Raw genomic sequence first — 56647 nt, forward strand, 5'->3', positions numbered from 1 at the left:
GAAGCCGGCGCAGAACAGGCCGAACTGCGTCGCGCCCTGGCCCCAGGTGTGCATCGAATAGATGATGGGGCCGATGAAGGCGAAGGAGGAGCCGAGGAAGATCGGCACCTGGCGCCCGGTGAAGAGCTGGAACAGCAGGGTGCCGATGCCGGCTCCCAGCAGCGCCATCGCCGGATTAAGGCCGGTCAGCAGCGGCACCAGCACCAGCGCGCCGAAGGCGACGAACAGGATCTGGGCGCCGGACACGGCCAGCTTGAGTTGTTGAAACATGGTTTTAACCTTTGTGCTCGTCTTGGTCTGAATGGGGGGCGGGGGCCAGGTCCAGCCGCTTGCCCAGAATGCGCGACTGCGGCTCCAGGCCGCGACGCAGGTAGAAATTCAGCGCGGCCTGATTGAAGTCCTTCACCTCTAGCCGTATCTCGTCGGCCGAATGTCTCCGCGCCCAGTCTTCGGCCGCGTTCAGCAAGGCCGAGCCGTGGCCTTGCCCACGCCACTCCGCCGTGACCACGAGTGTGGCGACACGGCAAATGCGTCGAGGCAGCAGGAAGGGGAGGGTGAGGTCCAGCAGGGTCAAGGCGACGAAGGCGGTGACCTCGCCATCGGTCTCCGCTAGTAGCAGCGCGGCGTTGGGTGTGTTCAGCTGACCGGCCCAGAACGCGCTGTCCCGGTCTGCGGCGCCGTTGTCGGCGAAAGTGTGCGGCAACGCCAGATGGTGCTGCAGATTGATTTCGTCGGCAAGGCGGCAGATGGCGGGCAAGTCGCTGGCGGCCGCGGGGCGTATTGTCATGGCTGAGACCGGATGAGGCGCGCAAAAAAACGCCGCGTCCGGAACGGGGCAGCGGCGCTGGAATGGCTCATGATCAGGCTTGCTTGGTGCCGAAGATCTTGTCGCCGGCGTCGCCCAGGCCGGGAATGATGTAGCCGTGCTCGTTCAGGTGGCTGTCGAGGGAAGCGGCGTAGATCTGCACGTCCGGATGGGCGTCGTTGACGATCTTCACGCCTTCGGGCGCGGCCACCATCACCACGGCCTTGATCTGTTTGCAGCCGTTGCGCTTGAGCAGGTCTATGGTGGCGACCAGCGAGCCGCCGGTGGCCAGCATCGGATCGATGATGATGGCGATGCGTTCGTCCAGATTGCCGACGAACTTCTCGAAATAAGACACCGGCTCCAGTGTTTCCTCGTTGCGGGCCAGTCCAACCACGCTGATCTTGGCGGAAGGCACCAGGTCGAGCACGCCGTCCAGCATGCCGATGCCGGCGCGCAGGATGGGCACCACGGTAACTTTCTTGCCTTTGATTTGCTGGACGTCGATCTTGCCGCACCAGCCGTCTATGGTGACGCTTTCCAGTTCGAAGTCGCGGGTGGCTTCATAGGCGAGCAGGCGCGCCAGCTCTTGGGTCAACTGGCGGAATTTCATGGTGCTGGTGTCGGCTTCGCGCAGCAGGCCGAGTTTGTGTTGCACCAGCGGATGCTGGACGACGGTGATGTTCATGAGACGTTCCCATACCTTGGCAAAAAGCTGCTTTCGGCGCGGGCGCGCCAAAAGCAGCTCTTGGTATTAATTATATGAAGCCGACAGCCTTGGAAGGTCTTGGGCTGCCGGTGCGGGGTATTTGGTATGGGGCCGTATTTTACCCCTTTTCCCATTCCGAAATCCACTGCAAGAATTCGGCGGCGGCCCGCGGCGGGCTGCAGATATAGCCCTGTACCGCGTCGCAGCCTAGTTCGGCCAGCGTGGCCAGGTCGGCGGTGTCCTCCACGCCGATGGCCACCGTGGTGAGCCCGGACGCTTTGGCCAGGCTTATGTCTTCGCGCAGGATGGCTTGCAGATGCTGGTTGGAGCTGACGCCTTGGACGAAGGCGCGATCCACTTTCAACAGACTGAAATGGCTGATCAGCAGTTTATCGGTCAGGGTGACGCCGATGCCGAATTCGTCGATGCCGATGCCGAAGCCGGCGGTGCGCAACTGGGACAGCTGCGCGTCTGCTTTCTGCCAGTGCTGTCGCAACGTGGATTCGGAGAACTCCAAGGTCAGCTTGGCTGGCTCCAGGCCCAGAATGCGCACTTTCTGCAGCAGTTGCTCGCACAGGTTGTCGTCGTCCAGCGACATCGAGGTCAGGTTGATGGTGACCGGAATGTCATGGCCGCGTTCCTGCCAATCGCTGCAGGCGTACAGCGATTTTTCCAGGATCAGCTCGGTCAGTTCGCGGATCATGCCGCGCTCTTCCATCGCCGGCACGAAGCTGACCGGCGACAACACGCCAAGCGCCGGATGCTGCCAGCGCGCCAGCGCCTCGGCGGCGATCACCTTCCGGCTGGAGATTTCGACTATCGGTTGGAACCAGGGGATGAGCTGATCGTTGACCAGCGCGCGCCAGATCTCTTCGATGGGCATGGCGCTGGCGGGGCTGAGGACGGCTTTGGTTTCCTGATGTGTCGGCATGGGGCGGTTTGGATTGGGCAAGCGGATGTCACCCTGATTGTATGACATGGCGGGTGTTTTCGAAACGGTAAATTCCGCTGCAAAAACAAAGGTCCCGGCCATGGCCGGGACCTGGGAGAGGTGCTTACAGGTCTTTCAGCAGCTCTTGCAATTCACCGTTCTGGAACATTTCATACATGATGTCGGAGCCGCCGATGAATTCGCCTTTGACATACAGTTGCGGAATGGTGGGCCAGTTGGAGAAATCCTTGATGCCCTGGCGGATGTCGGCGTCCTGAAGCACGTCTACGGTCGCGAACTGTTCTAGGCCACAGGCTTTGAGAATTTGCACCGCGCGGGAGGAAAAGCCGCATTGCGGGAATTGGGCCGAGCCCTTCATGAACAGCACCACCGGGTTGTCGGTCACGGTTTGCTGGATGGTTTGTTGCGCGCTCATTCAGTGGTCCTTGCTTGGATCGTCAATGTGGCTGCGGGCGCCGCTTGCGCGGAGAAATACCCGAGCGTTTCAATAGGTTATTTTACTTTTCGGCCGCCCGCGGGTCAATTTGCTTCGCAGCGGACGCGGCCTGGCCCGCGTGCCATTGCCGCAGGAAGATGTGCACCTGTCCGTCGTACAGCGCGCGGCGGGTGATCAGCCGCGATACATTGGACGCCAGCAGGGCGGTGGCCATCAACGGGATGATCATGGCGGAGGAGTCCGTCATTTCCATCACGATGATGAAGCCGGTCATCGGCGCGCGGGTCATGCCGGCGAAGAAGCCCACCATGCCCAAGAGCACGATCAAGGTTTGCGGCAGGAAGGGCAGCAGATTGGCCATGTTCAAGCCAAAGCCGGCGCCTACCGCCAGCGATGGGGCGAACATGCCGCCGGGCACCGCGCTGATAAAGCTGATGAACATGCTGAGCAGCTTGAGCAGGCCGTAGCCCTGCATGCCGGCGCCGCTGCCCTCGATGATTTCGCGGGCGCGAAAATACCCGGTGCCGAAGGTGATGCCGTCGCTGGCGATGCCGATCACCGCCAAGGCCAGGCCGCAGCCGGCGGCGAACAGCACCGGTTTTTTCAGGCGCCAGTCGTGCAGCGGGCCGGGCAAGCGCAAGGTCAGCGCCAGCATGATGCGGCAGCAGACGCCGCCGAGCAGGCCGCCGATGATGCCGCAGACCGGGATGGCGAGCCAGGACTGCTCCAGCTCCATATTCACCGACACCATGCCGAAATAGCTGTAATTGCCGAGGATGGCGGTGGCGGTGAGACCGGACACGATCACCGAGAGCAAAATGGTGGAACTGGCGCGCAAGTCGAAGGTGCGGCCCATTTCCTCTATGGCGAACACGATGCCGGCCAGCGGCGCGTTGAAGGCGGCGGCCACGCCGGCGGCGCCGCCGGCCAGAATGAAGCTGCGCGCCGCGCCTTCATGACGCAGCGCCGCGTGGCGGTTCAACGAATATTTGATGGCCGCGCCCACCTGCACGATGGGGCCTTCGTAGCCGAAAGTGGCGCCGGAGCTGATACCGATCAGGGTCAGCAGCATTTTGCCGATCGCGGCGCGTATGGTCAGAATGCGTTCGCGCAGCGCCTGCATGCCGCCTTCCAGCGCGGCGATGGATTGCGGGATGCCGCCGCCGGCGGAGCCGGGAAAGTAATGTCGCATCAGCCAGATGGCCAGCGCCAGGCCGGCCGGAGTGATCAGCAGGCTCCAGTAAGGCGAATTGTCGTAGATGCGGGTGAAGATGGCGTGCGACAGATGGCTGCCGTTGGCGAAAACGCTGGCCATCAGGCCAATCAGAATGGCGGCGGTCCAGATCGGGATGTGGCGGCGCCACAGGACTGCGGACAAGTAGAGGTAGCGCAGGCGGCGCTGGACGCGGCTGCGGACTTGTCTGGCAGTGGGGGAGTCTGGCATGGAGCCGGCCTTTGCGGATGAATATGTGAGTTTTTTCTAATATTCAATGGTAAGGCGTATTGAGTTGAAAGACAAACCCCGGGCGCATCAGCGGCCGGGGTTGAGGCATGCTCAGGCGTTTTTTTCCAGTACGGCGGCGAAGAAACCGTCGGTATTGTGCAACTGCGGTTTCAGTTCCAGGTAGTCGCCCATTTGTAGCGGGATCTTCTGTTCCGCCAACACCTCGTCCATTTTCACCAGTTTGAAATCGGGGTGGTCCGCCAGGAAGGCGGCGACGATGTCTTGGTTTTCTTGCGGCAGCAAGCTGCAGGTGGCGTAGACCAAGCGGCCGCCGGCGCGGACCAGGCGGGAGGCGGAAGCCAGGATGGAGGCCTGCTTGGCGTTCAGTTCGGCCACGCTGTCCGGGCTTTGGCGGAATTTCAGGTCCGGATTGCGGCGCAGGGTGCCCAGGCCGGAGCAAGGCGCGTCCACCAGCACGCGGTCGGCCTTGCCCGCCAGGCGTTTGACCTTGGTGTCGTTTTCCGAGGCCAGCAATTGCGGGTGGACATTGGACAGGCCGGAACGCGCTTGGCGCGGTTTGAGCTTGGCCAGCCGTTTTTCCGAAACGTCGAAGGCGTACAAGCGGCCGCTGGAGGCCATCTGCGCGCCCAGCAGCAGGGTCTTGCCGCCGGCGCCGGCGCAGAAGTCGACGACCATTTCCCCGCGACGCGCGCCGGTGATCAGGCCCAGCAGCTGGCTGCCTTCATCCTGCACCTCGAACACGCCGGTTTTGAACAGCTCGTGTTTGGCCAGCGAAGGCTTGGTTTTCAGACGAATGCCCAAGGGCGAGTAGGGCGTGGCCTCGCATTCGAGGCCGTCGGCCTGCAAACGGCCCAGCAATTCGTCGCGCTTCATCTTCATGGTGTTGACGCGCAGGTCCAGCGGCGCGCTTTCCGCCAGGCCCTTGCCCAGCGCGATCACTTGTTCCGGCGTTTGCTCGCCCAGGCGCTCAATCACCCATTGCGGCAGCTCGGCGTCCGTTTCCAGGCTGGCCGGCAGGACTTTGCCCTTGATCTGGCCCAGCCATTCCTTTTCGCCGGCGCTGGCGGCCTCGCCCAGCTCCTTGACGTTGAGCTTGTGGATTTTCAGCAGGGCCACCAGGGCTAGCCGGCGAGGGGTGGCCTTGTCCGGCGAGATCAGCGCGCGCAATTGCAGCAGGCGGCGCAGCGCGCCGAAAGCGGTTTCCGCGATGATGTGGCGGTCATTGGCGCCCAGCTTGCTGTGCTCGCGGAAATAAGCCGACAGCACCGCGTCGGCCGGACGGTCGAAGCGGATCATCTGGCCGATGACGGTTTCGATATGTTTCAGTTGATGGTGATTAATAGTCATTCTTGTGTTTTCTCGTGGGTTGCGGCGGCAGCTTCCATTGCGGCGCGCCGTTCACGTCGATGCGGACGGCCCTGAGGTCGATCCGTTTATCCTTGTCGATGCGCTGGATGCGCACCGGCAGATTGGAGAATTCCGGCGCCAGCCAGAATTCATTAATGTCGCCGTCGCCCTGGGCGCGGAACACGATAACCCGGATCTTGCCGGCGCCGGTGTCGTAATCGGCCTCGCCGCTGGGGCGCATCGGGTATTCGTACACTTTCTTGCCGGTGGTGATCTGGATGGCCTCGGGTCCCAGTTCGCCGCCTTTCAGCCCCAGCTGGAAAGCCAGGCTGAACACATCCTGAGCGCCGGGTTTCAGATCCAGCAGTTTGTCGCCTTGATCGCCGTAGCGCAGCTGACCCGCATTGTAGTCGAAATGCGCGGACTCTTTGGCTTGACCGCCGCGCCAGGCTTGCAAGCTGTCCGGCAGCAAGCCGGTCTTGCTCTTGAAACGGCCTTCGGAAAGGTAGCGCAGCTTGGGTCCGATAAAGGGGCTGGCGTTGATGTCCAGCCGGTAGCCGCCGTCCCCGCGGCTCCAGTCCAGCGTGCCGGTGCCCAGCATCGCCGAGCCGTAGAACACCTGGTAGCCCAGCGTGGCTTGACGGGGGAAGCCGCGCAGCTTGCTCTTGGGGTGGAGGTAGCCATCGTCGGCGGCGGCTTCGGCCGTTGGCGCGCTGGCCTCGTCCTTGTCGATATTATCGGTGAGCGGCGCCGATGAGGCGATTTTGCTTTCCGCGCTGGGCATGGAGGCGTCGGGTTTGGCCTCCGCCGCCGGCGCGCTGCCGGCGTTCTTGCTTGGCTGCGCCTGAGCGACGACCGGTTCCGACGCCGCCTGCGGCGCCGAGGCTTCCGCCTTCTTGGCGGCGGGCTTGGGCTTGGCCGACGCCGGTTTGGGCGCTGCCGGCCGCAATTGGGCCACGGCGCCTTGCTGCGCCGTTTTGGCCGCCGGTTCGTCGGCGTCCAGCGCCTGCATCCTGACGCTGATGTCGCGCAAATCCTGGTCCGGCGGCAGTTCCAAAGCCGCTTCCGGCAGCAGGCCGGAGCCCAGCACGCCAAGATGAATGGCGAGCGACAGGGCCAGGGCCAGCAGGATCAGGCGACGGCTTTTCATGGACTCAGGGCGCGGGCGCCATCAGGCTGCCGGCAACGGAGGCGCGGCTGGCGATCTTGCCGGAGACGATGTTCAGTTCGCCGGCGACAAAGCGGCGCACGGCGGCCGGGTAGAGCCGGTGTTCCAGTTGCAGCACGCGTTCGGCCAGCGTGTCGGCGTCGTCGCCGTCCAGCACTTCCACCACGCCCTGGGCGACGATGGGGCCGTGGTCCAGTTCGGCGGTGACGAAGTGCACGGTGCAGCCGGCTACCTTGCATCCCATTTCCAGCGCGCGCTGATGGGTGTTTAGGCCGGTGAAGGCCGGCAGCAAGGACGGGTGCACGTTCAGCATGCGGCCTTCGTAGCGGCGGGTGAAGCCGGCGCTGAGAATGCGCATGAAGCCGGCCAGCACCACGAGGTCCGGCTGGTGGCTGTCTATCAGCTGCGCCAGCGCGGCGTCGAAGTCTTCGCGGCTGGCGAAGGTTTTGTGGTCCAGCGCGGCGGTGGCGATGCCGCGCTCGGCCGCCCAGGCGAGGCCGGCGGCGTCCGGGCGATTGGAAATCACCGCGGCGATGCGCGCGCCGGCGATATTGGCGTCGACGATGGCCTGCATATTGGAGCCGCGGCCGGAAATCAGGATGACGATGTTCTTCATGTTGGAATCGACGGAGACGTCGCCAGATAGTGTTCCCAGTCGGCGGCATCGGTGATGCAGCGCAACTGCTGTTCGTGCCAGCTGCCGCCCTGGTCCAGGCAGCGGTCGAGATCGGCCAGGATGACGGCCTCGCGGTAAATGACAAACGCCGCCAGCAGGGCCAGCGGCGCCAGTTGCATCCAACGCAGCGCTTTAGGCGATCTGGGTTTGATGCTCGTCACCATCGCGGGCGCGCACCGCGCCGATTCGGTACACGGTCTCGCCTTCGCCCTGCAGCAGCGCGGCGGCCTGGTCGGCGTGCTCCGCCGCCACAATCACCACCATGCCGATGCCGCAGTTGAAAGTGCGGTACATTTCCTGGCTATCGACCTTGCCTTCCTGCTGCAGCCACTGGAACAACTTGGGCTGCGGCCAGGCGGCGGCGTCGATCTGAGCGACGACATGCTCCGGCAGCACGCGAGGGGTGTTCTCCGTAATGCCGCCGCCGGTGATGTGGGCCATGCCTTTGACCGGCAGCGCCTGCATCAGCTTGAGCAGAGGCTTCACATAGATGCGGGTGGGGGCGATGATGGCGTCGCGCAGGCTGCGTCCGTCCTCGAACGGCGCGTCCAGGTCCGGCTGGGCGCGGTCGATGATCTTGCGCACCAGCGAGTAGCCGTTGGAGTGCACGCCGTTGGATTTCAGGCCCAGCACCACGTCGCTCGGGGCGATGTCGCGGCCGCTGATCACGGCGCTCTTCTCCACCACGCCGACGGCGAAGCCCGCCAGATCGTATTCGCCGGTCGGGTACATGCCGGGCATTTCGGCGGTCTCGCCGCCGATCAGCGCGCAGCCGGCCTGTTCGCAGCCGGCGGCGATGCCTTTGATCACGTCGGTGGCTTGGGGCACATCCAATTTGCCGCAGGCGAAGTAGTCGAGGAAGAACAGCGGTTCCGCCCCTTGCACCAGGATATCGTTGACGCTCATTGCCACGAGGTCGATGCCCACGGTATCGTGACGATTCCAGTCAAAGGCCAGTTTCAGCTTGGTGCCGACGCCGTCGGTGCCGGAAACCAGCACCGGCTCCTTGTATTTCTTGGAAATCTCCACCAGTGCGCCGAAACCGCCGATGCCGCCGATGACCTCCGGGCGCATGGTGCGCTTGGCATATGGCTTAATGTTCTCGACCAGCGCGTCGCCGGCATCAATGTCGACGCCGGCATCACGGTAACTGAGGGAAGTGGTGTTCAAGGTAAACTCGCTTTCTGCAAACTTGAAGTATTTTTACATCAAGCTTTCGCCGACGCGAAAGCAGCACATTTTAACTGAAGTCGAGATGAAACGCTCCCAAAACCGTCTGATTCCCTGGGTCATCGGCGCAACAGCCTTGCTGTTCGCCGGCTGGCTGTTGCAGCAGTTGGCCGCCGCGTTGACGCCGTTCGCGGTGGCCGCGGTGCTGGCTTATGTGCTCAACCCGGCGATGCGCCGCCTGGCCGGAAAAGGCTTGCCGCGGCCATTGGCCGCCGGCCTGTTGACGCTGGCCGGCATGGCCGCCACCATTGCCCTGTTGCTGGTGGTGGCGCCCATGCTGTTCAAGCAGACTCAGGGCCTGATAGACCGCTTGCCTGTCTTGGCGGATTTCGCCCAGGGCCGGGTGCTGCCCTGGCTGCGCGCCGAGTTCGCCATCCATCTGGAGCTGGACGCCGCCGGCTGGAAGCGAGTGCTGGCCGCCAACGCCGGCGCCTTGAAGGGCGCGCTGTCGGCGGTGGCGCTGCGGGCGACCCAGAGCGGCTTCATGCTGGCGGGCCTGCTGTTCAATCTGTTGTTGTTGCCGGTGCTGCTGTTTTATTTCCTGCAGGATGGGCCGCGGATGGCCGCGACGCTGGCCACGCTGGTGCCGCGGCGCTGGGCGGGCGAGGTGGAGTCCCTGGCGGGGGAGCTGGACCGGGTGTTGGGCGAATTCCTGCGCGGCCAACTGTCGGTGATGCTGATCATGGCTTTGATCTTCGCGTCCAGCCTGGCCTTGCTGGGGCTGGAGTCCGGCATCGCCATCGGCGTGGTGGCCGGCTTGTTGGTGTTCATCCCCTACCTGGGCACTTTTCTCGGCTTCGCTCTGGCTGGACTGGCCGCCGCACTGCAGTTTGATTCCGCTGGCGAAGTGCTGCTGGTGCTGGGCGTGTTCGGCGCGGGCCAGTTGCTGGAAAGCTTTTTGATCACCCCTTGGCTGGTGGGCGAGCGCATCGGTCTGTCGCCGGTGGCGGTGATCTTTTCCTTGCTCGCTTTCGGCCAGTTGTTGGGCTTCGCCGGGCTGTTGCTGGCCTTGCCGATGGCGGCCGCCACCTTGGTGATATGCCGCTTTCTGGCGCGCGCGTATTTCAACACACGCTTTTATCAGCGTAAAATCAGAAATAGACATCAAAACCCAGTTTGATCGCCTTCACTTGGACCAGTTAATACTTGATTTGACGCCCACCCCCTTGCCGGCCTTCGATAATTTCCTGGCCGAACGCAACCGCGAGGTGATAACCGCGCTGACGGCCGAAGCCGGCGAGCGCTTTATCTATCTGTGGGGCGAGCCCGGCTGCGGCAAGACGCATTTGCTGCAGGCCTGGATCGCCCACGCCGAGCGGCTGGGGCGCGCCTCCATCTATCTGGACGGCAAGACCGAGCATCTGCCGGACTTTGCGCGCGAGGCCAGCTTCATTGCCGTCGATCACGTCGACGACCTGGCGCCGGACGACCAGATTACCCTGTTTTCCTTCTACAACTCCTTGAAAGAAAGCGGCGAGTCGCGGCTGTTGATGGCGGGCCGCCAGCCGCCGATGGCCCTGGCGGTGCGCGACGATCTGCGCACCAGGCTGGGCTGGGGCCTGGTGTTCGAGGTCAAGGCGCTGTCGGACGAAGACAAGCTGGCCGCGCTGCGCAGCCACGCCGCCAGCCGCCAGCTGTCGATCCCGGACGATGTCTACCGCTACCTGCTGACGCATTGGCGGCGCGACCTGTCCAGCCTGATCGGCATGATTGACATATTGGACCGCTATTCTTTGGCCATGAGGCGGCCGATCACCGTGCCGCTGGTGAAAAACGTTTTGCAAACCGCAAGCCCGGAACCATGACCGACACCACCGCATTGCGCAATCTGGCGCTGTTCGACCTCGACCACACCCTGATCGCAGGCGACTCCGACTTCGAATGGCCGCGCTTCCTGATTCAGCGCGGCATTCTGGAGCAAGCGCATTACGACGAGCGCAACAATTATTTCTACCGGCAGTATCAGCAGGGCACGCTGGACATCCACGAGTATCTGGCGTTCGCGCTGGAGCCCTTGAAGCGTTTCAGCCGCGCTGAGCTGGACGCCTTGCACGCCGACTATCTGGAGCGGCACATCAAGCCCATCATCACCCGCAAGGCGCGTGATTTGCTGGCCGCGCACGCGGCTCAGGGCGACGAGATCATCATCATTACCGCCACCAACCGCTTCATTACCGGGCCGATCGCCCGCGAGCTGGGCGTAGAGCATCTGATCGCCATCGAGCTGGAAGAGGAGGAGGATGGACGCTTTACCGGCCGCGTTAGCGGCGTGCCCAGTTTTCAGGAGGGCAAGATCACCCGTTTGCAGCAGTGGCTGGACGAGCGCGGCTTGAGCATGGACAGCTACGGCCAGAGCTTTTTCTATAGCGATTCGCACAACGATCTGCCCCTGCTGAAGCTGGTCGACCACCCGGTGGCGGTGGATCCAGACGATACCTTGCGTGCCCATGCGGAGCAGCAGGGCTGGCGTGTGATTTCGCTGCGCGATTGAGGCGCGGCAATTATCCACAGTGGTGGCTGAATAACCTTGTGGATAACAGTGTGGATTGCTTGCCGGGGCTTGGCTTTTGCTGGCGAAGGTTAAAAAAGCGGCAGTGCCCAATCACGGTCGCGAAATTGATAGATTTGCTTGAAAGCCTTGCCTGGCGGGGCTTTCGTCAAGTTGAGTTTCGAGCGTCGCCGACGAAATAAGGCGAGTATTCGAAAGCCTTTATAAAAGATGGGTTTAGGCGGCTTTGTTGACAACTCTGTGCAGTTTTCGTCGCTAAGAACGTGTTTACGATCTCGCGAGCTAAGGCGAGACAAGGCGAAAATGGCTGAGAAAGCGGAATGTATGCGTGGTACATGAGCATTTCGAAGCGGGTTTCAACGCTGTATCGCCGACGCGCAGCAGATCGTAAACAGGTTCTAAGCGTCTGTTTGCGGTTGCGGCGACGGCCGCATGCGGCGGCGCCGGTTGCTGAATCTGCATGGATGCCGCTAAAGTTCAAGGTCTCTCGCGCCGGGTTTCGCTAGAACCGAACCGGCGCGGCGGACCCTAGTGTTTGCAATCGTTTTTCGGAGAACCCCCTCGTGTGGTCAATCATTGAAGCGGCCGGCTGGCCGATCTGGACCATCATCGCCGCCTCGGTCGTGTCGCTGGCGATTATCTTTGAACGGCTGTTCAGCTTGAGAAAGGGCAGCGTGGCGCCGGAGGGTCTGCTGGGGCAGGCCTTGCAGGAATACCGCCGCGCCGGCGCCAGCGAGGAGCTGCTGCGCAAGCTGCAGACGCATTCGCCGCTGGGTCGGCTGTTTTGCGCCGGTTTGCGCAACGTCGGCGGCAATCGCGAAGTGATGAAGGAAGCGATCGAGGACGAGGGCCGCGTGGTGGCGCATCAGTTGGAGCGCTTGCTGACCACCTTGGGCACCATCGCCGCGATGGCGCCCCTGTTGGGCCTGTTGGGCACGGTGATAGGCATGATTGAGATCTTCGGTTCGCAGTCGCCGGCCGGCAACAACCCGCAGGCGCTGGCGCATGGCATTTCCATCGCGCTGTACAACACCGCCTTCGGCCTGATCGTGGCCATTCCCAGCATGATGTTCTATCGTCATTTCCGTTCCAAAGTGGACGGCTTGTTGGTAGAGATGGAGTCGCAGGCGATCAAGCTGGTGGAAGTGTTGCACGGCGAGCGTAAAAACGGGGGTTGAGCATGAATTTCCGCCGAGGCCGCAGCCGCGAAGAGCCGGAGATCAACTTTATTCCGCTGATCGACGTGCTGCTGGTGATCCTGATCTTTCTGATGGTCACCACCACTTATTCCAAGTTCGCCGAACTCAAGATCAATCTGCCGGCCGCTCAGGGCGAGCAGGCCAAGACCAAGTCGTCGGAAATCACCGTGGCGGTAGCGGCCAACGGAGAGATGGCGGTGGGCGAAGCTAAACTCGCAGCCGGCGACAAGGCGGCTTTGTTGAACAAATTGAAGGACGACGCGGCGGGCAAGAGCGACGTCATCGTCATCGTCAACGCCGACGCCAAGGCCACGCACCAATCCGTGGTGACGGTGATGGAGGCGGCGCGCGAGGCCGGGCTCAATCAGTTGACCTTCGCCACCCGTTCGCAATAGCCGCATGCATTGGATAGAACGGCAATGGTATCGGCCGCGTTGGTGGCTGACAGCCCTTCTGGCTCCGCTGGAAGGGCTGTTTGCCCTGTTGGCGGCGGCCAGGCGGCTCGCTTACCGTCGCGGCTGGCTGCGCGCGGAGCGCTTGGACGCGCCGGTGGTGGTGGTGGGCAATATCAATGTCGGCGGCGTCGGCAAAACGCCGCTGACCCTGGCCTTGTTGCGCGATTTGCAACAAGGCGGCGTCAAGGCGGGGGTAATCAGCCGCGGCTACGGCGGCAGCCATCGCCAGCCCACGCTGGTGCTGCCGGACAGTTCGCCGGAGGAGGTGGGCGACGAGCCACTCCTGCTGGCCGCCGCCGGCGCGCCGGTGGTGGTGGGCCGCGACCGCGTCGCCGCCGGCCGCCACCTGCTGGCGCTGAATCCTGATGTGCAACTGATATTGACCGACGACGGCTTGCAGCATTATCGGCTAAGCCGCGATCTGGAGATCGTGGTGCTGGACGGCGCGCGCGGAGGCGGCAACGGGCGCTTGTTGCCGGCCGGGCCCTTGCGCGAACCGTGGTCGCGGCTGGGTTCGGTGGGCGCGGTGGTGGTCAATGGCGGCGATGCCGCCGGCCTGGTTTTGCCGGCCGGGCCGCGGCGTTTTGCCATGCGTCTGCGCCCGGCTCCCCTGCAGCGCTTGGACGCGCCCGAGGAGACGCGGGCGGCGGCGGATTTCGCCGGCTTGCGCTTGGCGGCGATGGCCGGCATCGGTCACCCGCAGCGCTTTTTCGACACGCTGGCCGGCTTGGGGCTGCGGCCGGAGCTCTGCTTGGCCTGGCCCGATCATCATCAATTCGATGCCGCGGACCTGCCGGTCGGCATGGACGCGGTGATCGTCACCAGCAAGGACGCGGTCAAGCTGCGGCGGGTGATTCATGATGCAGCGCAGCGTGCTAGACTATGGGTTTTGCCGGTTCAGGCGGAGTTGGAGCCTGATCTGAGCGCTTGGATTCTGGATCGACTGAAGATAAAACATGGACGCTAAACTTCGAGTCTATCCCTTGAAAGCCTTGTGGATATTGGCTGTAGCTTGATGTCATTTTAGGTGTGTGTGGTTGATGTATGGTAAACGTATGTGTGCTATCCTAGGGAATTACAGCCCTTTGCATGCCATCCGTGTATACGTCTCAGCCTATCTGTAACGGCCTAAAACGGACTCGGCACCCTGTCAAAGCCCTAGGACTCTTGTAGCCATGTCAGCCTGCATTACATACCGTCAAAGCCGCTCTAACGCCACTACGCGCACGCCTACTCTTGATGTCTCCTTGCCTAAGCCTCTAGGCAGTAAACGCTTTGTGATGGGCCTAGCGCGCCTTCCTGCCGCAGAGCATCGGGGATTCGTTGATCGCCTTAATGCCTACCTGAAAATATCAGCCATACGGGCGCGGGGGACTCCTGCGGATGGCTTAGACCACACGTCAACAGTCCGGCGATGGATTGACGAAGAGATGATACGTGTTTTGCAAATATCATCCGGTGTAAGCCCTTCGATGCACTTCGAGGCATACGCCCAGCAGCAGACGCTTAACACGCTCATGGCGCTACAGCATCAGCAGGCCATCGGAGCGCCATCAGCGGTATCCAACGCTATGCAAGAGGTTGCGGCGTTACAGGCTCCAACATTTGGCGAATTGGCGAAGATGTACATACGCGAGTTGGAAGCCTCTTCTCTTTCCCTGGGAACTCTCAGAAATAAGAAGCAGGTGTTTAATGTTGAGCTTGGGTGTATGCAGGTGTCCGGCAAGAGCCTTTGCAGCCCTGACACGTCCATACTTGATGTCACCCGCTCAATGCTTATTGACTGGCTCACTGTGACACTAGAAGGGCTGGCGGACGGTACGAAGAGTAACCGCTATGTTGAGGTGCAATCTTTCTTCAAGTGGATAGAAGAGACACAGAACGTAAGGGGGTTCGTAAATCCTGCCGTAGCGTTGAAGCCGAAGAAGGGTAAAGCAGCAAAGGTATCATTGCCTGGAGACACCTCAAAGCGCTGGACCGATGAGCAGCTTAAGCGGATTCTGCCGGCCACGGAGAGCGATACGGCGGGCTGGCTGATACGGATCATGGCGTACACGGGCCTTCGACTGGATGAGGCCGCACAGCTTCATAAAGCGGATTGCAAGCTGATGCAGACCGCTGAGGGTGATTCATTTTATGCGCTGACGATCGCTGTAGACGCTGACGGAACTAAGAAGCTTAAGACAGCCGCATCCGTTCGGATTGTTATCTTGGGCATGCCTAAAAGGCACATTGCAGAGTTCACAGCGTGGCTTAATGGCGTGCCGGCCACTGCTAGTAATATCTTCCCGCTGTTGACTAGAACGCCCGACAAAGGCTATTCAGACTCTGCCTATGCTCAGACAAAGAAAGTCCTAAACGTCACTGTGCCAGAGGCGCGGAAGGGGCAGGCAAATCACTCATTCCGGCACGCATTCACGGACCGCTGCGAGAAGTCTAAAATGCCCCTTAAGCTGATTAAGCGGGTCATAGGCCACTCTCAGGAGGATGATGTAACCCTAGGCACGTATACGAGTGACTACACGCCCGAAGCTGTCTATAAGGAATTGAAGGCGGCAGGCATCTGGGATGGCTTGCTAGAGGATTGATAGTGTACACTTTCAAGCTATTTTAATGGCTTGAGGGTGTATGTTATGCAGAAGTGGATGGCAGTTAGTGCGGTGCTGCTGGCGGTGCTGGTAGGATTTGGTGCGTATACCTTTAAGACCACTGCGCGCTTAAACAGTGAGCTTGCTGGAAGCTACGAGCGCCTGTTCATAGAGAATTGCGGCAGTAAAGTGGACGCCAAGGCGTGGGTATTGAGAACATATGCCGGATACTCAGAGGACAGCGCTTTAGAGTGGGCGCAGCGCCAGCATCAGCAATGCTTTAAGGCGGTTAAGGATGTAGGGAATACGCTGGCAAACCTTGCGCGTGTTGACGCGGACACATCGCTGTTTGTGCAGGCGCAGCTGTTTGAACATGGGATTCGCCCGCAAAAGCGGGAGGATAAAAGTAAAGGGTAGTTATGGACGAATTTATTGTGACTAACGGCCACCTGCCGACGGTTGAAGAGATAAAAGCTGCAAGGGCAGAGGCAGGACTGACGCAGGAAGACGCGTCCAAGTTGCTGTATGTCTCCTATGAAACGTGGAAGACATGGGAAGCTAACCGGGAGTCTAGGCGCTCTGTACAAATGTCCGCGATAGCTTGGGAGCTTTTTCTAAACAAGCGATTCATGGGGTAGACCACTGATTCACAATAAATTCTGCCGCTGTTAGGCCCGCATGAGCTCAATGCCGTGCGGGTTTTTTAACGTCTGAATGTTGACGTGTAATAATTACACCTGTAAAGTTCACTCCATCGAACGGCGCAACAGCAACACAGCGCCTTTCACCGGTCTTTAAAAACTCAACAGCTTAAGAGAGTTTGCAAATCCTTAAGGCTCACATGCTGGGCCTTAACAGTTTACAAACTTAAACAGAGAAGGAACTGCCATGCTTCAACATTGGAAAGAAGTAACAAAAGACGAATTCATCAAAGCTATAGGCAATAAAGATGTCCACCCGACACCTGTCGGCAACTTCCCTTACACGTCCTTCTACAAGACACGCCAAGGCTTCGTGATGGGAAAAATAGAGGACTACTACCCGGAGGGGAGCAGACTCGTAAAGAGCCGCTACTACCTACCAGCTGACAACTAAACCGAACTTATACAAAGGAAAAAAATGACTGCCCTCACACTTCACGCACAGCCTTACAGCCTTAACGAACGCGGTTTCTACTTCAAAAGCTTTGAAGAGTACGAAGCTAAGTATGCGGAGAATGTTTCAAAAGAAACCGGCCTGCCAGTAGAAGAGTACGAAATCCAGCTAATTGACGGGTACGCAGATGATGAATTCGCATTCGAAGCGATGAAGGTCAATCAATGCAACATAGAAGAGTTCTTTGAAGCGGCGGAAAGAGTTTCTGAGTTAGTTGAAGACGAAAAAGCTGCCGTCAAATACTTGATGCAGCATTTGCAAAAGTCTTTTGAAGAGGCTTTGGAAGAGTGCGAAGACATTAGTATCTATCGTGGCACCCTAACAGAAGTCGGGATGGAATTGGCTGAAGCTTCTAGTTTACTAGATGGGGTGCCAGATGAAGTTAGCCGCTACTTTAACTATGAGTCCTATGCACGGGACATTGAGTTTAATGGGGGCTTAGTTGAAATTGAGGATGACGTGTACGTGATGGCATAACTAATGCCTCCTAATCCAAAAGTCTTGAAATCATTCAGGGCTTTTCCGTTAGGGCGCCCCGCCTTAAACCTCCTAATTTACAAACCAAAGAGGGCAGACTATCATCATGATAGATACGAAACCAATTGAGCGCCTTGCACTATACAAAAGCGCAAAAAGTATGGAAGACTTGGCTGAAAGTCTGGTGCAGTCCGAACATGACGACGCGAGGGCATACGCAGAGATGATGACCAAGAGAGTTAAGGAGGCCGTAGACATGGCAGAATCAAGGCTAGAAGCCAGTAACCGCGAGCTTAAGGCAGACATTAGCCACATCGCTAAATTGGTCTGGGGCGTGCTTATCGTGCTTGTCGTGTCCCTGCTGACTGGCGCGGGTGCAATCATCGTCAAATATATTCTAACGAAGTAAAACCCTTAGGCGCTCGCGTGGCGGGCGCTATCACCTTATAACCATCTGGAACCCCTACATGGCAAAGTACCCCATCGCTGAATCCCTGAACATTGATCTTGCCGCGCTTGACGTATTCCAACTAGACGGCTTGCAGCAAGAAGCCCGCGAGGCCATGAACGCAGCCCGTGACAAGCAGCAGCGCGAAACCATCAAGCAGATAAAGGAACTTGCGGCGAGTGCGGGCATTGACCTTGCAAGTCTGGCCGCTGGTGCGGTGCCTAAGGCCGCGAAGTTGGAAGGCAGCGCCAGCGCAAACAAGGGGCGGAAGTTCCCGCCTAAGTTCCGTAACCCTGCAAACTTTGAAGAGACATGGACGGGCCTGGGGCGCAAACCTGTTTGGGTGCAAACTTACCTAGAAAACGGCGGAGACCTAGACCGCCTTCGGATAGCTTAATAAGCAATCGTTAATAAGTATTTCAGCATGATTAGAGGGGAGGCCGTAGGCCCCCCTTTTTAAACGGCCGTTCGATACGACAATGGCCTTATAAGTCTATACAAATATCCCTTTGCGGTATTAAATGCCGCTGTCTCATGCATAGCCCGCTACTTGAAATGTGTCACGTACTGCCAGGGTAGTTTGCACCGATATATTTCGTAACATAAAATTCGCCCGCATATTCCCACAGCAATAGCGTGGGCATTTTTTTAGTTGTTATAGGTAGAGGGTAAGCTCTAACAATATGACAATTTCAATTACACACACTAGAGAAAGCAGCACGCACCACACCCATTTCACGCCTTGACCGCCTCAGCGTCTTTGCGTGTCTTTCATCCTCTATAGGAGCATTTTATGTCTGTCCAAATGAAAACCCTTCAGGCTCGCCAATCCTTTGATTCTGCAATGAAATCTAGTGGTATTCGAGTTGGCCACGCTGATCTAATTCGCGCATCTATAAACGGCGTTTACGTTTTGTCCGGAAATATGATTGACGCGGCTCACGGCGTCAATGCTTCTCGCTGGACCTGCACAAGTAACCTCTATCAACGGCTGCGGCACAAGATGGAAGAGGGCAAGCATGTTATCCGCTTGGATAGCGATACAGCTACCCGCTCCGGTATTCCCGCGCCTTGTGTTCGGTACGAGGGAACGGTGGCGCTCAAGCGCGGAACACGCACTTCAATTTTCTACACCGCAGAAGGCTACGCGTTGATTGCCAACACTCACCAGAGCCCTGAGCACAAGCAAATCATGCTGGAGATGCTGGGCAAGTATTTTGGTCAGTCGGAAGCAAGCGCGCAAACGCCTCACGTCCTCGCCAAGTCCTTCAACGGCACAGCTTTCGAGTTCCGCGAAGACGGCTATTTCAACATGACCAAGGCCGCGAAGGCTTACGGGAAGCAGCTGGACGAGTTTTGGCGCTATGAGAAGGTACAGGCGTATGTAACGGCTCTGGGTAAGGCACTCGGTTTTAATTCCCGTGAATTCACGGGTTTTAAAAAAGACCTGACAGAGGCCAAGAAGGGCCGCTATCACTCCGGCACCTGGGCGCATCCGAAGCTAGCAGTGTTCTTTGCTCGCTGGCTGGACGTTGAGTTCGCTGTCTGGTGTGACATGGTGATTGATAGCCTGCTACGCGGCCAGACGACCATCAATATTCAAGTTGATACGCCCGCCGAAGTCCTCCGAGTCCCTGAGACGGCTGGAACGCTCCGGGCCTCTGCGACCTACGCGGCAAACATGGAACTCCGCAAAGAACTTGAAGTGGCGAAAGAGAAGGCCAGGACGTTGCAGGAGCGCGTGGAGCACCTGGAGACCGCCATACGCAACAGAGACGACGTCGCAGCCTGGAACGCCAAGCTAATCGCAGCGGCCCACGGCGAACTGAAACGCCTTCAAGAACTGGAAAGCCGCGTGAAGGCCGTTCGTGGCCTGCTTGTCGCCATCGGGGAGACAGTCCAGCTGCAATAACACACACCGTCCATGCAATTACACACACTAGAGAAGGGCTATCTCCCACGCCCCTTTAATACCCTTTCTAATTCTTTAAGAGGAACCTCTGATGCATGGTAATGAATCCCGCCAAAAGACTGTAAAGACTGAAAAGCGCTACAAGTCCTTCAAAGCTGAAGAAGTAGAAGTAAGTCAAAAGAATAAAGTCAAAGAGCGCTCCAAAGCTCGAAGAACATCTGCAAAGCGTCTCTGGCTAGAAGTTTAATTTCCTGCCATCTCTTCCCCTGTAAACCTATAAAGCTTCCGTAACCCATTTTTATCGCCTGTAGTTCACGGCGAGGGAAAGTTGCGCCCGCAATTTATGGAAGCTTTAAATAATCGTAAAGATTTTAAAGCTTATGTTTAACTCCATTGTTGAAACAGCACTAAAGACCCCCTATGACATCATGGCCGCCAAGTACGGCGAGGAAATGGCCTCAAAGCAATTAGAACTTGAGTATGAGGCTAAGGCTGGCGCGGAAAGAAAGGTTTTGGCTGCATTGGCTAAGGACGCGGAAAATGGGGTGTTCCATGAGACGTTGGTAGGTACGCGAATCATCGGGCGGTTGATAACCCCAATAGCTAACAGGCTTGCAGAGTGGACGGCAGCGGCAAAGGGGAGAAGAGGAGTAAGACATTCGGCCCTTCAATATTTCTTGCAGCTTCCTGAAATTAACGAAAAGACACTTGAGACGCGCTATCAAAAGCTGGCGTATGTCGGCCTGAAGAATGGCGTATCCGCCTCAATGCTTAAAAACCCTCTCCCAATCGTTGCGATTTACAAAGCTATAGGAAGAGATATCGAAGAGGAAATTCAATTCACTGAGCTATTAGCGTCGATGCCAGCCGCCAAAGCAAGAAAGATACGTCAAGGTGTAAAAGAACGCGCTGAAGAGTCTTACAAGCGCTGCTACATGCGGGCCATTGCAGAGCACCATAAAATTAAGACTGAAGCGTGGCCAACAGAAGCACGCCTCCGAGTTGGCGAGGTAATTTTGAACTGCTGTATTGAGGCTGGGATTTTTGAAACGCATACCTTAATGCCTCTTTCAAGAAAGCTGAAAGACAGCATTACATCAATCACAGCGTCAGAGGGTTTGAAAGAAGTTATCTCGAAATACTCTCAAGGGTTAATGTTAAGCGCACAGCGATACTTGCCAACGGTGATACCTCCAAGGCCATGGAAGAACGCAGAGGAGGGAGGCTATTGGACAGAAGCGACGAAGACAACACTATTTAGAATTCCATCAAGTGCCGCAAAGAGCGTTGTAGATGATTTCCATAAAGAATTGGCAGACGTTGACATGCAGCAAGTGTTGGATGCCGTGAATAGGCTTCAGGCCACACCATGGCAAGTTAACTCAAAAGTCTTAGACGTTGCTCGCTCTCTATGGCGGGATGGCTTTACAGGTGGGGCGGGCCTTCCTGGGATAGAGCCATTAATCCCGAAAGATAAAGCAGAGGCAAGAAAGGTATTTCCAGACTTACCAGAGTCGGCCACAGAGGAGGAGATAAAGGCTTACAGGAAAAAGAAAACTGAACTGTATAAAGCTGAGAATAGAAGGGCTTCACGGGCTTTAAGGGTTACAGGGATTATAGAAACAGCACAAACCTTTAGGCACGAACCAAAGATTTACATGCCGCACTCTCTAGATACTCGCGGTAGACTTTATCCCATTCCTGCATTTAATCCACAAGGCGACGACCTCACTAAATCCCTTCTTATTTTCGCCAGTGCCGGCCCTATTGGTACAGAAGAAAACTTAAAGCTCTTCAAGATGCATGGGGCGAATGTCTTCGGGCATGACAAGTGGTCAATCAAAGAGCGCGTAAAGTGGGTAGATGAAAACTCAGAGCTTTTACTAGAAGTTTCCGAAGACCCTAAAGGAACCTATTCCTATTGGTCCAAGGCAGATAGCCCGTTTTGTTTTCTCGCCTTCTGTTTCGAGTACGCCGGTTATATTCGTGATGGTCTTTCATTTGAGTCTCGCATTGTCCTGGCCTTTGACGGCTCCTGTTCAGGTATTCAGCACTTTAGCGCCATGTTGCGTGATGCAGTAGGCGGGCATGCCGTTAATCTTGTAGCAGGCGGTGAACGCCAAGACATCTATCAACTTGTAGCCGATAGATGCATGCGCCTGGTAGCCGCAGATGCTGAGAATGGAAGTGGAGATGTCACAGAGACACGAGACTATGACGGGGAGAAAGTCGAAGTAACAAAGTTTGGGAGTAAGACGCTTGCGCAGCAGTGGCTAATGTTCGGCATTGAACGCAACACAGTAAAGCGCTCCGTGATGACCTTGGCTTATGGCTCCAAAGAATACGGATTCCGTGAGCAAGTACTGGAAGACACTATCCAGCCAGCCATGGAAATGGGGGCGATGCCCTTTAGCTCTGCAAATCAAGCGGCGGGCTATCTGGCACATTTGATTTGGACTTCTGTTCAGTCCGTAGTCGTTAAGGCTGTGGAGGCAATGAAGTGGCTCCAAAAGGCTGCGGGGGTGATTTCTAAAGCTAATCATCCTATCAAGTGGTTTACACCTGATGGAATGCCCGTGCAGCAGTTCTATTACCAGATGGAGTCGAAGCGGGTCCAATTCATCATAGGCGGAACTAGACGGCTATTCACTGTTGTTGAGGGCACGGCGACAGTTAATCCAGTTAAACAGGCGTCAGGTATTGCACCGAACTTTGTTCATAGCCTGGATGGTTGCCACATGCGCATGACGATTAATCACTGTCATGACAAAGAGGGTATCAGGAATTTCGGAATGATCCATGATTCTTTTGGCACCTCAGCGGATAAGGCCGTAGCGATGTTCAAGGGGGTCCGCGCCACGATGGTACGGCTTTATGATGAATTTGATCCTTTGGCGGCATTCGCCACACGCATTAAGGCCACGCTAGATGAAAATCTTGCTCAGCAAATTGAAGCCCTTCCACAAAAAGGCAGCTTAGACCTTCACGGCATTCTTGAGTCTGAATTCGCCTTCACTTGACACCACAATCACACAGACGCCAAAGCCCTTGAATGGGCTTTTGGTGTTTCTACGTCTAATTACACACACTAGAGAAAGGAGACTCCATGTCCCGCTTTGCTGAATCCGCGACGTTTGAATCTGAATCCAAAGAGGTATTAACCGCCCGCAGTGTTCAGGCCCAAAGCCCGAATGCTGGTCGTGTCTTTGAAGCAACTGTCACATTCCCGAACCGTGAAGGCGTGCAACGCATTGACGCCGATGAAATTGACCAAAAGGAGAAGTAAGAAATGAACGCAAAACAACGTCGCCAGTCCTTCCGCAAAAATTCCAATGGCCCAAAGGCAAACGGAGTGCCATGGAGTGTAAATGTTGAGATTGACGAGCATATGGTCATGCACATTGAAGCAGAGAAAGAGGTGTCGAAAATTAAAGACCTGATCCGTGCAGATGTAGCCATTACTCTTACGCGAAAGCCCGAAACACGCACCGAGCGGTTTAAAGCAGCATGGGTGGCAATCAAGAGAGCACTTAAAAAGTAAAGGGCTGCTATGGCTAAGAAGCCAATTTTTACGCACGTTGAGCCGCAGCTTGCTGTTTCTTTTAACCGCAGTGCCGTTGAAAAAATTATTAGGGAGAAGGGACGGGTTCGAGTCGATGCCAAAATTGATGGTATTCGGTGTGTGGTAATCCGCGATGTCGATGGTGTGTATCATGCAATTTCACGCAAGGGAATTTTGATAAAGTCATTAGCGAAGATTGTGGATGATACATTTCAAAGGCTCTACATCCCTGATGGACTCTGTGTTGATTGTGAGGTCGTTATAAGGGGACTGCCCTTTGAAGAACTATCTGGAACGATTCGCCGTGATGAGTTGATCCCTAATGAGTTAATCAGCTCAGTAATGTTTTATCCCATCGCAATGGTTGGCAAGGCTGCAATGGCAGGGCTTGCAGCTATAGAGGCGGAGCCAAGTCTTGATGCTTTCAAAATTACTGCCCTGCTTTTCAGTAGGCACATCGCACACATCCCATTTACTTACGCCTACCACATTGATGATGTTTTTAACGCATACAACACTTTCCGAAGCTTAGGGTATGAAGGGGCGATGGTTAAAGATGTTTCAGACATCTACAAGAACGGCAAGAAAGTTGGCTGGTGGAAGATCAAGCCAAGCGAAACGGTAGATGGTGTCATTGTCGGCGTAGAAGAGGGAGAGGGGAAATATCTAGGAAGCCTGGGAGCCTTCAAAGTCAGGCTTGAAGATGGGCGGTTTACCTCTATAGGTTCTGGCATTTCGGATGAAGACCGCGTAGCCGCGTGGGCGAATCCAGAGATGTTCATTGGTCGTTACGTTGAGATTAAGTTTATGGAAAAGACATTAGCAGGAAATCCACGCCATCCGGTACTTAAAGCGTTTCGTGATCTTAACTATTCGAAAGGAAGCAAGCTGTGAAAGTGTTTGATGTAAAAGAAATTGAATATACCCAAGTGACCCGAGGTGAGCGCGTTCACCGCCTTTGGCGTCTCGGCGTAGGTCCGTGCGGTAAAGAAGTCATTCAGATTAAAGCGGTTGTGGGGAGACAGTTCTTACAGACCCAACAAGTAACGGCGTGTGGGGAAGTTAAATCGTTCTTTGTTCCGCTTTCGCACATTATTTCTACAATTCAAATCACCACGAAAGAAAGTGAGGCCGTGTAATGCTCGAGCATGTACTAGGCATCCGCAGCAATGACCGAGCAGGTCGTACATCATGGCATGGCGCCCTAGCGAATAAATCGAGCACTCTTGAGAATAGAGAATGTTCGCTCTCGGAAAAAGACCACAAGTGTCTCTCTGAGGCTGATGCGGCTTCTATTCTCAACGCTGGCATCAGCGCCATGAAAGACCGTGCGGCTGTCAGGGACGATGCAAAAAAAGCTGAGCGCAGCATGAAACGCACTGTTGAAGCGTTCAATGCGCTGACCGGGTCCAGTATGACAGAGGTTCACGGATGGCAGTTCATGGCTGTTCTTAAGCTGGCGCGGGCCAATGGCGGCAACTTCCATCTTGATGACTATGTGGATGGTGCGGCTTACATGGCCTTGGCGGGTGAGAGCGCTTCGGAGGAAAACACCAAAACGCTACCCAATATTTAACTTAATCACAAAAGGAGAATTTATATATGGCAAAAGTAAAACTGATCAAAATGGTGTCCGGTCGCGCCCTGGCGGTGTTTCCGTCTGTGGAGAAGGAAGAAGTGTATGAAGGCAAGGGCCAGGATAAGCGTGTTATCAGCTTTGTGCAGGAAGATGGCAAGCTGGACAAGAAGATCATCAGCGCATGCGAAGAGGCCTGGGAGGCAATCAAAGACAACCCGGAATCGTTCGGAGTGAAGGGCAAGGCGCTTAAGCAGGTGCTGGCAGACCCGGAAGACTTCGACAAGCCCCAAATGCCCTGGAAGGAGAACAAGGACGGCGATACCCAGTTCAAGGCCACTTGCAACCATCTGGATACTCGCACGGATGAGCCGCGTAAGGTGCCTGTCTTCGATGGCCGCGCCAAGCCCACCGCTGCGATTGTGACCCATGGCAGCACTGTAAAAGTAGAGTTCGCCATCCAGCCCTACGTGGTGTCGGATCGTGTATACGGCGTCAAACTGCGCATGGACACGGTACAGCTGATCAAGCAGGGCGATGGCGTAGGCGGCAGCAATCCCTATGATGTTGAAGACGATGCGGAAGAGTTGGACGACTCCGCAGCGGCTGGTAACGCCTACAGCGATGAAGACAGCGAACTGGCCGATTACTGAGAATGGCGGGAAGCTTCTTTAACCGAAAAGGAGGGTGGAGCAAGCACAACAAAGGTGAGTATCGAAGCGGGCTTGAAGATGCAATCTGCACCTCTTTGGAGTCTAAAGCCATCCCTGTAGTGTATGAGGCCTTTTATCTTGATTACACCATTCCAGAAAGCGGCCACAAGTACACCCCTGATTTCATCTTGCCCAACGGCATCATCATTGAGTCTAAAGGCCGCTTTATGCCTGAGGACCGTAAAAAGCATCTACTGATCAAGGCGCAATACCCTGATATAGATATCCGATTTGTATTCAGCAATCCCAACGCCAAGCTCTATACAGGCAGTCCCACGTCTTATGCCGCTTGGTGCGCAAAAGAAGGATTTCAGTTTGCAAAGAAAGAAATTCCCATTGACTGGATCAAAGAGCCTAAGAAGGCGCTGCATCCCGCCTTGAAGGAGAAGAAAAGTAAGAAAGGATAATTGACCAATGGCTTTTAAAGAGCGAAAGGAAACCAAATTTATCGCTGTTCATTGCAGCGCCACTAAGCCAAGCCAGAATTTCGAGGCATCGGACATCCGCCGAATGCACTTACAGCGCGGTTGGATGGATATTGGCTACCACGTAGTCATTACCCGCAGCGGCGAGGTTCAGAGCGGTAGAGACATTGAAGCTATCGGCGCACATGTTGAAGGCTTCAACGCCGTTTCCGTGGGGGTGTGTTTGATTGGCGGCGTTTCTGAGAAGGACGCAAAGACTCCTGAGAACAATTTCACACCTGAGCAATTCAAGGGATTGAAGACTGTATTGAAGTCTCTCAAAGAAATGTACCCGCAAGCTGAAATCCTGGGGCACCGCGATTTCCCGAAGGTGGCTAAGGCGTGTCCGAGCTTTGACGTTAAGGACTGGCTGAAACAGGAAGGCATCGCCTAATGAGCTTCGAGGCATCAGAGGGCGCTCTACGCACGCACCTGCCTTGTGACGATTGCGGGTCTTCTGATGGCCTCGCAGAGTATGCAGAGAGTACCTACTGCTTTGTCTGTGAGAAATACACGCCTATCGAAGATACCTCAAACCGTCCACGAAATAAACGAATGAAAGGGGACATGGAGAAACTTTTAGATAGTGCTGATGGGGTCTTTGCGGACATTAAGAGCCGTGGGCTATCTCGAAAAACTTGTGAACGATACGGGTATTGGCAAGGTAAGTATTCAGGAAAGCCCGTTCAGGTTGCCGATATCCGCGACTTGGATGGCACTTTGATTCATCAAAAACTTAGATTTGCCGGAAAAGAGTTTTTAACCCTTGGGGGCACGCCAAAGGTTTTTGTCGGCCAGCATTTGTTCCCAGCCAAAGGCCGCAAGGTAGTTATCACTGAGGGCGAAATAGACATGCTAACTATCGCCCAACTTGACGGATGTAAATGGCCGGTCGTGTCTGTTCCAGCTGGAGCAGGCTCCGCCAAGAAGGTTTTTAAGGAGCAGTATGAATGGCTGATAGGGTTTGATGAAGTCGTAATCGCATTTGATATGGATGAACCAGGGAGAGAAGCCGCGATTGAATGCGCTTTAATTCTTCCTCCTGGCAAGGCAAAGCTGCTGATCCTTACCGAAAAAGACGCAAATAAAATGATGTCTGAGGGCAAGGAGCAAGAGCTACGTAATGCCCTATGGAATCCACAGCCTTACCGCCCTGATGGCATCTTGAATGGCTCTTCCCTGAAAGACCGCATCAAGACTCTGGGGAAGGTTAAAGGCCTTTCTTGGCCAAAAGCTTGGGAGGGAATGCCAATTGTTGAATATACCCGTTGTATTCCTGAGAAGCGTCTTATTACTATCGGCGCTGGCTCTGGTGTTGGTAAGTCTACTCTTACACGCTTTTTGTCGTATTTCATCGGCGTACAGCACCACACAAAAGTGGGCATGGTTTATTTGGAAGAAGGCGCTGAAGAAACCGGACAGGCGTTGATGTCGTATCACTGCGGCAAACGCCTTCATCTTGAGGATGTTGACAATGAAACTTGGGAGGAAGCATTTAATGCCACTTTGGGTACTGGTAATTTCTGCCTATATGATGCTTTTGGCAGCGTCGAGTCCGATAATCTTCTTAGTCGCATACGCTATTTGGCGGTTGCGGAGGAGTGCAAATACATCATCCTTGACCATATCAGCATTGCCATCAGCGGACTTGAAGGGAACGGTGACGAGAGGAAGCTGATTGACAAACTGATGACTGAGCTTCGATGCATCGTAGAAGAAACGGGCTGCACAATATTTGTTGTATCCCATCTTACCCGAAAGAGCGGACAGGGCGCAGTTGCGCATGAAGAGGGCGGGCAAGTCTCAACTAAAGATTTTCGTGGCTCTGGTGCAATTTTACAGCTTTCTGATGTCACTTTTGGTCTTGAGAGAAATACCCAAGATCCGATTTTAAGAGATTACACGACAGTAAGGGTTCTCAAAGTTCGCTATACCGGTCTTTCCGGCATTGGCGGCTATCTTTATTTTGACCATCAAACAGGGAGGCTAAACCCGGTATCTGAGTTGCCAGCGAGTGGCGACGGCGGATATCAGAATGAGGAGGGATATTAATGTATGAGGCTTAAAGGCAAGCCATTTGTCGTCTTTGATATCGAAACTAATGGCCTGTTAGTTACTGTAAACAAGTTTCACTGCGGAGTTGTCTACGACTCCATTGCGGACAAGTACATCCGGTTTCGTCCGGGTGAACTGCAAAGCTTAGTCAGCTATATCAAAGAGCGCCAGCAGATGGGCTTTGTGGCGGTAGCGCATAATGGCATTAAGTATGATGTGCCCGCCATAAACAAAATTCTGGGCAGCGAAGCTCTTCAAGAAATGTTCAATCCTCTCTTTGTTGATACCTTGGTTCTTTCCCGTCTTATCTTTTCCCATTTGAAGACGATGGGAGCGGAGATATCTAACTGGAAGAGGGGGAAAATACCAGGGAAACTTTACGGCTCACATAGCCTTAAGGCCTGGGGCTATCGCTTAGGAGAGCTTAAAGGCGACTATGGCGAGCAAGAAGAGGCATGGAGTTTCTTTAATGAAGACATGCTTGACTACTGCGAGCAGGACGTAAGAGTTACCAAGAAGCTTTACCTGCTGTTGGTTTCTAAAGACTACTCTGATGCGGCTATTACGCTTGAGCACAAAGCAGCGTGGCTCTTGGCGAAGATGGAGCGCAACGGCTTCCCCTTTGACACAGCGGGGGGGCTGAGGCTTGCAGACACACTGCAAGAACGCTTCAACGAGCTTGAGAAAATCCTAAAGGCCGCAGCGCCACGCATCCCAGATAAGGTTTTTGTCCCTAAGCGTGATAACGCCAAGATGGGATACAAGGCCGGCGTGGGCATCCAGCGCTACAAAGACTTTAACCCTGGCAGCCGGCAGCAGATTATGTGGCTGCTTGAAAATCTTTTCGAGTACATGCCTGACAACCATGAACTCTATCGGGAGAAGGGTGAACTGGATGAGGATGGGCGGCCTGTCACCAAAACGACCCTCAAGCTTGACGATGCCACTTTTAAGTTCATTGCCACAGACCAGGAAGCCCCCGCTGAGCTTCGACAATTTGCGGAGATTCTAAGCGAATACTTCATGTTGTCGAAGCGCCTGGGCCAGCTTGCTGATGGTAAGGCCGCATGGCTGAAGGTAGTGACGCCTGAAGGGTTCATTCACGGGGCTGTCAATCCTAACGGCGCTGTAACGGGGCGTGCTACGCATTCCGCGCCAAACATGGGGCAGGTGCCTGCGGGCCGGGCGGCGTATGGCCCTGAATGCCGTTCGCTGTTTGGGCCGAATGAGCGTTTTAGAGGATGGGTGCAGGTTGGCACGGACGCTTCCGGTCTAGAGCTTCGCTGTCTTGCGCACTTCATGCATGAGTTCGACCAGGGCGAATACGCATATGAAGTCGTTAATGGAGATATCCATACCAAGAACCAGCGCGCCGCAGGGCTTCCAAGCCGTGACAACGCGAAGACATTTATCTATGCGTATTTGTACGGCGCTGGTGATGAAAAGATTGGCAAGATTGTTCGTAAGGGGGCGTCTGAAGGTAAGGCGTTGAAGGCTGCCTTTCTGGAGCAAACCCCCGCGCTTGGTGATCTTAAAGATTCAATTGCCGAACAGCTGGGCGCGCACTTCGATGTCAAGAAGCGCAAAGTAGTTTTAACGCGCAATTACCTCGTAGGCCTTGATGGCCGTCATGTTCATGTTCGCAGCAATCACGCGGCTTTAAATACCCTTTTGCAATCTGCGGGCGCGCTTGTGTGCAAGTACTGGATTGTGCGCACTGATGAATTGTTGCGAGAGCGCGGCTATTTGCATGGCTGGGAGGGCGACTATGCCTATATGGCGTGGGTGCATGATGAAATGCAGATTGCCTGTAGAAAAGAGATTGCTGAAGAAGTCATTCAGATAGCTCAACTGGCAATGCGGGAAACAGAAGCTTATTTTAATTTTAAAGTCCAGCTGGACGCCGATGGAAAGATTGGCGCGAACTGGAAAGATTGTCACTGAGGAGGTTTAAATATATGCAGCTTACCTATATCAAATTTCTTGCCCGGCTCTGCCGCTTGTTCTTGAAGTTGGAGAATGCGATGTACTCTAAGACACTGTCTGTAGAGAACGCCTATCACAAGAAGGAGATGGAAAAGATTGATGCAGCTAAAGAGCAAATTAAAGAGTTGGAAAAATACATTCAAGATCATCCGGCTCATGTGGCAAAGAAGCTGATGGAGGCGCGAGTATGAATCACTATCTGCAAGTTCTGCTTTTTATCCGCATGTGTCCGCAAAAGTTTCAGTCTGATTATTCCCGTGCCAATGCCCGGCATGTCGCAGAAGCGGCCAGCCGAGGCCACATTACTTGCACGGTAAACGGCATTAATTCTGGCGAATGGATGGTGACGGATAGCGGCGTCAATTTCATGTCCATGAACGGCCTTCAAGTTCGGAGCGCAAGCTATGCCTGAAAAGCGGCTTCGGCTGATCTATGACCTAGACGCCATCGCCTTTAAAGCGTGCTCTGCCGCTGAAAAGGATGTTGACTGGGGTGACGGGTTTTGGAGTGTTTATGCGCAAGAGGTCGACATTATTGCTTGTTACGAACACATCATCCAGCAGCACAAGGAGGCGGTACGAAAGCATTACAGCTTGAAGGAGTTTAAGGCCGCTGAGATTGTGTTCGTGCTCTCTGTTGGCGACAACTGGCGCATCAAGTACGAACCCACTTACAAAGCATCGCGCCGTAGAGCCGTAAAGATCAATCGTAAGCCGGTAGGTTATTACTGGCTGCTCAATTATGTGCAACAGCTTTCGGATGTCCGATGGCGGGATGGATATGAAGGTGATGACGTGGCGGGTATCTTGGCAACATCGGAGACTGATAAATACGAAAATGTAATTGTCGCTCTTGATAAAGACTTCAAAACCATCCCCTGCAAGTTTATTCGGCTGACGGATGGGCATCTTTATGACTTGGACCGCACGGAGGCTTTTAGAAATCTAATGCTGCAAACGCTTTCCGGCGATGTGACTGACGGCTATCCAGGTTGTGAGGGTGTTGGTGCCGTGAAAGCGGGACGTATCCTAAAAGACCTTAAGTACATCAATGAAATGGAGTTTGCGACAGAGCGCGAATTTTCTTGTGTTGAGTTCAAAAAGCTATTTCCAGATTTGACGCTAAAGCAATTCTGTAAAGAGGGGTTCGAGGAAGAAACAAAGGCGGCAATGATAGCAGGTGAGGATGCCTACTTGCGCCAGTATTATCTTGCTCGGATTTTGAAGAGCGGAGATCGACTACCAGAGGAGGTGAGTGTATGAAACTCTTGACGGCACCACAGTTGGAACGCTTCAACAAACAGTTTGATGCGCGAACTTATATTTCTGATCAAACGGTTTCCTTGGATTTTATTCGTGGGGTTCAGCATGTTGTCGATATGGTCAATGCACTCTCCAGAGACGAAGAAGAGGAGGACTAATGTGTATCTTTAAAGCGCCATCCATTAGCGCGCCGGCAGCGCCTGAAATTAAGCCACCTGAAATTAAACCGATGGAGGAGTTGGCAGTTCCCAAAATGGGGGCCGATGATGTTGACAACGCCCGGAAGTCGGCAGGCAAGGAATCACTGAAGATTAATAAAGAGCCGCCAAAAGAAACCAAGGGGACGACGGGAATCAATAAGGCTGGATTTGGCGGCACAACGAAAGGGGGTAAGTAATGGGATGGCTTGGAAAAGTTTTAGGGTTGGATAAGAAGATTGATATTCCCCCTCCGCCCCCGCCGCCCGCCCCCGCCGCGAATAACTATGATGATTCGGCAAAATCAAAAGAGTTGGCGGATATGGAGGAAAGCGAGGCAGTCATTCGACGGCGTGGTAAAGGAAATCTGCGGATTGCGAAGAAGAATGTGACGGGGCGCTCTGGAGCCGCTGGCGGAGCAGGGGCTTCGACTTCTACGGGGACTAACCTGTAGTGGCAGCAAAGGCATCTAAATTCAAACCAAAGATTGGAGCCGCCAAACTCTACGATGAACTGAAAAGTAAACGACAGCCCTACCTCAAACGCGCCCAAGAGAACGCGAAGTACACCATTCCTCTGGTGATGAAGACTGAAGGCCAAGACGGTAACGCCAGCTTTGAAGATACTCAGCAAAGCCTGGGAGCGCTTGGTGTCAACTCCCTCGCGGCAAAGCTGACTTCGGCGCTTCTTCCCCCTGGCGTCCCGTTCTTTTCCCTTCAGCCTGACCATCCTACGATGCTGGCGCTTGCTGGTGAGCCGGATAAGAAAGCTCAAGTTGATGGCGAACTGGCCCGAATGGAGCAAACCGCTAATACCTGGGTGGAGACATCGCAGATTCGCACCACAGTAGTAGAGGCCATGCGCCATCTTGTCGTATGTGGCAATGCGCTTCTATTCCTTCCACCAGAGTCCTCCGGCGCAAAGCTCTACAAGCTGGATTGCTATGTTGTACAGCGGGATGCAATCGGCAACGTCCTGCACGTCATTACGGTGGACTCTATTGCCGCAATGGCGCTACCGCCTGAACTGCTTGGAGGCGTGAAGAATATTGACCCGGACAATCCTCAAGAAGAGGTCTCGGTCTACACGCATATCCAGCGCCAGGGCGAAGAGTGGTACTCGTATCAAGAGATTGATGAACAGATGGTCAAGGGGACCGAGAACACCTACCCACTGACCAAATCGCCGTGGATACCGCTTCGCATGACCAAAGAAGACGGCGAGGGCTATGGACGCTCTTACGTCGATGACTACCGCGCAGACCTTGTAACTGTCTCCAAGCTCTCCAAGGCGGTGAACGATCTTGCAGCGGCAGCGGCGCGGGTGCTGTACGGAGTGGAGCCGTCCTACCAGGGCAGCGTTAAACGTCTTACCCAGATTAAAAACGGGGGCTTCACGCTTGCCCGAAAAGGCGAAATCTACAGCATCCAATTGGACAAGTACGCGGACATGCAGGCGGCTCAGGTCCAATTGGACCGTGTAGAGGGCCGCGTAGCTAAAGCCTTCCTGTTGACTAGCTCCATTCAGCGCCAGGCAGAGCGGGTGACTGCGGAAGAGATACGGGCGATGGCCGCAGAACTGGAAGAACTGCTAGGCGGGCTGTACTCGCTACTGACACAGGAATTTCAACTTCCTCTAGCTCGCAGGGTGCTGGCCGTTTTGGAGTCGCTGGGGAAAGTGCCAGCACTTCCTGAAGGCATTGTAGAGCCGACCGTGACGACAGGTGTAGAGGCGCTTGGGCGCGGCCAGAAGCTTATCAAGTATCAGACCTTCCTAGGCATCATTTCCAGCCTTCCTGGCGCTCTTGAGGCAGTGAAGACCAATGCACTAATGACCGCCATCGGCAATGCCTGTGATGTTGATACGTCTGAATTCGTCATGACCGAAGAAGAGATTGCACAGCGAGAGCAGGAACGACAGCAAGCGGCCTTGATGCAGCAGGCTGTACCGGGCCTTGCATCTGGTGTTGGCGGTGCGATGCGCGAGGGTGTCTCTAACGGCCAGCTGGAAATGGGGAGTATCGACGATGTTCAAGCGGCTGCGGGCTAAGCGATTAACAACTTACAAGGAGCAAAACACATATGAGTGAAGCAGTACAAACCTACGATTTTGAGGCGGGCGCAGTTGAGGCCGCGGATGCTGTTCATCTGGAACAGAAGCAGCAAGAAGCCCCTGAAGAGCATCAGCAGGCCGTGAGCCTTGAAGGCGTGGAGATTACGCACAACGGCGAGAAGGTAGAAGTTGAAGACAAGGAAGAAGCAGTTGAGGCCAGCACTGAGGCCAGCAGCACCGATGAAGCCAATAGTGCGTTTTCGGCTGCGGTGGATACTTCAAACGAGTTGAAAGAAAGCTTTGAGGCCGAGGGTGATAAGTTGGCTGAAGTTGGGCTTTCGCTTGAAGGGATTCAAGAAGAGTTCCAGGCGAACAAGGGGAAGATGACTCCTGAAACCCTCGCAAAAATCAAAGAGGCCGGTTACTCGGAGAAGCTGATTAAAGGTTATCTGGCGGGTATGACCGCAGCAGCCAATGAAATCCACCGCCAGTTTATGGGGGCATTGGGGGGAGAAGGCCGATTCCAATCCATGACCGCCTGGGCAAGCGAAAACGCCGATGCGGACCTTGTGGATGCCTTTAATGCGGCGGTAGAGCGCGACGATCTGAAGGCTGCTGCCAGTATTGGAAAAGTGCTGATGGCTGCCCAAGACGCTTCCACGGCCAAGCGCTACGGAACTAAGAACCCGCATCTTCTTGGAGGTGATGCAGGGGCGAATGTTGGCTTGAAAGGCTTTAAATCTGAAGCCGACATGATTAGTGCTTTGAACGATAAGCGCTATGGCAATGATGCAGGCTTCACTCGGGCCGTACAAGAAAAGATCATGGCCATGTAGGCTGCCGAATCAATTACACACACCACAAACTCAATTACACACACTAGAGAAGGCACGTCTGAGGTCTTTCTCTAGGCTCTCTGCTGTCTATTCAAGATTTAACTTTAACATTTTCTCTTCAATAGTCTTTAAGGCGATTGAAGAGCCTGAAGTTTATTTAACCAACTTGGAAATAAATCCATGACCAACTTCAAACAAATCCCATTCCTCAAATTCTATAAGGAGAACTTTAACTATGGCGTCCTTCAACGTAACTACTCCGGGTAACGATTCTAACGATAAGTCTTCTACCGACATTACGATGTTCTTGAAAATCTTCGCTGGCGAAACGCTGGCGGCTTATGCGCGGACTTCTAAGACCGCCGGTAAGCATCTGGAGATTTCTGTTAAGAAGGCAAAATCCGCGCAGTTCCCTGTAATGGGCCGTGGTAAAGCAAAATTCTTGAAGCCGGGTGACGAACTGAACGGCCAAGAGTTCAAGCAGACTGAAAAAGTCATTCAGATTGACGGTTTGCTGACGGCAGACTGCTTTGTATCTGACCTGTATGAAGCGATGTCTCAAGACGCGTTTCGGGCCATGTACGCCGCCCAGCTGGGTGAGTCCCTAGCCATCGCCAAGGACCAGCACGTACTGGCTGAAGCCGCAAAGATGGTTGTGGCTGGCGTAGAGAATCTAGAAGGCCTTGGCAAGCCGGTACTGGCCGATGTGGGCGTTATGCCTGACTTCACCCTGGAAGGCCATGATGCGATTCTGAAGTGGGGTTCTATGTTTGTCCTGCAAATGCAGGCTGTTGCGGCGCGCTTCGATAAGAACTATGTGCCCAAAGCTGAGCGCTACGCCTTCATTATTCCCGAGGTTAAAGCCGTGCTGCTGCGCTATTTGTCCGCAGCTGGCCTTGATACCAATGGTGCCGCCTTCGTGTCGCAGTGGGGTGATATCACTATTGCCGGCATCCCGCTGATTGATGTGCCACACCTGGGAGATTCGGGTGTTGATTTCTCCAACTCCCTGAACTCGGTGGGCCACAAATTCCCTGAAAAGTACGCCGGCAAAACTTACGCCGTTGTCTTCCACAAGGGCGCGGTGGGCACCCTTAACTTGATGTCCATGGGCTTCGAAACTCAACGCTATTCCACCCGTCAAGCGGAACACTTGGTGGCGAAAATGTCTACCGGTCACGGTGGCCTCCGCCCTGAAGCTTCCGCGATGTTGGTAGGCATTGGCGAAATTCCTGAAGTGCCGAAGTCCCGCGCATCTAAGTAATCCGATTAACCACAACTAACAGAAGCCCTTATAGCCCATCCTAACCGTGGATACGTCTATAAGGGCTTTTTTAGTTGTTACATGAGGAGAGAGTATTGTTAGAAAACTTCAATGATGACCCACTGGCCCTTGATGCGGTTAACTTGGTTCTAAGTGAATGCGCAATTGATGGCGTGTCTTCTCTTGAAGACCAAAACAATCTTGATGTTGTCAATGCGGTGAACTGTTTGTCCACTGCACTTCGCTCGGTGTTGTCTAAGGGCTTTAGCTTTAATACCTTTAGCACGACTTACCAACCGGACATGGATGGCTATATCAAATGGCCGTCAAGCGTATACAGCGTTAAAGCGGTGGATGGAACCCGGCTACTGAATCAAGCGGGCTATGTGGTCAAGCCCGATGAAGGGTTTACCCCAATTTTTACTGCCCCATTAGAAGTGACTTTGATTGCGGAGCTTCCGCCAAGTTCTTTGCCCGCACCTGTCTGGGATTACATCGTCTTCAGGGCCGCAGAATTGATGAATGACCGCTGGATTACTTCGGATGTGGTTGGGGTGAACATCAATAAGCACCTTACCGAATCATGGGTATCCTTTCGTCAATGGTGGATTGACGATGAAGACGCCAGCGTGTTTGATGGCAGTGCCGTCCAGAATTTGATGGGCCGGACATGAGTCTAGTTTCCCAAAGCATCAAGAATATGGTGGCGGGAGTCTCCCAGCAGCCTCAAATTCTTAAGATGCCCGATCAAGCAGATGAGCAAATTAATGGCTTCTCTTCGGAGGCTGCTGGGCTTATCAAACGCCCGCCAACGCAACATCTCGCAAAGCTGGAATTGACTGACTCTGAGGTTAATAACGGGTTTGTCCATTTTATCAATCGAGATGAATCAGAAAAGTACATTGCCGTCATTACTCCCTTGACTGACAACCCCCTACCACCGCCGTCTAAGGCTCCATCTGGTGGGATTACCCGCAGCACAAAAGAGGCGCTCTTCTTGACTCCGGGTTCTTCACAGCTGCCAATCCCGCCCAATACGGTGCAGGTAGAGATTTACGCCCTGGGAGGCGGTGGGGCTGGGGGAGGCTGGAAACCTGAAGTTCCGAATAGTCCGGGTCTGCCCTCAAGCGTCAAAGCTGGTCCAAGCTCAATCGCAGTTGCCGGTGGCGGGGCGGTGGGAGAGCGACACAATGCGCCAGGCGCGGGCGGTGCGCCAAACGGCAATCCAGGCCAATGGGCCGCAAAGTACGCTGGAGGTATTGGTGGCAGGCCTCCGGATAATATCTTTGGGGCGGACTACGGTGTTGGGGGCCAGGGACACCGCGATGTGGGGAGCCAGCCTTCGGGCGGGGGTGGTGGTTCGGGGGGCTACGTTAGGGCGGTTGTGGGCGCGGATGTTCTCGCTGGCCAGACGATGCTTGATATCACTGTTGGCGCTGGTGGCAAGGTCAACAACTGGGAGGCCTACGGCGGTCCCCCTGGGCAGCCCGGCAATGGTGGCGCAGTCAAAGTTATTTTCTACATAGACGAAGACAACGGAGGAGAGCCGGAAAAGCCTCTGATGGATTCTTCTATTCGGGTATTCGATCTGAAAGGACAAGAGTACGCGGTAAGGATGTCTGAGTCCGGCTTAGCGTATCTGGCGGGAGCTTCTGGCGGTCTTAGCGGCGCAATCCGCGCGGTGACGGTGGCCGATTACACTTTCATAATGAACCGGCTCAAGGTCACTCAGATGACGAGTAAGAAAAGTGGCGCTGAGCCGAATGAAGCGCTTATCCATGTGAAGCAGGGCCAATACGGCAAGACATATTCCATTTTGATCAATGGCGAACAAAAGGCGGCTTTCACAACTCCAGATGGCTCCAATGCCGGGCACAGTCCGCAGATTGATACTTCATTCATCACCACGAAGCTATGTGAGCAGCTGACGGAAAACGGAGTCAACTTCAACAACGGCAAGAACTGGATACGCATCTATCTGGCCGGTGAAGATGATGCGGTGACGACGGCGGACGGTTTTGGCGATCAAGCAATGTTCAGCTTCACGCATAAGGTTCAGAAAGTTGGTGACCTGCCAAAGAGCGCTCCTGATGGTTATGTGGTGGCGGTGGTGGGGGATAATTCGACAACGTCTGATAACTATTGGCTGAAGTACTCCTTGAAGTCGAAGACATGGGAGGAAACGGTAGGCTTTGATCTTGAAGTTGAAATCGACGGCTCAACGATGCCGCATGCTTTAATCAGGCAGGCGGACGGCACGTTTACCTTTGATGCGCTTGAATGGGATGAGCGCAAGATAGGCGATGACAATTCAAACCCCATCCCAAGTTTTATCGGCTACACCTTGCATGACATCTTTTTCTTTAGGAACAGGTTAGGGGTCATAGCTGATGAAAATGTAGTGATGACGGCGGCAGGCAAGTTCTTTAAGTTTTGGACAAACTCAGCGGCCACAGTGGTAGATACTGATCCAATCGACGTTGCTGTTTCTAATAATGCGGTGAGCCTTCTTCAGCATGCAGTTCCCTTCAATGAAGAGCTTTTGCTGTTCTCTGATGGTACGCAGTTTGTGATGAAGGCGGAGGGCGTGTTGAGCCCTAAAAGCATTCGAGTCGATAAAGCGACTGATTTTCTTAATACCCCAAATGTGCGGCCAATAACGGTAGGGCGAAATGCCTATTTTGTGATGGAGAAGACTGGGTCATGTGATGTGATTGAGTTCTTCGCCGGGCAAGATGCAATCATTGATGGTATTCCCGTTACGTCTCATGTCCCATCTTATATTCCTCAAGATATCCGAGTTCTTAAAGGCGCATCGGCTGATAATTTAATTGTTCTGAATTCACGTAAAGCCCCTGGCTCGCTTTTCGTCTACAAGTTCTTATTCAGTGATCAAGGGCGGGTGCAGTCCTCTTGGTCCCGCTGGGATTTTGGTGGTGGGAAATGGATTGTGAGTTATGAATTTATTGGGCCGTATCTCTACTTGGTGGTGGGGAATAGAAGCGGCTATTACCTTGAGCGGATGCAGACGAACCCGGATGTATTCGAGTATCCGGCCCAGCCATGGAAAATTCACTTAGACCGACTCGCTGAATACACACTGTCGTCTGAGGAGGTTGCTTTTGATGAGCACACTTTGGAGACGGTCTTTAATATAAAGAAAGTGTACGGCTCTATCCCCGCCGCAGGGGATTACTTTGTGGTTGATGAGCTTGGGGATGCTAAGGAGGTTCAATGGGATGTAGAGGGCAGTGTTCGCATTTATGGAGATTTCAGAGAGCAGCGTATCTGGATAGGGGAGGTCTACCCGTTTCGTTATACCTTTTCTAGATTTTTGATTAAGCATCAGAATGAAAATGGATGGGTGACAGAAACAGAAGGACGTCTACAGCTGCGGCGCGGTCATGTGAACTTCAATAACTCAGGGCCATTTACTGTACTTGTGGAATGCATTCAAAACAGTTGCGCCAGGGAGTCTACATATACCGGGCGGCAGCTTGGTTCCATGACGTCAAAAGTGGGGAGGATTCCAGTGGGAACGGGGCGGTTTAATTTTCCAATTGGCCGCGAGGCTACAGATGCAAGGGTGATGGTTTTAAGTACAAATCCCTATCCTTGTGCTTTCATCGGCGCAGGCTGGGAAGGGGTTCACTCACGGAGGACTTCGCAAATTTAAAAGAAAGGAGACAGTGTGTTTTCTATTCGTACAACAACGGACGCGCAGTTGCAGCAGTTGGCGAGTCGTTTAAAGCCCTTGGATGCAGCCGAATGCCGCGCTTGGGGGGAAACACCCGCAGGCTTTCTTAAGCGGGCATTCAGGGAGTCAACACTCTTTGTCGTGGAGCATCACCTTTACGGGGTTGTCGCGATTAGCGGCTACATCCGACAGCCGGACACAGATTACGCAACTGTATGGCTGTTGAATACAGAAAGCGTGGACAAGTGCAAGCTTGAATATCTCCGCAATTCTGAATGGATGTGGCGGGAAGGCTTCAAGCGGGCTGAATGCGCAGTGGCCGGTAATTTGGTATGGAGCGAACAAAAAGAACATCTTGAATGGCTTGAACGCTGTGGGGCGGTCATCGACACGGACAATGTTGTGGCTGTTAACAGCCAGAGTTTCTACCGCTTCACAATGACTAAGGAGGATATCAAATGGCGCAGCAGACCCAAGGGGCATTAGGAGGCGCAGCACAGGGGGCAATGAGCGGCGCTGCGATGGGGTCTATTGTCCCTGGAGTAGGTACAGCGTTTGGTGCAGTTGTCGGGGGCATTATGGGCGGTCTTAGCGGAATTATGGGTAGTAACGCAGAGGCGAAGGCGCGAGAGGCTCATAACAAGCAAGTCGAAGCAAACATCAAGAACAACATCATTGAGGCGAACTATGCGACTGCTGAAGCGGTGAGGCAGCAAACCATGTTGCAGGACTCAGCGATTGATGAACTGATGAACCAGAGAATTCAACAGATGGAAGCCAGCGGCTCAGTTCAGGCCGCAGCGGGCGAGACGGGGGTATCTGGGAATTCTGTCAGCACAGTCGCCCGCGCCATTGATGCTCAGTATGGCCGTACCGCTGCTTCTATCATGACTAATGTAGAAAATGAGTTTATGGCACTAGAAACGCAGAAAGAAGCGATTGTCCGGCAAGCGAATGCAAAGAGTAAATCCATTGCGGCTACAGGCATGCCTGCGGGCACTAGCGGCTTTGCGGATATGTTGAATATTCTGGGAGGCGTAGCCAAGGGGGCCGCTGAAGGATACGGAATCTATAACACTTACAGTAAATTCGCTTCAGCAGCTAAATAAGAAAGGGAGGAGGAGTGGCAAACAAAGAAATGATCACAATGAAGGGTCCGTATCAAATTGCCTCTCAGTTTGCGCCGAGACCCAGAGAAATAAAGCAAATAGCGTATTCTGTGCCAAAAGTCCAAGGCATTGATCCCGCACTAATGGCAGCAAAGGCGGCAAACGGTGCGAATCGCTCAAAAGAGCTTCTGGATGCTTTGATGAATAACGGCAAGCAGGTGGCCGGAGCGATGCAGTCTTTTGAAAAGACCGCGCAGGACGAAGTTACACGCTTGATTGAACAGCAGAAAATGTCACCTGAAGAGTTTGGGCGCTTTGGTGATGCGAGTAGGTTGCCGTTTCAGTGGAATCCAATAGCGATGAAGCTCTATAACCGTGATGTTGGCACACAGCTACTCGGTCAACACTTTAATGCGGCTCAGGCAGAAGTTTCAAATCGTCCTGGTATATTTGAGAAGACTGAAGAAGAGTATGGGCAGCTGCTAAAGGAGGAGACAATCAAACGGGCGGTGGCTGCTGGTTTGGATGCGGGGAATGAGACCCAACTGAAGGCATTTTCTGCGGGATTCACGTCTCTCGCCGTCAAAGGAAACGCGCAGTTCATCCAACAGAAATCGCAAATGTTGAGAGAGGATGCCTATAAGAAGGGGGTGGCAAACGCAGTTCCAAGACTTGCTGCGCTGCCAGCTGATGACACTTTGGGCATCTTTTCCACCTTCCAAGCTTTGGGAGACGAAGCCAAGTCTATTGGTGGACTGCATTATGACCAGTGGGCTGAAAATGTATTTAAGCGTCTTTCGGATGAAGGGCGCCTTGAGCATCTGGCCGCATTGAAGGATGTGACGCTCTCGGATGGTAAAACAAAGCTGGTAGACATGTTGCCGGGTGGATGGACAAATCTTGAACACGCAGCCTCTTCTAACGCGGCAAGGCTGGGCGATGGGGAAATTACAAGCTACAAGATCGAGCTAAATGATTTTATTCGAGACATCAAAGACCCATCCAAGGACTTTAGCACGGTGGGCGCGGCACAGAAGTTTACAGACCTGATGAGTAGGGTGCCTGCCTCTATGCGCTCTCAGGTGGCACAGTTCGACGCGCACTATAAGGATGCGATGGCGTATAGGGCGAAGAAGCAGGCAGCACTACAGTTTGAGAGTAATAAGCTTCAGATGGCTCAGAACTTCACCACACAGCTAACTAAGGGGCTGATAGACAACCCGCTTGAGCCGCATGTTTTTGAAGACCGTGAACTGGGCATCCGAGATATTAACGGCAATGCTCCGATGTTTACGGCCGAGGCCCAACGCAAGGCGGCAGGGCGCTATCTTGAGCAGGCGGCCCACAGTTTGGTCAGTCAGGTAGCAGGCTCCACGCCCGAAACTGTGGGAGGGCTTATCGACCAGATGTCGAACCTTCTTCGCGTTGCAGACGTGAATGGCCTCAAGGGAGCCTCTGGCAGCATCATTGCCCCTGCGGTCAAGGCATATCACAGCGCCTTACAGCGGCCCGATGTCTTGCAGCACTACTCGGTTAACCGCCAGCTGCCAGACGGATTGAAGAAAAGCTATATGTTCCTTTCCACGACCATCCGTCGAAATCCGGGGGTGATTAGCGATGAGGACAAGGAGCGAATCGGGCCAGCGATGGCGATGGAGGATGTTCTAGGCCTGGAGCCTGTGGAGGCCATGGCTATGCAGATGGAGGCGCTGAGCGTTAATGCTAGGCCTGATCCAAAAGATAAGAAGAACAATGTGGACGCGATCATTGATGACGCAGCCCTAGGCCTGTCTGCTGGTCAGGTGCAAGCGGCGCGTACCGCCGTCGAAGCGCGCCTACAGGCCGGCGTAGCGCCCAAGCAGATCAAGGAGGAACTGAAGGCAGGCAAAGGCCGCTTTGTAGACTTAAGCGGGGCGGGCGTGGCCGGCAGGGTGAAAAGTGATGTGTTCGCCAAGCAACAGGGATACCAAGACTTCGAGCAGAACATGCAAACCATTTTGACTGCTTCAATCCAGCGAAAACTTGGCGAAGGATTCAAGCAAGGAAGTCCCACTTCAATTTCTGTGAGCGGAGACAGGTTTATGGTCCGCCACGGCGCAAAGCCTGCAATCTTCATCCCCTTTTATAAGGTGCAACAGGACTTGGATACGATGGAAGAGCAGCGTCGAGACAGGCAGCTAAAAGATGCAAGAGAAAGCGATGAAAGATCGAAGGGTACGCTCGGCAAAGCAGTTTCCGATTTCTTGGATGAAAAGAACGCGGAGGATAGAGAACGGCTGAAGTCCATGAAGGCCAAGAAGAAGGTTGTGGCAAATGATGTGATTACGCCGGCCCTTGTTAAAGGCTACGAAGCTTTGGAGAGTGCATCCCGAAAAGGCGTCCGCCCATCGGGTATCCCTCTAACTGATTAACGAAAAGGAGAAGAGGATTAGTAAAAGCAACCCATACGCAGATACATATCAGAAGGTTTCAAGTAACTATGATTTCTCCCCTGGACTTTTGGCTAGGCAAGGCATGGCAGAGTCTGGATGGAGGCCGGATGTATTAGGGCCGCTGTTGAAGGGCAAGCGAAGTGGGGACCAACAGGCAATCGGCATTGCTCAAATTCTTCAGTCTACTGGCGCGGACTTCGGCTATAGCAGAGAAGACCTGCTTAACCCAGAAAAGGCGATTGAAGCTCAGGGCAAGATTATGCACCACTTAAAGAATAAGTTTGGTGACGAGGACAAAGCACTGATTGCCTATAACTGGGGCCAGGGTAATCTAGCAAAGCATTTGGAGCATAACGGTGGTAAGGTCAACTTAGCGAAGCTGCCAAAAGAAACACGAAATTATCTCAAGAAGATCAAAGATGTTCGCCCCGATCCCATCGCCAGCACAGAACAAGCCTATAAGCCTCTGTACGGTGACTCCACTCGAACGGATGGACAGAAGACAGCGCTAGAGGTGCAGGACGCTGCCTATGAAGCTGCGCGATTTCGAGAGTTCAACACAGTCGATGACAAGCATACTCTTTCCGGTATTGGCGATTCTATTCTTGGCAGCATACGCACTAATAACGCTGCATGGGCCTATATCGAGAACCAAGAGCTTAAAGGCGAGAAGCCTTATGTGAGGCCGGATGAAGCAGAGGACCGAACCTTAAGACAGGTTTTTTCAAATAGCGTTGACTACGATTTTGCGGTGAACCATTTTACAGGCGAAGAGGACATACCAGTACTGCAAAACTTGTTGAGCCGCAGGCGCGATGATGCGGCGAAAGTAGCGCGGTATGGCTTTATGGGCGAATTGATCAATATCGGCGCATCTCTAACTGATCCGGTGAATATCGGACTCGCCTTTGTTCCTGGCGGCGCGCTGACGAAGTTGGCCGGCTTTGCTACTACTTCGAGGGCCGCTGCCATGGCTTCCGGCGCTGTGGTGGGCGCGGCTACGAACATCGCCGCAGACTACGCAGTTAGCTCGCAAGTGGGCCTTGATTTCAATCCGACTGTATCGGGAATTGCGGGTGGGCTTCTGGGCGGGGCGGGCGGTGCCTTGGCGCATCACCTGGATAACTCTGTTGCGGCGCGTGCTCGATTGCAAGAATTGGAAACCGCAAGCGGTCAGCTGCTTGACGATGCAACGCGCCGCCAGCTGCACGCGAAAGGTATTGAAACCTTTCCTGCAGAAGACAGGCCGATGGCTGCCCACAATGTGATGAACCCTGTGTATGAGGCATCACAGAAAGAGTTTGCCAAGACTTACGGCGTCCGCTTTGACCGAATCGGACGACTGGGGAAAGCCGACGACGCAGGGCTAAGGGGATATGCCGCTCAACTCTCGTATGATCAATCGTGGGGCCATCAAGGGGCGACGATTGCCGAGGAGCAGGCGAACGGCTTCAAGGGCTTTAAGGCACTGGACTACGACTTAGCGCAGATCATCCATAAGTATCATCCCGAGGCGATGAAAGACCATGAAGCTGTGCGGAGGCTGGGCCGTGAGGCCGCAGATGCCATCACAGACACAAGCGGTCTGACGTATAAGAACGCCTCGCCCGCGGTTAAAGAGATGGCGGCAGCAATGCGCAGTGAACTTGCGGCGGCACATCAGGCAGGTAACGCGACAGGCATGTTTGGCGATCTGCTGCCCCCAAACAAACATTACATGCCCATCAGGGCGGATGTACACGCCATTGAGCGACAGATAGAGCGCTTTGGGGGCATTGAGCGCTTGATTGCGGTTACGGCTCAGTGGGCACGAAAAGCACTGCCAGAATCCTATGTGAAGACACGTTACCAGACAGCAAAGGAGGCTTTCGAGAAGGCTAACCCTGGCAAGGCCTACGGCAAGTATGAGGTACACAGCGGGCGCATTCGTGATGAGATAGCCAAGGGCTGGGCAGATGTAAAAATCCGCACCGGCTATTTGACACCGGAGAGCGCCGCCCATGGAGCGCTGCGGCACCCAAAGGCCGATTTTCTTGACCACGCCATCCCCTTTGACCGATCAACCAAAATCACGGCGGAAGATGGCCGGGCATTTGATCTCTGGGACTTGAGCGACGGCGATGTGTACAAGATGCTTGCGAACTATGGCAGGTCGTTTGCTGCTGAGTACTCCGTAAGAAAGGTTCACGGGAAATCAGCCCTGGAACACCTGAACGATGTGCGCGAGTCCGCCAATGGGAGCAAGCTAACTGCACGTGAGCGCGAAGCGTGGATACGCGAGTACGAGGACGGACTGACCGCTGCAATGGGATATAACCCCCACGCAACAGACAGCACGGCCATCAAGCTTCTGAACATCGTGAAGAACATGCAGCATGCGATGCTGTCGGGCGGATTCGGCATTAACCAAGCCGGCGAGGCTTTGGGCGCTGTGGCGAACCTGGGCTGGAAGGCTGCAACGCAGATGTTCAAGGGCCTTGAGCCTGTGATTAAGCTCGCACAGTCTGGCGATCGTCAGGCCATTCTTAAGTTACGTGCTTTCCGTAACATGGACATCCACGACTCCATGCGGAGAGGCGTGAGCGATACCCTGCGGGATGCTGAAGACCTCTTTGCTGGCAATGTGCCGGGCTGGATGAAAGGTGCTAATGCAGCAAACCGCTTTAGCAGGAAGGCCGCTACTTGGTCAAACAAGCTGAGCGGGTTTGAATGGATACAGCGAAATACTTCTGAGGGTCTGCGCACCTACATCCAAGACGCTTTTAATGACTTGGCGATGGGAGTGGGTAAGGACAGCAGCCTGAAGAAATTCCTAGACCCAAAGCGCTTGGCAAAGTATGGGATGGACGAGAGCAAGCTTTCGCGTATTAAGAGCGACATTCGCAAGTATCAGGATAAGGCCGGCTTCTACGATACGGACAGGTGGATGAAACACTCGCCGGATTCCTTTGCAGACTTCAGATTGATGGCGAATAGAATGGCAAAGGAAATGATCCAGCTACACCATTCGAATGATCTTCCCACCTTTATGAACCATCCGGTGGGCCAGCTACTGATGCAGTTCCAGTCTTTCCCTATGGCGGCTTGGACCAATGCGACACTCCCGTTTCTTAAAGAGCAAGACAGGGTGGCATATGGAAAGCTTTTGGGCACAACCATAGGAAGCGCTCTAGTCTACACCGCCCGTATGGCCTACAACTCCCTGAGTAAAGATGATCCTGAAGAGTATCGGGAAAAGTATCTAAGTATGGAGGCTATCATTGCCGTAGGAGCGGCACGCTCTTCCATGGCGTCAATGATTCCCTCTGTGACTAATACGGCCCTCAGTGCGGTGGGAGTTGAAGTGCCTGGATGGTCTGAAGCGCGTACCACAGGTAATGATTTGTCTCTTAACCCTCCGACACTCCAAGCCATCCAGCGGGCTATCTCGGTTACAGGGGCGGGAGTGCAGTCCATCTTTGACCCAGAGTTCGAGTGGACAAAGGGGCATCGACAAGCTGCAAGGCAGTTATTCATTCCCAACTTGATGCCTGTCGGCCTCGCTTTTGATAAAACATATGAGGCAGCCGCACAATACCTAGAATAAACAGAAAGGAGATTAATGCCGATTCCAGATTTTACAAGAAAGCCGAAGGTTAACGACTCTAAGTCTTTCGCAACATTTATTAGCGATGGTGTTACTACTGTCTACGCTTTCAATATTGAGTACCTGCGCAAAATATTCATGCATGTTGAAGTTGATGGCGCGGCCCTGACGCCGGGGCAAAAGCCCAATGAAGGGGACTGGTGGTTCAGCAAGGGAATGGAAATCACCCTGAAGACGCCCGCCCCAGAAGGCACTTCTCTGACAATTAAACGTCTCACTCCGTCCGACCGCATCGTAGAGTTCATTGATGGCTCTATCTTAAAGTCCACCGACTTGAATGTATCTGCGATCCAAACCCTTCACATTGCTGAAGAGGCGCGGGATTACATGGTGAATACCATTGGGACGGACTCTGACGGAAACATTGATTTTCGGTTTAAAAGAGGCATTCGTGTTGCCGACCCGGTAGAGCCACAAGATGTTATCAACTTCCGCACGTACCTCAATGATGCGGAGGGGGCGCACGCTGCGGCGAAGGCCGCGAAAGCGTCAGAGGTGGCGGCTAAGCTCTCGGAGGACCGGGCCAAAGCATCTGAAGTGGCCGCTAAGGCTTCTGAGGGAGCTGCTAAGGTTTCTGAAGCGAATGCCCTCAGAGATGCCCAGAATGCGGCAGGAAGCGCCGCAGCTTCAGCAGAAAGCGAGACGAAGGCCAAGGCGTCAGAGGTGGCCGCCAAGGCGTCTGAAACTGCGGCCGCGCTTTCAGAGGGCACCGCCAAGAACTCAGAGGATGCCGCGTATGGACATCGTATCGCCGCAGAGGGTTCGCAAGCTGCTGCAAAGGCATCTGAGGATACGGCAGGCTCCCATTCTGCCAACGCGACTGCAAGGGCCGCAGACGCACTAGGGAGCGCTGAAAATGCTAAGGCTTCTGAAGACAATGCCAAGATTCAGCGCGATGAAGCCTCTAAGAGCGAGACGAACGCGAGAGCATCAGCAGGGGCGGCTAAGGCCTCCGAGGCTGCGGCCTCTCAAAGTGCAGCAGCCGCTAAAGTTTCTGAAGATAACGCTGAGAAGTGGGCTAAGGAAGTTCAGGATCAAAACGTAGCAGAGGCCATTAAGCTGCATGACGCAAACCCTGGCGCACATCCTGATAAGCTCAGCACCGCATCCTTTCGAGAAGTAGTGCTTGAGGACGGCAATATCAAAGGCACGCTGTGGCAAGATGGCCACCTAAACAGTCATATCGAACAGCGTGCGCGGGCATTATCCATTGAAGAAATCCGGAAGCAAATAGCTGAGGATGGTAATGTCAAAGGCAGCGCATGGCGCGAAGGTATTCTGTCCACTCACATTGAACAGAGGGCTAGGGAAATCGCTAAGGAAGAAGTAGCGGCGATTAGTCGAAATCCTAATTGGCGGCTAGTGTTTGACAATGGTGTCAATAACACCACAGGCGGGAATTTCTCAGAAAACGTGATTGGGAAGTGGCTATCGTTTCATGTTGGAGCCACATCGGGTTTGCTGTCCGCGCCGGTCTTCATCGCACATGATGGCATCTCCTACATGACACACAGCCACTATTGGACGGGTGCGAGTAATGCAGTCGGCATTAGGATCGTAAACGGCGGAATGGGCTTTCAGGCCCTTAAAGCTAACGGTACTGTTGGCGGCCTTTTCTACGGCTGTACCGTCTACATTTTCGAATACTGACTCCGCGTTGGTCTAAAGGTCAGCAGACGCATCATAAAAAATGGTCTAAGGTTTTCCGCCTCATTAACCATAGAGACGGTATGGCTATGAAGAGAGTTATCCGCCTAGGCGATCCTACAGACCACGGTGGGGCGGTGACTGGAGCGTCAGCCACAACTTCCATGTTCGGCAAACAGGTGGCGCTTATTGGTGATCCGGTAAGCTGCCCCAAGCAGGGGCATGTCAACTGCGTAATAGTTGAAGGCGATCCCTCTTGGACTGTTGGCGGGCGTGGAGTTGCATTGGAGGGACACAAGGTTAGCTGTGGGGCTACTCTCATATCGACAATGCCCGAAGTCGGGCGCTCATATGAGGGTAGTGGTTCTGGTTCTGCTGCGCGTGCTTCTGCTGGCGCGGCTTTGGCTGCTTTGGTGGCTGCTGCCGCTTCTGCGCTGTTCAATGACAAGTATCAGCTAGTTGACCAAGATACCGGAAAGCCGCTTGCAAATCTTGCCTACGCCATTGAGCGGGCTAGTGGTGAGCTGGAACATGGCACTACGGACGCAGAGGGGCACACTCACTTGCTCGCCTCTGTTGCTGAGGCTGAAGACATCAAAATCTACGTGGAGTAAGGCAAGTGGCGAACCAAAGTGTAAAGTCTCCGTCCGGCAAAGAACTGTTCATTGTTGCGAATAAGACTCTTACGCCTGAATCGGACAAGTCTATCAAGCAAGTCCTGTTAAAGCGTGAAACCATTGAAGTGCTTGTAAGCGACTCCCGCGTCATTTCGATGGGTTCCCAATTCGGCCATACTGCTTTAGAAATTGATGGTACTGTTTATGGGCGGGCGCACCCTGGTTGGGATGTGGATGGCAGGGACCATTACCTTATGCGTCAACAAGTCAAGATGCATCGAGACACATGGGGGTATACTCTGAGTGTCTCCCCACAGGAAAAGGCGAAGGTTCTTGAGTTTATAAACAAGCAGCGAGCTGAAAACAAGCCTTACGATATAACAGATAACAGCTGCTCCTCTAATATCGCAGACGCTCTCGGTGCCGCAGGCCTTATTGCGCATGATCCTAGATGGTCTTTTGGGAGTGTTGTCTCCCCGGCTGATCTTATGGCGGGTTTAAGTCATTCTAAGCGTTTGGTGAAGAAAGCAACTTACCCTAAGAAGTGATTATGCGAAAATTCAGATTGATGTTGTTGTGCGGTGTTCTTATGGGGTGTTCAAAGTCTGGCATCCCTTCTGTGGTAATAAAAGATACTCCTGCATATTTGAGTGTGAATGACGCAAGGGAAAAGCCTTCAATAATCATTCGCGTGGGAACTGAATGCAGCGTCGGGGGCGTTTCATACGGTAAAGTTGATGCATATACCGAGGTTGTTTGTGCGGGTAAAAGCTGGTACGTACTCGATTCGGAGAATCTAAAGCCGGCTAAGTAACAAATTCAAATATCCATTCAAGGCGCTCTAAGAACTTCTTAGGGCGCTTTTCTTTTGTCTAAAAAATAGAGGAGGAAGTATGAAATGATCGAATATGACTTTAAATCAGAAATCATAAAAATATCCCCGGCTGCTGGCGTGGCCACAACAACAATCATGGGTATTCCATTGCAGGACTGGGTGTATATCGTCACAATTTTCTATTTGATACTTCAGGTTGTGGCGCTAGGCTTTAAAATTCATGATGGCAATAAAAAGAAAGGAAGTGAGGCAAATGACCGCAGCAAAGACGCGTAAAGATAAAGCCATTGCATTGGATGACGCGTATTTGGATATCCTTCTCGTCCACATCAAAGACCCTGATATGGCAGCCAATACCGCTTTTCTCAGCATTGTGCGGCAAACACTGAAGGACAAGCAGATAGAACTTTCTGAGCCTCCGAAGGACGGACCGGTTAAAGACATTCTGAAAGAGCTTCAAGATCGTGGTTTGCCTGTCTTCGAAAGTGGACGGCGCGCAGTACTAAACTAAAGGAGAATTAATGGCAGCAACGGATGTCTTGGACACCCGGAAGCTTCCACCAAACATCATCGCAGACGCATACGAAGATTTTAGAGTCTTCTTATGGATTGTATGGCAAAGCATTGGCCTGCCAGCGCCAACGCCCATTCAGTACGATATGGGGGAGTCACTTCAGAATCCTCCTTCTGATCGTTTCATTATTATGGCCTTCCGTGGTGCCGCAAAGTCCTTTGTGACTTGCGCATTCGCAGTATGGTGTTTGTGGAGGAATCCGAACCTTAAAGTAATGATTGTGTCAGCCTCGAAAGACAGGGCAGACGCTAACGCGGTCTTCATTAAGAAGATTATTCATACGCTCCACTTCTTGGAGCATCTTAAAGCCGGCCCAGAGCAAAGAGACTCACAGAACATCTTTGATGTCGGCCCCGCACTTCCAGACATTAGTCCATCTATAAAGTCTGTTGGTATCACTGGTCAAATCACAGGTAGCCGCGCAGATATCCTTATCTCCGATGACGTAGAGGTTCCTAAGAACTCCGCAACGCAAATTCAGCGCGATAAGCTTGGAGAGGCCGTCAAAGAGTACGATGCAATCTTAAAGCCCGGTGGACAGATTATCTATCTGGGCACTCCCCAGTGTGAGGCGAGTCTCTACAACGAGCTTCAGCATCGAGGATACGCTTGCCGCATCTGGCCGCTTCTTTACCCTGAAAGCGAAACGCGCCTTGCAAACTACGGCAGGTGCCTTGCCCCCCTTATTGCTGAGGCGCTGGAGGCCGATAGTAGCCTTGCAGGCACTTCGACGGAGCCGAGTCGCTTTGACGCTGAGGAAGTCGCTAAGAGGCGTTTAAGCTATGGCGCAGCCGGCTTTGCCTTGCAGTTCCTGCTAGACACCTCTTTGAGCGATGCCGAGCGCTACCCGCTGAAGATGTCTGATTTGATCGTGGCGGCTCTGGACCGTGAAGCCACGTCAATGAAATGGCAATGGGCCTCTGACGACTCTACAAGGCTTGCTGAGGTGCCCTGTGTGGGTATGCGCGGTGATGTGCTCAACGGGCCTTTCATGCGCTCCAAGGAGGTCTTTAGCTACACGGGGAGCGTCCTAGCCATTGACCCGTCTGGGCGCGGCAAAGACGAAACGGCTTATGCGGTGGTTAAGTTCTTGAACGGCTATTTGTTTGTGATGGAAGTTGGGGGCCTTCAAGGCGGCTACAGCGATTCAGTGTTAACGACGCTGGCACAGAAGGCGAAGTTCTGGGGCGTCTCAAACGTCTTGATCGAGTCCAACTTTGGTGATGGCATGTTCACCAAGCTGATAACGCCGTTCTTCTCTCGCATTCACCCGGTGGGCATCGAAGAGATTCGAAGCACTACCATGAAGGAAGCCCGGATCATTGAGACGCTAGAGCCAGTTCTAGGGGCACACAAGGTAGTCATTAACCAGAGTGTCATCACTGATGATTATCACGTCTACATCCGCGATCCGGCCTATTCGCTCTTCTATCAGCTCACACGGATTTGCAACGAGAAGGGCGCGCTGGCCCACGATGACCGTCTAGACGCCTTGGCAATGGCTGTCCGGTACTGGGTGGAGTACATGGCCCAGGACGCGGAGAAGGGCGTAGAGGCAAAGCTTGAAGATTGGTTAATGGCCCAGTTGGATAAACCAGAGGTGACAACGCGTAGGATGGATGCTGAGGGCTTTCACTGGCTCATGACTGGAGAAGAGGAAGGGCTGGATGTAACCATGTTCTAGCTGTCAGCAGAGAGTTGAAGGATTGGGCGCATTGAATTGATTGTGTTGTCAAGGGTGGAGCAGATGCTTTTATATCTTAGCCTAACTGAAGGTTCATCAAAGTCTTCACCAGACCGGCGCATGTCGGGTGTACGGCGGAGGTTCAACTGCTCCTGATACCTTTTGCAGTGGTCATAAATATCAGCCAAGTCAGCTGCAATGGGCTGTGGCATGTAGGCAATGGCGGGGACGACTGCGACCCTGTGGAACTGCCCAAGTTTTTCCTCGGTAGGGATGCCATAAAGCCCGGAAAATGCTCTCTGGAACGACTCTGCTTCTTGCAGGATGGCCAGCTGTGAACTCTTAAGCGCGTTCGTGTTCGCCTGTAAAGCTGCCCTGGCTGATAGTTTGGCCGCGAGGGCTGATTGGTACGAGTAGAACAGAGCAACCGCAGAGATGACCGCAGAGAGCAGCGCTACCCAATTTTGTCCCAGCCAGTTAATAACTTCCATGTACTCCAGTCCTGAAATCAATTACACACACCAGAATCGCAATTACACACACTAGAGGAGGGGAGGAGGGTTCTCTAATGCCCGAAGGTTCTTATACACCTCTTCAAGGCTCTGGGACAGATGGGTGAATGGATACCAGATTATTGTCCATCATTTCCTTTGCACCCTTCATCCCTGCTTTTAGATGTAGAAGGCTCCTCAGTCTCTGCTGACCTCTGAAGTTCGTAGAGACTGAGGAGCCTTCAAGACCAATCATCAATACACCATTAAGAAAGGAATACCGATATGTTTAAGGTTCTAAAAGTACTCCGGGCCTTCAAGGGCCGCTCTAAGGCCGCTCTGGCCCTCGCCGCCGTACTGGCCCTTGCAGGCGTTACTAATCCTGCACTGCTGGCAGGTGTCGCTACTGTCGTTGATGCAGTGCAGGCGCTTGCAGGTGGCTAGGGCATAGCAGTTAGGCTGTAGGTACATCTCACAGAGCCATCTAAATTGAAGATTTCAATAATTGGGCCTTCCTTAATGATTCCCATGATGTCCTTTACCCCAAACTGCTCTGGGTACTTTGCACGCGGCTCGCCCGCCTCAACGCCGCTCCACGGCCTCTTGTAGGAGATAATGGGATAGCCATCGATAGCGGCATTCCATATACCTATAGTGCCGACGATATCCCCTTTCTCATCAAAAAGGAGAGTGCCATTGAGAACTGTAAGTGTATCCCCTACGGCATAATACGTATCTTTTTTCAGACGGAATGCAGACATACAGACCACCTCCCTTTACAGCTTATGGGTATGCTAAAGGCATTTGTATTGAGTATGGGACACGGTGCTGAGGCGTGCAAGGAGGCTAAAAGCACCGCAAAAATTTAAATGGGTATCTGAGATAAGAAGGGCGCGAAGTGTCCCCCGTGGGGTGCCTCGAAGGGCCGCAGCTAGCCTTGCGTATGGGTATAGACACGCGCACACGCTGAGAGAGCCGGGAAGGCATCCAAGCAGGTATAATATGCCTTAACGCGCTGGCAGGGTCAACGGCCAGACCATGAAAATGTATGGTGAATGTAGTGTGGACGTATGGTGTTATGTTCTGTACCATTCACCGTAAATCAATAGATACAAGGCTTTCAAAGGTTTTACCGACATGGACGCTAAATTCCTGGATATTCTGGTGTGCCCGCTGTGCAAGGGTCCGCTGGTTTTCGACAAGGCCAAGCAGGAGCTGATCTGCAAGGGCGACCGGCTGGCTTACCCGATCAAGGACGGCATCCCGATGATGCTGGAAGCCGAGGCCCGCGAGCTGGCGCCGGAAGAAGAGATAAAATGAGCCGCGGCTTTTGCGTGGTGATTCCCGCGCGTCTGGCGTCCAGTCGCTTGCCGGGCAAGCCGCTGGCCGACATCGCCGGCAAACCCATGGTGGCGCGGGTCGCCGAGCAGGCGGCCAAGAGCGGCGCAAGCCGGGTGATCGTGGCCACCGACCACGACGATGTGCTGTCCGCTTGCCGCGCGCACGGCGTTGAAGCGCTGATGACGCGCGCCGACCACGCCAGCGGCACCGACCGGCTGGCCGAAGTGGCGCAGGCGCTGAAGCTGGCCGACGATGAGATCGTGGTCAATGTCCAAGGCGACGAACCGCTGATCGATCCGGCCCTGATCGATCAGCTGGCGGCGCTCCTGGCCGCCGGCGACGCGCCGGTGGCGACCTTGGCGCATCCGTTCCGCGACGCCGCCGACATGTTCAATCCCAATGTGGTCAAGACGGTGCTGGACCACGCCGGCCGCGCGCTGTATTTCAGCCGCGCGCCGATTCCCTATGCCCGCGACGCCTTCGCACAGGATGCGAGCGCGCTGCCCGCGGACCTACCGGTGCTGCGGCATATCGGCATGTACGCCTATCAGGCGGGTTTTCTGAAGACCTATAACCGTTTGGAACCGGCGCCGCTGGAGCGTTTCGAAGCGCTGGAGCAGTTGCGGGTATTGTGGCACGGCTTCGCCATCAAGGTGGCGGTGGTAGAGTCCGCGCCGCCGGCCGGCGTGGATACGCCGGAGGACCTGGAGCGCGTGCGCCATTTGCTGGGCGACGGACGGAACCCATAAGCCGGGCCGCGTTGGCGCGGCCCGGATTTCGATATCAAATCATCTTATTCAAATTGACGGAGCGATCTTCATGCGACTGATCCTGTTGGGGGCGCCTGGCGCCGGCAAAGGCACCCAGGCCAATTTCATCAAGGAAAAATTCGGCATCCCGCAAATCTCCACCGGAGACATGCTGCGCGCCGCGGTCAAGGCCGGCACGCCGCTGGGGCTGGAAGCCAAGGCGATCATGGACGCCGGCGGCCTGGTGCGCGACGACATCATCATCGGCCTGGTCAAGGAGCGCATCACCGACGCGGATTGCGCAAATGGCTTCCTGTTCGATGGTTTCCCGCGCACGATCCCTCAAGCGGAAGCGATGATCGCCGCCGGCGTGGACATCGATTACGTCGTGGAGATCGACGTGCCGGACGCGGCCATCGTTGAGCGCATGGCCGGCCGTCGCGTGCACCTGGCCTCCGGCCGCACCTATCACATCAGCTTCAACCCGCCGAAAGTGGCCGGCAAGGACGATGTGACCGGCGAAGAGCTGGTCCAGCGCGACGACGACCGCGAAGACACCGTGAAAAAGCGTCTGGCGGTCTACCACGAACAGACCGCGGTGCTGGTGGGTTTCTACGGCGAGCGTGCCGCCAGCGGCGACGCCAAGGCGCCGAAATACGTCAAGATCGACGGCACCCGCGCGGTGGAAGTGGTGCGTGACGAGGTGCTGAAGGCGCTGGGCGCCTGAGCAGCGGCCGGTTGGCGATCCGTTGAGTGATCGTCGACAGGTGCTGGATTCGCGGTGTTAAACAAAAGCGGGCCCTGTGGCCCGCTTTTGTTTTGGCGCGTCGAGAAAGGGCTGGCGCGTCGACGGCAACAGGCGGAGAATTGAACCCGGAGCCTGTGAGCGGCTCCAAAAGTTTTTGTACGACAAGCCGGAGCGATGCCGGCGCAAGGATAATACCTATGTATTACGGGGAACGTTTCAACGGGATTTCCCATTTGATCGGCACCTTGCTGGCCATTGCCGGGCTGGTGGTGCTGGTGACCATGGCCGCGCGCGAGGGCGACCCCTGGAAGGTGGTCAGCTTCAGCCTGTACGGCGCTACTTTGGTGGCTTTGTATCTGATTTCCACGCTGTATCACAGCTTTCGCGGACGCGCCAAGGCGGTGTTGCAGAAGTGCGACCATTCGGCGATCTATCTACTGATAGCGGGCAGCTACACGCCGTTCGCGCTGGTGACCCTGCGCGGCGCCTGGGGCTGGAGCCTTTTCGGCGCCAGTTGGGGCCTGGCCGTGTTCGGCATCATTCAGGAGCTGACATTGGGGCGGCGCACCCGTTTGCTGTCGATGATTCTCTACGTGGTGATGGGCTGGCTGGTATTGGTGGCGTTGCCGCCGCTGATTGAATCGCTGCCCAGCGGCGGGCTGTTTTGGCTGGCCTTGGGCGGGATTCTGTACAGCGTAGGCATCTACTGGTTTCTCAACGACGAGAAAATACGCCATGGTCACGGCATCTGGCATTTGTTTGTGCTGGGCGGCAGCGTCTGCCAGTTTGTCAGCGTGTTGTTCTACGTGGCCTGAGCCACGGCTTGAAGTCCTCCCGCAGCGGCGGGCCGGAAGAAGAAGGGCGAAACCAGCGCAAGCGCTGTTTTCGCCCTGTTTTATTCCGGCCTTGCTTAGTGTCCGGGGAGCGCTTACTCGTCCGGCAAATCCTGCAGCCGGCGCTCTTTGACCAGGGTTTCCAGCGCGCGCACCACTTCCGGATCAAACTGGCTGCCGGCGCGGCCGGAGATGTAGTCCATGGTGTCGCGCAGCGTCCATGGTTCCTTGTAGGGCCGCTTGTTGAGCAGGGCGTCGAACACGTCGACCACTGCGACGATGCGCGCCGACAGGGGGATTTCGTGCGCTTTCTGCTTTCTGGGGTAGCCGTTGCCGTCGAAGTGCTCGTGGTGGCCGCCGGCGATTTCCGAGCCCAGCGACAGATAGCTCATCCCCTCCACCATGCTGGCCGATCTGGCCAGTATCTGCGCGCCTATGGTGGCGTGTTGTTCCATGATCACCCGTTCGTCCGGATCCAGCTTCCCCGGTTTGAACAGGATGTGGTCCGGGGTACCCACCTTGCCCACGTCGTGCAAGATGCTGGCCATGCCCACCATGTCCATGAATTCCTTGCCCATTAGTTCCGGATAGGCGCCGTTGTCCCGCATCTGCCCGGCGATGGCGTCGGTCAGCCGCTGCACGCGCAGCACGTGATTGCCGGTGTCGGTGTCGCGGAATTCCGCCAGATCCGCCAGCGCCACCACCGTGGCTTCCTGTGCGCTGCGTAGCTGGCTATAGAGGTAGAG

At 54.6% G+C, this 56647-nt stretch carries 63 protein-coding genes (2 of these 63 only partly in view); 49 read left to right on the plus strand and 14 right to left on the minus strand.

Features of this window, described 5'->3' with window-relative positions; genetic code table 11:
- The 11 genes from B0T39_RS00795 to purM form a co-directional block, all read right to left on the minus strand.
- Positions 1 to 270: the start of a uracil-xanthine permease family protein gene (locus B0T39_RS00795; RefSeq protein ID WP_081544364.1), read on the minus strand. 975 nt of this gene lie to the left of the window's left edge; 270 of the gene's 1245 nt are visible here — the first part of the coding sequence; the start codon lies at positions 268 to 270; its stop codon lies off the left edge, out of view.
- Positions 271 to 274: 4 nt separating this feature from the next.
- Positions 275 to 787: a GNAT family N-acetyltransferase gene (locus B0T39_RS00800; RefSeq protein WP_081544365.1), complete on the minus strand. Its 513-nt coding sequence runs from the start codon at positions 785 to 787 to the stop codon at positions 275 to 277.
- 73 nt (positions 788 to 860) lie between these two features.
- Positions 861 to 1493: a uracil phosphoribosyltransferase gene (gene upp, locus B0T39_RS00805; protein WP_019100726.1), complete on the minus strand. Its 633-nt coding sequence runs from the start codon at positions 1491 to 1493 to the stop codon at positions 861 to 863.
- Between the two features lie 139 nt (positions 1494 to 1632).
- Positions 1633 to 2445, minus strand: a complete 813-nt coding sequence (locus tag B0T39_RS00810; protein ID WP_081544366.1) for an EAL domain-containing protein — start codon at positions 2443 to 2445, stop codon at positions 1633 to 1635.
- Between the two features lie 124 nt (positions 2446 to 2569).
- Positions 2570 to 2881 carry a Grx4 family monothiol glutaredoxin gene (gene grxD / locus B0T39_RS00815; RefSeq protein WP_043592002.1) on the minus strand — a complete coding sequence of 104 codons (312 nt, stop codon included), beginning with the start codon at positions 2879 to 2881 and terminating at the stop codon, positions 2570 to 2572.
- A gap of 82 nt (positions 2882 to 2963) precedes the next feature.
- Complete coding sequence (locus tag B0T39_RS00820) at positions 2964 to 4346, minus strand: chloride channel protein (RefSeq protein ID WP_081544367.1); 1383 nt, start codon at positions 4344 to 4346, stop codon at positions 2964 to 2966.
- 111 nt (positions 4347 to 4457) lie between these two features.
- Entirely contained in the window at positions 4458 to 5708 is a 1251-nt protein-coding gene (locus B0T39_RS00825) for an RsmB/NOP family class I SAM-dependent RNA methyltransferase (RefSeq protein ID WP_439896873.1), read from the minus strand.
- Complete coding sequence (locus B0T39_RS00830; RefSeq protein WP_081544369.1) at positions 5704 to 6864, minus strand: DUF3108 domain-containing protein; 1161 nt, start codon at positions 6862 to 6864, stop codon at positions 5704 to 5706. Before B0T39_RS00830 ends, B0T39_RS00825 begins: the two co-directional genes overlap by 5 nt.
- 4 nt (positions 6865 to 6868) lie before the next feature.
- On the minus strand, positions 6869 to 7498 hold the full coding sequence (gene purN / locus B0T39_RS00835) for a phosphoribosylglycinamide formyltransferase (protein WP_081544370.1): 630 nt from the start codon (positions 7496 to 7498) through the stop codon (positions 6869 to 6871).
- Positions 7495 to 7722, minus strand: a complete 228-nt coding sequence (locus B0T39_RS00840) for a hypothetical protein (RefSeq protein WP_141111022.1) — start codon at positions 7720 to 7722, stop codon at positions 7495 to 7497. Before B0T39_RS00840 ends, purN begins: the two co-directional genes overlap by 4 nt.
- On the minus strand, positions 7691 to 8728 hold the full coding sequence (purM, locus tag B0T39_RS00845; RefSeq protein WP_081544372.1) for a phosphoribosylformylglycinamidine cyclo-ligase: 1038 nt from the start codon (positions 8726 to 8728) through the stop codon (positions 7691 to 7693). Before purM ends, B0T39_RS00840 begins: the two co-directional genes overlap by 32 nt.
- Before the next feature lie 85 nt (positions 8729 to 8813).
- On the opposite strand from purM, the gene B0T39_RS00850 reads away from it, so the two are divergent.
- From B0T39_RS00850 to terL, 45 genes are all read left to right on the plus strand, one after another.
- Entirely contained in the window at positions 8814 to 9908 is a 1095-nt protein-coding gene (locus tag B0T39_RS00850; RefSeq protein ID WP_081544373.1) for an AI-2E family transporter, read from the plus strand.
- Between the two features lie 10 nt (positions 9909 to 9918).
- Positions 9919 to 10593: a DnaA regulatory inactivator Hda gene (gene hda / locus B0T39_RS00855; RefSeq protein ID WP_043591991.1), complete on the plus strand. Its 675-nt coding sequence runs from the start codon at positions 9919 to 9921 to the stop codon at positions 10591 to 10593.
- Positions 10590 to 11279 (plus strand): HAD family hydrolase, encoded by a 690-nt coding sequence (locus tag B0T39_RS00860; protein WP_081544374.1) that lies wholly within the window; start codon positions 10590 to 10592, stop codon positions 11277 to 11279. The genes hda and B0T39_RS00860 overlap by 4 nt, the downstream gene beginning before the upstream one ends.
- 581 nt (positions 11280 to 11860) lie before the next feature.
- Positions 11861 to 12475, plus strand: a complete 615-nt coding sequence (locus B0T39_RS00865) for a MotA/TolQ/ExbB proton channel family protein (RefSeq protein WP_081544375.1) — start codon at positions 11861 to 11863, stop codon at positions 12473 to 12475.
- Positions 12476 to 12477: 2 nt separating this feature from the next.
- Positions 12478 to 12891, plus strand: coding sequence for an ExbD/TolR family protein (locus B0T39_RS00870; RefSeq protein ID WP_043591986.1), 414 nt, complete (start codon positions 12478 to 12480; stop codon positions 12889 to 12891).
- A gap of 4 nt (positions 12892 to 12895) precedes the next feature.
- A complete protein-coding gene (gene lpxK / locus B0T39_RS00875; RefSeq protein WP_081544376.1) occupies positions 12896 to 13918 on the plus strand; it encodes a tetraacyldisaccharide 4'-kinase in 1023 nt (340 codons plus the stop codon).
- Between the two features lie 463 nt (positions 13919 to 14381).
- A complete protein-coding gene (locus B0T39_RS00880; protein ID WP_176219451.1) occupies positions 14382 to 15539 on the plus strand; it encodes a hypothetical protein in 1158 nt (385 codons plus the stop codon).
- A 45-nt stretch (positions 15540 to 15584) separates the two neighbouring features.
- Positions 15585 to 15956, plus strand: a complete 372-nt coding sequence (locus tag B0T39_RS00885) for a hypothetical protein (protein WP_081544378.1) — start codon at positions 15585 to 15587, stop codon at positions 15954 to 15956.
- A 471-nt stretch (positions 15957 to 16427) separates the two neighbouring features.
- Positions 16428 to 16634 (plus strand): hypothetical protein, encoded by a 207-nt coding sequence (locus tag B0T39_RS00895; protein ID WP_081544380.1) that lies wholly within the window; start codon positions 16428 to 16430, stop codon positions 16632 to 16634.
- 24 nt (positions 16635 to 16658) lie between these two features.
- Positions 16659 to 17171 (plus strand): antirestriction protein ArdA, encoded by a 513-nt coding sequence (locus B0T39_RS00900; protein ID WP_081544381.1) that lies wholly within the window; start codon positions 16659 to 16661, stop codon positions 17169 to 17171.
- 106 nt (positions 17172 to 17277) lie between these two features.
- Entirely contained in the window at positions 17278 to 17580 is a 303-nt protein-coding gene (locus B0T39_RS00905; protein ID WP_141111024.1) for a hypothetical protein, read from the plus strand.
- A 58-nt stretch (positions 17581 to 17638) separates the two neighbouring features.
- The gene (locus tag B0T39_RS00910) at positions 17639 to 18016 is read left to right on the plus strand and encodes an H-NS histone family protein (RefSeq protein WP_081544383.1); all 378 of its coding nucleotides are present in this window, start codon (positions 17639 to 17641) and stop codon (positions 18014 to 18016) included.
- A 396-nt stretch (positions 18017 to 18412) separates the two neighbouring features.
- Positions 18413 to 19531: a KilA-N domain-containing protein gene (locus tag B0T39_RS00915; RefSeq protein WP_081544384.1), complete on the plus strand. Its 1119-nt coding sequence runs from the start codon at positions 18413 to 18415 to the stop codon at positions 19529 to 19531.
- Positions 19532 to 19622: 91 nt separating this feature from the next.
- On the plus strand, positions 19623 to 19778 hold the full coding sequence (locus B0T39_RS25460; RefSeq protein ID WP_176219452.1) for a hypothetical protein: 156 nt from the start codon (positions 19623 to 19625) through the stop codon (positions 19776 to 19778).
- Between the two features lie 133 nt (positions 19779 to 19911).
- The gene (locus B0T39_RS00920) at positions 19912 to 22551 is read left to right on the plus strand and encodes a DNA-directed RNA polymerase (protein WP_081544385.1); all 2640 of its coding nucleotides are present in this window, start codon (positions 19912 to 19914) and stop codon (positions 22549 to 22551) included.
- Between the two features lie 86 nt (positions 22552 to 22637).
- Positions 22638 to 22817, plus strand: a complete 180-nt coding sequence (locus B0T39_RS24690) for a hypothetical protein (RefSeq protein ID WP_141111025.1) — start codon at positions 22638 to 22640, stop codon at positions 22815 to 22817.
- 3 nt (positions 22818 to 22820) lie between these two features.
- On the plus strand, positions 22821 to 23072 hold the full coding sequence (locus B0T39_RS24695) for a hypothetical protein (protein ID WP_141111026.1): 252 nt from the start codon (positions 22821 to 22823) through the stop codon (positions 23070 to 23072).
- 9 nt (positions 23073 to 23081) lie between these two features.
- A complete protein-coding gene (locus B0T39_RS00930) occupies positions 23082 to 23987 on the plus strand; it encodes an ATP-dependent DNA ligase (protein WP_081544387.1) in 906 nt (301 codons plus the stop codon).
- Positions 23984 to 24232: a hypothetical protein gene (locus tag B0T39_RS24700; protein ID WP_141111027.1), complete on the plus strand. Its 249-nt coding sequence runs from the start codon at positions 23984 to 23986 to the stop codon at positions 24230 to 24232. The genes B0T39_RS00930 and B0T39_RS24700 overlap by 4 nt, the downstream gene beginning before the upstream one ends.
- Positions 24232 to 24669, plus strand: coding sequence for a DUF6378 domain-containing protein (locus tag B0T39_RS24705; RefSeq protein WP_141111028.1), 438 nt, complete (start codon positions 24232 to 24234; stop codon positions 24667 to 24669). Before B0T39_RS24700 ends, B0T39_RS24705 begins: the two co-directional genes overlap by 1 nt.
- A gap of 26 nt (positions 24670 to 24695) precedes the next feature.
- Positions 24696 to 25322, plus strand: a complete 627-nt coding sequence (locus B0T39_RS00940) for a hypothetical protein (RefSeq protein WP_081544388.1) — start codon at positions 24696 to 24698, stop codon at positions 25320 to 25322.
- A gap of 2 nt (positions 25323 to 25324) precedes the next feature.
- Positions 25325 to 25789 (plus strand): endonuclease I, encoded by a 465-nt coding sequence (locus tag B0T39_RS00945; RefSeq protein WP_081544389.1) that lies wholly within the window; start codon positions 25325 to 25327, stop codon positions 25787 to 25789.
- Between the two features lie 7 nt (positions 25790 to 25796).
- A complete protein-coding gene (locus tag B0T39_RS00950) occupies positions 25797 to 26240 on the plus strand; it encodes an N-acetylmuramoyl-L-alanine amidase (protein WP_081544390.1) in 444 nt (147 codons plus the stop codon).
- Positions 26241 to 26413: 173 nt separating this feature from the next.
- Positions 26414 to 27898, plus strand: a complete 1485-nt coding sequence (locus tag B0T39_RS00955) for a DnaB-like helicase C-terminal domain-containing protein (protein WP_176219453.1) — start codon at positions 26414 to 26416, stop codon at positions 27896 to 27898.
- Positions 27899 to 27901: 3 nt separating this feature from the next.
- On the plus strand, positions 27902 to 29845 hold the full coding sequence (locus tag B0T39_RS00960; protein WP_081544392.1) for a DNA polymerase: 1944 nt from the start codon (positions 27902 to 27904) through the stop codon (positions 29843 to 29845).
- 14 nt (positions 29846 to 29859) lie between these two features.
- Positions 29860 to 30078: a hypothetical protein gene (locus B0T39_RS00965; protein ID WP_081544393.1), complete on the plus strand. Its 219-nt coding sequence runs from the start codon at positions 29860 to 29862 to the stop codon at positions 30076 to 30078.
- A complete protein-coding gene (locus B0T39_RS00970) occupies positions 30075 to 30299 on the plus strand; it encodes a hypothetical protein (RefSeq protein ID WP_081544394.1) in 225 nt (74 codons plus the stop codon). Before B0T39_RS00965 ends, B0T39_RS00970 begins: the two co-directional genes overlap by 4 nt.
- The gene (locus tag B0T39_RS00975; RefSeq protein WP_081544395.1) at positions 30292 to 31149 is read left to right on the plus strand and encodes a hypothetical protein; all 858 of its coding nucleotides are present in this window, start codon (positions 30292 to 30294) and stop codon (positions 31147 to 31149) included. The genes B0T39_RS00970 and B0T39_RS00975 overlap by 8 nt, the downstream gene beginning before the upstream one ends.
- Complete coding sequence (locus B0T39_RS25465) at positions 31146 to 31307, plus strand: hypothetical protein (protein WP_176219454.1); 162 nt, start codon at positions 31146 to 31148, stop codon at positions 31305 to 31307. Before B0T39_RS00975 ends, B0T39_RS25465 begins: the two co-directional genes overlap by 4 nt.
- On the plus strand, positions 31307 to 31546 hold the full coding sequence (locus B0T39_RS24710; RefSeq protein WP_141111029.1) for a hypothetical protein: 240 nt from the start codon (positions 31307 to 31309) through the stop codon (positions 31544 to 31546). The genes B0T39_RS25465 and B0T39_RS24710 overlap by 1 nt, the downstream gene beginning before the upstream one ends.
- A 253-nt stretch (positions 31547 to 31799) precedes the next feature.
- Positions 31800 to 33395 (plus strand): portal protein, encoded by a 1596-nt coding sequence (locus B0T39_RS00980; protein ID WP_081544396.1) that lies wholly within the window; start codon positions 31800 to 31802, stop codon positions 33393 to 33395.
- Between the two features lie 32 nt (positions 33396 to 33427).
- Entirely contained in the window at positions 33428 to 34234 is an 807-nt protein-coding gene (locus B0T39_RS00985; RefSeq protein ID WP_081544397.1) for a capsid assembly protein, read from the plus strand.
- A 235-nt stretch (positions 34235 to 34469) separates the two neighbouring features.
- Entirely contained in the window at positions 34470 to 35498 is a 1029-nt protein-coding gene (locus B0T39_RS00990) for a hypothetical protein (RefSeq protein ID WP_081544398.1), read from the plus strand.
- A gap of 95 nt (positions 35499 to 35593) precedes the next feature.
- Positions 35594 to 36172 (plus strand): hypothetical protein, encoded by a 579-nt coding sequence (locus tag B0T39_RS00995; RefSeq protein WP_176219455.1) that lies wholly within the window; start codon positions 35594 to 35596, stop codon positions 36170 to 36172.
- Positions 36169 to 39174, plus strand: coding sequence for a hypothetical protein (locus B0T39_RS01005; RefSeq protein ID WP_141111030.1), 3006 nt, complete (start codon positions 36169 to 36171; stop codon positions 39172 to 39174). The genes B0T39_RS00995 and B0T39_RS01005 overlap by 4 nt, the downstream gene beginning before the upstream one ends.
- 15 nt (positions 39175 to 39189) lie before the next feature.
- Positions 39190 to 39681: a hypothetical protein gene (locus B0T39_RS01010; RefSeq protein WP_081544402.1), complete on the plus strand. Its 492-nt coding sequence runs from the start codon at positions 39190 to 39192 to the stop codon at positions 39679 to 39681.
- Positions 39654 to 40304 carry a virion core protein, T7 gp14 family gene (locus tag B0T39_RS01015; RefSeq protein ID WP_081544403.1) on the plus strand — a complete coding sequence of 217 codons (651 nt, stop codon included), beginning with the start codon at positions 39654 to 39656 and terminating at the stop codon, positions 40302 to 40304. Before B0T39_RS01010 ends, B0T39_RS01015 begins: the two co-directional genes overlap by 28 nt.
- A gap of 14 nt (positions 40305 to 40318) precedes the next feature.
- Entirely contained in the window at positions 40319 to 42715 is a 2397-nt protein-coding gene (locus tag B0T39_RS01020) for a hypothetical protein (protein WP_141111031.1), read from the plus strand.
- Between the two features lie 16 nt (positions 42716 to 42731).
- Positions 42732 to 46322 (plus strand): transglycosylase SLT domain-containing protein, encoded by a 3591-nt coding sequence (locus B0T39_RS01025; protein WP_254894462.1) that lies wholly within the window; start codon positions 42732 to 42734, stop codon positions 46320 to 46322.
- Between the two features lie 15 nt (positions 46323 to 46337).
- Complete coding sequence (locus B0T39_RS01030; protein WP_081544406.1) at positions 46338 to 48032, plus strand: phage tail fiber domain-containing protein; 1695 nt, start codon at positions 46338 to 46340, stop codon at positions 48030 to 48032.
- A gap of 86 nt (positions 48033 to 48118) precedes the next feature.
- Complete coding sequence (locus B0T39_RS01035; protein WP_081544450.1) at positions 48119 to 48643, plus strand: PAAR domain-containing protein; 525 nt, start codon at positions 48119 to 48121, stop codon at positions 48641 to 48643.
- Between the two features lie 5 nt (positions 48644 to 48648).
- Positions 48649 to 49194: a lipoprotein N-acyltransferase Lnb domain-containing protein gene (locus tag B0T39_RS01040; protein ID WP_081544407.1), complete on the plus strand. Its 546-nt coding sequence runs from the start codon at positions 48649 to 48651 to the stop codon at positions 49192 to 49194.
- A 350-nt stretch (positions 49195 to 49544) separates the two neighbouring features.
- Positions 49545 to 49757 carry a hypothetical protein gene (locus B0T39_RS01045; protein ID WP_081544408.1) on the plus strand — a complete coding sequence of 71 codons (213 nt, stop codon included), beginning with the start codon at positions 49545 to 49547 and terminating at the stop codon, positions 49755 to 49757.
- Positions 49735 to 49992, plus strand: coding sequence for a hypothetical protein (locus B0T39_RS01050; RefSeq protein WP_081544409.1), 258 nt, complete (start codon positions 49735 to 49737; stop codon positions 49990 to 49992). The genes B0T39_RS01045 and B0T39_RS01050 overlap by 23 nt, the downstream gene beginning before the upstream one ends.
- Before the next feature lie 10 nt (positions 49993 to 50002).
- Positions 50003 to 51739, plus strand: coding sequence for a phage terminase large subunit (terL, locus tag B0T39_RS01055; protein ID WP_081544410.1), 1737 nt, complete (start codon positions 50003 to 50005; stop codon positions 51737 to 51739).
- Here terL and B0T39_RS01060 read toward each other — a convergent pair.
- Together B0T39_RS01060 and B0T39_RS01065 are read right to left on the minus strand one after the other, a co-directional pair.
- On the minus strand, positions 51736 to 52230 hold the full coding sequence (locus B0T39_RS01060; RefSeq protein ID WP_081544411.1) for a hypothetical protein: 495 nt from the start codon (positions 52228 to 52230) through the stop codon (positions 51736 to 51738). The two genes, terL and B0T39_RS01060, sit on opposite strands and share 4 nt — an antisense overlap.
- Before the next feature lie 440 nt (positions 52231 to 52670).
- Positions 52671 to 52991 carry a hypothetical protein gene (locus B0T39_RS01065; protein WP_081544412.1) on the minus strand — a complete coding sequence of 107 codons (321 nt, stop codon included), beginning with the start codon at positions 52989 to 52991 and terminating at the stop codon, positions 52671 to 52673.
- 376 nt (positions 52992 to 53367) lie between these two features.
- Here B0T39_RS01065 and B0T39_RS01070 point away from each other — a divergent pair, with 376 nt between their 5' ends.
- The 4 genes from B0T39_RS01070 to trhA all read left to right on the plus strand — a co-directional run bounded on the left by B0T39_RS01070 (position 53368) and on the right by trhA (position 55883).
- The gene (locus B0T39_RS01070) at positions 53368 to 53550 is read left to right on the plus strand and encodes a Trm112 family protein (protein ID WP_043591984.1); all 183 of its coding nucleotides are present in this window, start codon (positions 53368 to 53370) and stop codon (positions 53548 to 53550) included.
- A complete protein-coding gene (gene kdsB, locus B0T39_RS01075) occupies positions 53547 to 54320 on the plus strand; it encodes a 3-deoxy-manno-octulosonate cytidylyltransferase (RefSeq protein WP_081544413.1) in 774 nt (257 codons plus the stop codon). Before B0T39_RS01070 ends, kdsB begins: the two co-directional genes overlap by 4 nt.
- Positions 54321 to 54390: 70 nt before the next feature.
- Positions 54391 to 55047, plus strand: coding sequence for an adenylate kinase (gene adk, locus B0T39_RS01080; RefSeq protein WP_081544414.1), 657 nt, complete (start codon positions 54391 to 54393; stop codon positions 55045 to 55047).
- Between the two features lie 218 nt (positions 55048 to 55265).
- Positions 55266 to 55883 carry a PAQR family membrane homeostasis protein TrhA gene (gene trhA, locus B0T39_RS01085; protein WP_081544415.1) on the plus strand — a complete coding sequence of 206 codons (618 nt, stop codon included), beginning with the start codon at positions 55266 to 55268 and terminating at the stop codon, positions 55881 to 55883.
- A gap of 113 nt (positions 55884 to 55996) precedes the next feature.
- On the opposite strand, the gene B0T39_RS01090 is transcribed toward trhA, so the two are convergent.
- Positions 55997 to 56647 carry the final stretch of a DUF3369 domain-containing protein gene (locus B0T39_RS01090; protein WP_081544416.1) on the minus strand. Its footprint extends 939 nt past the window's final position, so only the last 651 of its 1590 coding nucleotides appear in the window; the start codon falls outside the window, past its right edge; it ends in the stop codon at positions 55997 to 55999.

The organism is Chromobacterium haemolyticum, from assembly GCF_002081825.1.
Lineage (GTDB): Bacteria > Pseudomonadota > Gammaproteobacteria > Burkholderiales > Chromobacteriaceae > Chromobacterium > Chromobacterium fluminis.

Bases quoted from the DNA above. Each gene is read 5' to 3' on its own strand.
- B0T39_RS00820 (WP_081544367.1), bottom strand. From the start codon at position 4,346: ATGCCAGACTCCCCCACTGCCAGACAAGTCCGCAGCCGCGTCCAGCGC.
- lpxK (WP_081544376.1), top strand. From the start codon at position 12,896: ATGCATTGGATAGAACGGCAATGGTATCGGCCGCGTTGGTGGCTGACA.
- B0T39_RS01045 (WP_081544408.1), top strand. From the start codon at position 49,545: ATGATCGAATATGACTTTAAATCAGAAATCATAAAAATATCCCCGGCT.
- B0T39_RS00880 (WP_176219451.1), top strand. From the start codon at position 14,382: ATGATACGTGTTTTGCAAATATCATCCGGTGTAAGCCCTTCGATGCAC.
- B0T39_RS01050 (WP_081544409.1), top strand. From the start codon at position 49,735: ATGACCGCAGCAAAGACGCGTAAAGATAAAGCCATTGCATTGGATGAC.
- B0T39_RS00900 (WP_081544381.1), top strand. From the start codon at position 16,659: ATGACTGCCCTCACACTTCACGCACAGCCTTACAGCCTTAACGAACGC.
- B0T39_RS01015 (WP_081544403.1), top strand. From the start codon at position 39,654: ATGGCGCAGCAGACCCAAGGGGCATTAGGAGGCGCAGCACAGGGGGCA.
- B0T39_RS00975 (WP_081544395.1), top strand. From the start codon at position 30,292: ATGCCTGAAAAGCGGCTTCGGCTGATCTATGACCTAGACGCCATCGCC.
- B0T39_RS01065 (WP_081544412.1), bottom strand. From the start codon at position 52,991: ATGTCTGCATTCCGTCTGAAAAAAGATACGTATTATGCCGTAGGGGAT.
- grxD (WP_043592002.1), bottom strand. From the start codon at position 2,881: ATGAGCGCGCAACAAACCATCCAGCAAACCGTGACCGACAACCCGGTG.
- B0T39_RS00870 (WP_043591986.1), top strand. From the start codon at position 12,478: ATGAATTTCCGCCGAGGCCGCAGCCGCGAAGAGCCGGAGATCAACTTT.
- purN (WP_081544370.1), bottom strand. From the start codon at position 7,498: ATGAAGAACATCGTCATCCTGATTTCCGGCCGCGGCTCCAATATGCAG.
- B0T39_RS24690 (WP_141111025.1), top strand. From the start codon at position 22,638: ATGTCCCGCTTTGCTGAATCCGCGACGTTTGAATCTGAATCCAAAGAG.
- B0T39_RS24695 (WP_141111026.1), top strand. From the start codon at position 22,821: ATGAACGCAAAACAACGTCGCCAGTCCTTCCGCAAAAATTCCAATGGC.
- B0T39_RS00895 (WP_081544380.1), top strand. From the start codon at position 16,428: ATGCTTCAACATTGGAAAGAAGTAACAAAAGACGAATTCATCAAAGCT.
- B0T39_RS01060 (WP_081544411.1), bottom strand. From the start codon at position 52,230: ATGGAAGTTATTAACTGGCTGGGACAAAATTGGGTAGCGCTGCTCTCT.
- B0T39_RS00830 (WP_081544369.1), bottom strand. From the start codon at position 6,864: ATGAAAAGCCGTCGCCTGATCCTGCTGGCCCTGGCCCTGTCGCTCGCC.
- B0T39_RS00850 (WP_081544373.1), top strand. From the start codon at position 8,814: ATGAAACGCTCCCAAAACCGTCTGATTCCCTGGGTCATCGGCGCAACA.
- B0T39_RS00915 (WP_081544384.1), top strand. From the start codon at position 18,413: ATGTCTGTCCAAATGAAAACCCTTCAGGCTCGCCAATCCTTTGATTCT.
- B0T39_RS00965 (WP_081544393.1), top strand. From the start codon at position 29,860: ATGCAGCTTACCTATATCAAATTTCTTGCCCGGCTCTGCCGCTTGTTC.
- B0T39_RS25465 (WP_176219454.1), top strand. From the start codon at position 31,146: ATGAAACTCTTGACGGCACCACAGTTGGAACGCTTCAACAAACAGTTT.
- B0T39_RS00920 (WP_081544385.1), top strand. From the start codon at position 19,912: ATGTTTAACTCCATTGTTGAAACAGCACTAAAGACCCCCTATGACATC.
- B0T39_RS00940 (WP_081544388.1), top strand. From the start codon at position 24,696: ATGGCAAAAGTAAAACTGATCAAAATGGTGTCCGGTCGCGCCCTGGCG.
- B0T39_RS01035 (WP_081544450.1), top strand. From the start codon at position 48,119: ATGAAGAGAGTTATCCGCCTAGGCGATCCTACAGACCACGGTGGGGCG.
- B0T39_RS01030 (WP_081544406.1), top strand. From the start codon at position 46,338: ATGCCGATTCCAGATTTTACAAGAAAGCCGAAGGTTAACGACTCTAAG.
- B0T39_RS00960 (WP_081544392.1), top strand. From the start codon at position 27,902: ATGAGGCTTAAAGGCAAGCCATTTGTCGTCTTTGATATCGAAACTAAT.
- kdsB (WP_081544413.1), top strand. From the start codon at position 53,547: ATGAGCCGCGGCTTTTGCGTGGTGATTCCCGCGCGTCTGGCGTCCAGT.
- B0T39_RS00860 (WP_081544374.1), top strand. From the start codon at position 10,590: ATGACCGACACCACCGCATTGCGCAATCTGGCGCTGTTCGACCTCGAC.
- B0T39_RS24705 (WP_141111028.1), top strand. From the start codon at position 24,232: ATGCTCGAGCATGTACTAGGCATCCGCAGCAATGACCGAGCAGGTCGT.
- B0T39_RS00905 (WP_141111024.1), top strand. From the start codon at position 17,278: ATGATAGATACGAAACCAATTGAGCGCCTTGCACTATACAAAAGCGCA.
- trhA (WP_081544415.1), top strand. From the start codon at position 55,266: ATGTATTACGGGGAACGTTTCAACGGGATTTCCCATTTGATCGGCACC.
- adk (WP_081544414.1), top strand. From the start codon at position 54,391: ATGCGACTGATCCTGTTGGGGGCGCCTGGCGCCGGCAAAGGCACCCAG.
- terL (WP_081544410.1), top strand. From the start codon at position 50,003: ATGGCAGCAACGGATGTCTTGGACACCCGGAAGCTTCCACCAAACATC.
- B0T39_RS25460 (WP_176219452.1), top strand. From the start codon at position 19,623: ATGCATGGTAATGAATCCCGCCAAAAGACTGTAAAGACTGAAAAGCGC.
- B0T39_RS00985 (WP_081544397.1), top strand. From the start codon at position 33,428: ATGAGTGAAGCAGTACAAACCTACGATTTTGAGGCGGGCGCAGTTGAG.
- B0T39_RS00990 (WP_081544398.1), top strand. From the start codon at position 34,470: ATGGCGTCCTTCAACGTAACTACTCCGGGTAACGATTCTAACGATAAG.
- B0T39_RS00885 (WP_081544378.1), top strand. From the start codon at position 15,585: ATGCAGAAGTGGATGGCAGTTAGTGCGGTGCTGCTGGCGGTGCTGGTA.
- B0T39_RS01070 (WP_043591984.1), top strand. From the start codon at position 53,368: ATGGACGCTAAATTCCTGGATATTCTGGTGTGCCCGCTGTGCAAGGGT.
- B0T39_RS24710 (WP_141111029.1), top strand. From the start codon at position 31,307: ATGTGTATCTTTAAAGCGCCATCCATTAGCGCGCCGGCAGCGCCTGAA.
- B0T39_RS00955 (WP_176219453.1), top strand. From the start codon at position 26,414: ATGGAGAAACTTTTAGATAGTGCTGATGGGGTCTTTGCGGACATTAAG.
- B0T39_RS00810 (WP_081544366.1), bottom strand. From the start codon at position 2,445: ATGCCGACACATCAGGAAACCAAAGCCGTCCTCAGCCCCGCCAGCGCC.
- B0T39_RS00945 (WP_081544389.1), top strand. From the start codon at position 25,325: ATGGCGGGAAGCTTCTTTAACCGAAAAGGAGGGTGGAGCAAGCACAAC.
- upp (WP_019100726.1), bottom strand. From the start codon at position 1,493: ATGAACATCACCGTCGTCCAGCATCCGCTGGTGCAACACAAACTCGGC.
- B0T39_RS00800 (WP_081544365.1), bottom strand. From the start codon at position 787: ATGACAATACGCCCCGCGGCCGCCAGCGACTTGCCCGCCATCTGCCGC.
- B0T39_RS01005 (WP_141111030.1), top strand. From the start codon at position 36,169: ATGAGTCTAGTTTCCCAAAGCATCAAGAATATGGTGGCGGGAGTCTCC.
- B0T39_RS00840 (WP_141111022.1), bottom strand. From the start codon at position 7,722: ATGGTGACGAGCATCAAACCCAGATCGCCTAAAGCGCTGCGTTGGATG.
- B0T39_RS00930 (WP_081544387.1), top strand. From the start codon at position 23,082: ATGGCTAAGAAGCCAATTTTTACGCACGTTGAGCCGCAGCTTGCTGTT.
- B0T39_RS00970 (WP_081544394.1), top strand. From the start codon at position 30,075: ATGAATCACTATCTGCAAGTTCTGCTTTTTATCCGCATGTGTCCGCAA.
- B0T39_RS00950 (WP_081544390.1), top strand. From the start codon at position 25,797: ATGGCTTTTAAAGAGCGAAAGGAAACCAAATTTATCGCTGTTCATTGC.
- B0T39_RS00910 (WP_081544383.1), top strand. From the start codon at position 17,639: ATGGCAAAGTACCCCATCGCTGAATCCCTGAACATTGATCTTGCCGCG.